Here is a 46,438-nt window from a genome sequence, read left to right on the forward strand (position 1 = left end):
TAACGGCAGTACCAACGAACATTGAGCAGGATAATTTCAGGCAAGAAATGCCGCCACTTGAACAGAGCAGCAGTAGCCATCGGAGGGCGAGAAGGCATAACGGGGCTTGTCTACCTTACCAGCGGCTGTTTTTGCGACACAACCTAATTTTGAACATAAGCGGCTAAGTTGACGATACCCTATCAACACATGTGAAACTTTACCGACAATTGTTCACTACAATGCCAACTAGATTTAGTTTGTTCAGCATTGAAATAGTTCGCAGCAATTCAAGTTTAGTAACCTGGTCAAGGCTACTCACTAGTAGCGTACTTTTACAAATAGAGGCAGTTTGGAGCGTTGCTACTGTTTCAATTGCAGACGACGTATCAATCAAAACTAAATCGTATTGGGATTCGTAATCCAGCAGTAGCTCCTTCATGGAGCGAGAGCTGAGGAGTTGTAGTGGATCAGCAGGCGTTGGTCCCGCAGGTATAAAATCAACATCTGACCCCAGAATTGAAAGCTTTAAGGGCTGTAACCCGATCGCTTCATCTGAGAGTACGGTAAAAAGTCCTTTGTCATTCGCAACTTGGAAGTAATGATGTAAGGTTGGATTTTTTAACGCTGCATCAATTAGCAAAACTCGCTGATGCAGGCGAGCTGCACTGAGAGCTAACCCTATTGCAACAGTTGATTTACCCTCACCCAATAATGCCGATGTGATTACCAGTGAATTGAAGTGTGACCCTGAAATAAAGATGTTTTTATAGGTAAAATCTAGAGATTCTTGCAATAATACCAAGTTTTCCAATAGACTAGAAGCAGATGATGCAGGCTTTGAGCCCTTAAGATGAACAGGTGATCGCTGTAATGAACCTAGTTTGGGTAGTGTTCCCAGCAGCGGAAGCTTAGACAACCTCTTCAGATCGTCGGCAGAGTGAATGACCGTATCGGTTGCTTCACGCAGAAAAGCAGCGATCCCGCCTAGAAACAACCCGACTACAATGCCTAACAGGATAGTTCTCATCGGTTGCGGTCCAATTCGATATCCCAGTTCAGGCGGTTCTACGACCTGCCAGTTAAACCCACCCTGGATCAGTCTTGCACTCAACTCCTGCCTTAGCTGCAGTAATCTTTGTAAATTAGCACGTTCGCTCTCAACCTGAGGCTGTAGCCGTTCATATTCTGCGATCAGGGCAGGAAAGCGGCTTGATTCTACCTGGATTTTTTGTTTGGCAGCCTCTAGGCTTTGACTTCGAGCAGCCAAGCCAGAGAGGGTTGACTGTAGTTCAACTAATTGATTCACAAGATTAATATCCGTTTCGCTCAACTGCCCATTTCTAAGAAAACGACTCGGATCAAGTCCATTCTGAGCGGCGACGGAACCGACAATTCGCGTAACCTCTTCCTGTAATAAACGAATCTGGCTTTGCCGTTGTGCTAGTAGGGATTGCACTGGAGGAGCAGCATCTGAATAGGTGACTCGTAGTCCTGCCAGCCCAAAATCAGTTTTTTGTAATTCCCCAAGTAGAAATTGATAGCGTTCCGACTGACTGAGCCGAGCAGTAATGAGCGCCGCCTGAGGCGATAGGGCAAGCTGCCGCTGAATAGTTAGATAACGAGCACGCGCTTCATCATATTCTGTACGGGTCGTTTGCTCCGTTTGCTGAATCTGGCTGAGTGCTCCTAAAGCGGAGGATGCCTGCTCCTGAGGTTGAACTAATCTAGATTTTCCTAAAAACTGTTCTAACTCTGCTTGAGCATCAATCAAGTTCTTACGCGACTCCTGAAGCTGTTTATTAATTGTTGCAAGACCACGGTTCAAACGGAGTTCCTGCTGCTGTAAGTTATAGTCTTGATATACTTTTTGAAGGGTTTCTAAAATCTTCTGTGCCTTTATCGGCTCGTCACTGGTATATACCGCTTCAAAGATTTTAGTCTGAGTTTCATTCTCTACGACTTGAGAGAGCTTAAGTGATTTTGAAACTTCGTTAACACCTAAATCTGGATACTCATTCCTTAAAGCATCAACTGCTCGCCGTAGAAATTGGCCGCTACGCATCAAGTTAATTTGAGTCGCGTAGTCCTCCTCACCGTTAGGAGCTAGTGGATTATTGACTACATTCGATTGTGCCTGTGAGCTTGGATAGTTAGGTTCAACCAGAAGCCGCATTGAGCTTTGATAAACAGGCTTTTCCCGTACGGCTAATAGCGCTGCGATGGCGATCGTAATACTCATAGAGCCGAGTATCCAGAAGCGACGACGTAAAAGAACAGCAAATAGGTCACCGTAGCCTAGATCGCTCTCTTCTACTGCTGAATTGATCTTGTCCTTATTGGTCATCGTCGTTACGACTACCGAAATATGGCTCTGTAGAAACGTAAAAAATCCAACTTAGAGTACTAGCAATCTAGCACTTTATTTAAAATCTTATCGACTTGTTGAAAGAAAGCTTTATCCGTAAATTGGGTGAGGACATGAGCGCGAATGGCTTCATAGCTCCATTGCACTGTTTTAGATGCAAGAACAGTCGCCTGAATCGCATCGGGGGTCTGCCGATTAAAAAAAAGACCCGTAACTCCTGGAATTTGAGTATCTAGAACGCCACCTGCACCAAAGGCAAGTACGGGTGTACCACTAGCATTTGCTTCGATCGGTACCAAACCATAATCTTCCAGTGCTGCAACAATTACGGAACTGGCTTTAGACATAAGATAACTGCGCTCTACATCACTCACATATCCCAAAAACTGCACATTTTCTAACGCTTTAGCTTTCAACTGTCCTTGCTGTGGACCTTCTCCAGTAATAAGCAGGGGCAACCCCAACCAGTTGAAGGCTTCTACAATAGCATCAATCCGCTTGTAGCTCAGTAACCGGGAAGAAACGAGAAAAAAATTGTCCTTCTGGCTAGAAAAAATAAATTTGGTGATGTCGATCGGATAGTGTGCTACGAGCGCAGGCTTATTATAGATGCGCTGAATGCGGTTTGCGACCGTTGTAGAGTTGGCAATGTATAAATCAGGACTGCTAGAAGCGTCTAAGTCAGCCTTCCGCATCCGCTGAAAAATCTTTTCCAGCAACGGGTAGAACCTTTTGTACTGTCTATATTCCCTTAGATAGGTTTTAGTATCCCAGAGAAAGCGAGTCACGTTGTGGCAGAAGCAGATGTGTTTTGCATCAGGTCGCTTGCGGACAGCTTTAGCAAAGCCACTGGTGCTGCTAATAATTAGGTCGTACTCCTGTAGATCAAGTGCTTTAAATGCTTGAAAGTACAGAGGGGCAAGTAGCCTGAAGAAGTGAGTTGATCCCGGAATATTTTGTAGATAAGTTGTTTGAACTGGACGATCCCCTAAGTCGATCGTTGTGTCTGGGCTATATAAAGACGCAAAAACATCAGCGTCTGGAAAATGCTGGCAGAGCAGTTCAAAGACTCGTTCAGCACCACCTCGCTGCGTCAGATAGTCATGTATTAGTGCGACCTTCATAGCTTACTTTTCTCAGCTCATTATTATTGCAGGACTAATGAACAATTTATACGTGGAGTAGTAAAAACTCCTGTGCGAAATACGTAGAAATTGAATCAGGCAAGCTAGTAATTTTAATTAAGGACTGAACAAGAGCCCTAAACTCTAAGGCATTAACCCTAAATTGTCCAATCCTTCGTGACTTTATTGAAATTAGCTAATTTACACTTAGCTAATTTAAAAATAGATACTCGTGAGTGTTGCTCAACACAGTTCAAAATGGCTCCTTGATTACCTAAGCCAGCCTGCTTATGCCGACTGATACCCTGTAACAGCTCATCAGTACCAAAAATACTAGACTGCTATGATAAGATGATGCATTTTCATGACTCTACCAGCATTTGTATTAGCTTTTATTATCGGGGAAAATCTGCTTCGGGTTCATACTCTTTTACATCATTTTTGCTCTCTGCTCTGTTAAGGCTGGTACAGGGTGTTGTGAGGGTAACTCATCCCAAAGGTAGATTTGCTTTTTCAAAAAGACCGTATATGTTCTTGAATTAAACTATCCAACCAAACATTAGGCTGCTAAAGCGTTAAATAGCGAGGCAATTGCGGTGTCAGTTCGTAAGCGATAAATTCAAGTTAATGCAGCAGTCGTAGAACGTAGTTAAAGTTACTACTAGTCCCATAGCGGAATTTATAAGGGTTCTACAAATACTAAATCAAGGTTGGGTTTCGTGTGACCTGTTCAAGCCTTTCAAATCTATATTATATGACTGCAACACGAATTCGCCTCACTAACATCAAGGTGTTAAGGCTAGAGAATAGCTCTTGGGTAGAGCTTGATATTCCTACATTCTCCAACGTAACCTTATGTTGGAGAAGCAATTTTTTATTTGTAAATGCTGCGAATGCTTCCGATGCTGGTATCCCGGCATTAAGAAGCGAACAGTGGCTTAAGGATTGCTTGCGGCTCTCTAGCGTTGCAGCAGTTTGCCTTAATATTAAGTTAAGCGAAACAGCATTGCAGTCTTGGGCAGATGCTTGTCATGATGCAAATAGACCTGTTTTTTTGACTGTGCTGCCTTCTGCGGAATTTCGTAACCAGTGTTCTTCACTCGGCTGGCGAACGAAGCGATTCATCGATTGGTTCCTGTCGGCACTGATGCTTCTTGTCCTAAGCCCGCTTATGGCGTTCTTAATGGTCCTGGTTAAGCTTTCATCGCCAGGCCCTATCTTTTTTAGGCAATGGCGTGTTGGGGGTCGGGGAAGACTATTTAAGATTTGGAAGTTTCGTACGATGGTTGTTAATGCTGAGGAGACTCACCATACCATCATGGGATCTCAGCAAGGCTTGCATAAGCACAAAGATGATCCGAGAGTAACACCGATCGGGCGTTTTATGCGGAAATATAGTCTGGATGAATTACCTCAGCTAATTAACGTGTTGCGCGGTGAGATGAGCCTGGTAGGTCCACAGCCCTGGACGATTTATGATGCAATTCGGATCAAGCACGAAGATCTGCATCGACTTAGAGCATTACCGGGGATCACAGGCTTATGGCAGGTTTTAGGGCGATCGCATCTAGTTGACCTGGACACGGTCAGCCAGCTTGACCTGGAATATCTAAAGTCCTGGTCGCTCTGGAAAGACTTTCAAATTTTGCTGATGACGATTCCAAAAGTTCTTACTGGTTTCGGTGCGTATTAGGTTTACAGGTTCTTGCTTGAGTGTCGTTTTGGGCGTTGCTGAATCGGGATATGAACGGTGTAAATTTAGCTTCTGCATCGCCCCCTAAATCCCCCAATGCTAGGGGACTTTGAATTCTGGTTCCCCCCAAAGTTGGGGGGCTAGGGGGGCGTATCATATGCTTATTCAGCAACGCCTCGTTTTGAAAGGACTGCCGGAACAGTGTGCGATTTTCTTTAACTCCTGGTTTGGGACACCATTCTTCCTATGCTGAAGCACCACAGGCACAATACAAATAGCCGCAATGACTGGGAACCCTACGAACTAGTAATTGAGGAGGGCCAAGCTGAACGCCAATACTGGAAGGATCTCTGGAATTATCGGGAACTGTTCTACTTCCTGGCGTGGCGTGATGTTTTGGTGCGCTATAAGCAAACCGTCATTGGTGTAACTTGGGCATTGATCCGACCATTCCTGACCATGGTTGTATTTACCGTTGTTTTTGGTAATCTTGCAAACTTGCCGTCTGAGGGTGTTCCTTACCCTATCCTCGTCTTTTCAGCGATGTTACCCTGGCAATTTTTCTCAAGTGCGTTAAGTGAGTGCAGTAATAGCTTAATCAGTAATGCCAATCTGCTTTCAAAGGTTTACTTTCCGCGCTTAATTGTGCCAACCAGTGCAGTGATCGTCAGCTTTGTCGATTTCATGATCTCCGGCATGATCCTGGTTGGACTGATGGTATGGTACGACTTTATCCCAACCTGGAAGATTCTGACATTACCGATATTCATCCTGGTTGCCTTTGCAGCAGCCATGGGAGTCGGTTTATGGCTGGCAGCATTAAATGTTGAATATCGGGATTTTCGCTACATCGTTCCGTTTATCGTCCAGTTAGGTTTATATATTTCTCCAGTTGGCTTTAGCAGCAGCATTGTACCACCACAGTGGCGTCTCGTTTATTCACTCAATCCCATGGTGAGTGTGATTGATGGATTTCGGTGGGCAATTCTGGGAAAGGAGACGTTTATTGACCTATCTAGTTTTTTGCTTTCGATCGCACTAGTTTTACTAATGCTGGTAACTGGGATCTGGTATTTTCGCAAAGTTGAACGGACGTTTGCTGATGTAATTTGACCTATCCAAAGCTGCTGTTTTCATGAAAAGCGATGGAAATCCAGGGAGTGTAGCAGATGTCCAGTAGGGTGATTCGAGTTGAAAACCTGAGCAAGAAATATATTATCAGACATCAGGAAAAGGGGCGCAGCTACAAGACTCTACGTGATGTATTGAGCGATGGTGCCAAATCGCTTACCCGAACGCTATTGAAGCCTGACAAGCTACATCATCTGAATCCAACTCGTGAAGAATTTTGGGCACTGAAAGATGTTTCGTTTGAAATTAAACAGGGCGATCGTATTGGAATTATCGGTCGTAACGGAGCTGGAAAGTCAACGCTGCTAAAAATTCTCAGCCGAATTACGGAACCGACTCGCGGCAGAGTTTCTATCAGGGGCAGAGTTGCGAGCCTTTTAGAGGTGGGCACAGGATTTCACCCAGAACTTACAGGAAGGGAAAATATCTTTCTCAACGGCGCAATTTTAGGCATGAGTAAAGTTGAGATCAAACGAAAGTTTGACGAAATTGTTGCGTTTGCCGAAGTTGAACGATTCCTTAATACGCCCATCAAACGCTACTCTTCAGGCATGTATGTTCGTCTTGCTTTTGCTGTTGCGGCTCACTTAGAGCCAGAAATTTTGATCGTCGATGAAGTTTTGGCAGTAGGAGACGTGTCATTTCAAAAAAAATGCTTGGGTAAGATGCAGGACGTGGCGGAGAACGAGGGCAGGACGGTGCTGTTTGTTAGCCACAATATGAACGCAGTGCAACGGCTCTGCCCTCAGAGCTTAATATTTGAGCAGGGCAGACTCGTTGACTTCGGCAATACAACCCGTTTGGTTGCTCGCTATATGTCTTCCGGTGATACCCAGGTTTCGCCTCTAGAATGGATCAGCATGGCCAATACGATTCGCAGCGGAACCGGAGAAGCTCGTTTTACAGCGGTTAAATACGGCAGCTTGCAGGAATCGGTTCGATCGCAGCCTTATTCGTGTGGGCCTATTCATTTTCTTTTACAAATCGTCTCAGACGCAGAGCGATCGATTAATAGCCTAGCTGTAATTTTGTTTGACCAGAGCGGAACGAAGTTAGTCAATGCGGACACCCTTTCATTAGGACAGACTATCTTTCTGAAAAGGGGACGAAATGTGGTGCATCTTCAGATTGAACACCTTTATCTCAATCCGGGAATCTATGTATTTGGTCTGTGGTTAGCAAACCCTGAGCGGGGGGTGGTGTTTGACCACATTGAGTCTGCCTTTGAAATTGAAGTAATTGATGTGGGGGCTGAACAGCTTGGTACCAGACCTGATTTTGATGGAGCTGTTGTTTGCCCATTCAAAATTTTGACGAAAGAGCAAGTACAGCAACCAGTATGAACATCATCATTGTGACCGGATCGGCTGGACTAATTGGCTCTGAAGCAGTACAGTTTTTTTGTGACAAAGGCTACACTGTGGTTGGCATCGATAACAATATGCGCCAAGTCTTTTTTAGTGCAGATGCCTCAACCAAATGGAACCGCGATCGTCTTTTACAGTGCTATGGCGATCGATACATTCATCACAACGCTGACATTCGGGATCAAGAAGTTATCTCCAATATCTTCAAGACCTATAACCAGGATATTCGTCTCATTATTCACACAGCGGCTCAACCATCATATGACTGGGCAGCGAAAGATCCCTCCATAGATTTCAGCGTCAATGCAAACGGCACGCTGGTTTTACTGGAGAATACGCGCCAGAGCTGTCCCAATGCGGTATTCACTTTTTGTTCAACGAATAAAGTATATGGAGACACACCCAATAATCTACCGCTCGTTGAACAGGAACTGCGATGGGAAATTGCTGAAACCCACTCCTACTACGATCGCGGCATTGATGAGTCCATGAGTATCGACCAGTTCAAGCACTCGCTATTTGGAGCTTCAAAGGTGGCAGCAGACATACTGGTTCAAGAATATGGTCGCTACTTTGGGATGAGGACTGCCGTATTTCGGGGAGGGTGTTTAACGGATCCCAGTCACTCTGGAATGAAACTACATGACTTTTTATCGTACCTGATGGGATGCACCATGACGGGTCAACCTTACCAAGTGTTTGGCTACAAAGGAAAGCAGGTGCGAGACAACATTCATAGCTTTGACCTGGTGAATGCGTTCTATCACTTCTACCAGAATCCGTGTAGGGGAGAAGTCTATAACATTGGGGGCAGTCGCTTCAGCAATTGCTCGATGCTGGAAGCAATCCAGTACTGTGAAGCGATCGCAGACAAGAAATTGAACTGGAGCTATGCAGAGCCTAACCGCATTGGCGATCATATCTGGTGGATCAGCGATGTTCAAAAGTTCAAAGATCACTATCCAGATTGGAATTTAACCTATACAGTCAAAGACATCCTGGAGGAGATTTTCACTACAAACATTGGGCGATGGTGCCAAGATATGGTGCTTAGCCATTAAAGATCATGTTTTCTATCTTCTTCACTAAGAGTTTAAGTAGCTTAGGAAAGCTGTTCAAGCATCGTATTGTTCGGTTTCTCATCTGCGGTATCATTTCAGCCGCCTTTAATACCCTACTCCTAGCGATTCCGGTTAAATCTTTCAGCTTGGGGCAACCGGCTTGGCGTAACCTAGCAAACTTTATTTCGATCGAAATCTTAGTACTTTTTAGCTTTGCCATTTATCGGCTTTGGGTTTGGTCGAGCCATAACTGGCCAATACGCAAAATTTTTAGGCAAGAGATTCCTTTGTATCACTTGTCTTGTAGCGCATCGATTGCGGCAAGAGATTTCATTTTGTTTCTCCTTCTAGATTAGATGGGCATTAACTACGCCGTTAATAGCTTGATTGGAATCGTGATAGGGTCGGCAATGAACTATGCTATCAGCGATCGAGTGGTATTTAAGAACAAGTAAATGAGGTGTTCAATGTTTAGGAGCAACACGAAATTTAAAGAGGTATGGGATTGGAGTTATATTATTCCTTTGCTTATTTCGATCACCCTAATAGTCGCTTGTGTCATCGTTTCATTCAAAAAATATTATTGGAATGATGAGCTTTATTCCTATTATTTTCTCTCAGACCCGTCGTTCAGCCACATGTTGGTCGCTTTTAACGACAAAATAAACAACACTCCCATCCTCTATTTCTTATTTGGGTGGGTCTGGGCTAGATTCTTTGGTATAGGAGAACTATCGCTGCGCCTGTTTTCTTGCTTAGGACTTTGTGTTGCTGCCATTATTACTTGGATAACCCTTCGTCGAACCTATCGCTTTCTACCCTCTGCGCTTGGACTGTTAACTGTATTTTGTACGTCAGGAATTATCCTGGACCAAAATGCAGAGGCTCGAATGTATGGGTTGTTTTTGGCAGTCTGCTCACTGGGTCTATTGCAGTTTGATATATTAAATCGATCTGACAAACTAAACCGATGGGGTTTGTTGTGTAATACTTTCATACACGCGGCGATTGTTCATACTCATCTATTTGGTATCTTTTACAGCGGGGCTATCTTCCTAACACAGTTAGTTTGGGATGCCTACTGTAAGGTTTTTAAGACAAGAATTTATCTATCTATTATTCTTGGTTGCCTTTCGCTGATTTTCTATATCCCTACTCTCCTCATTCAGGCAGATGCGGGTAGACCTCGTACATGGATTCCCATTCCCGCTCTCAATAATCTGACCAGTTTGATGAATTTGAGTTCATCATCCTTCTTCCAAGCTCGTGCTCTAGGTTGGATCATTCTAACTGCTAGTAGTTTATTGCTGCTCAAATCATTCAGACAAAATGATTCTCATTTCAACCATGAAAGCTTCCAAAATCAGCAAAGAACTCAAAGAACTCAAAGAAATTTAGAGCTTCCCCTGTTACTATTTGCACTTAGTTTTCTTTTGGTTCCTATTTTTGTTTGGCTTATTTCACGGACAGTTAAACCTATTTTTATAGAAAGATATTTAATTCCTAGCTGTTTAAGTTGGATCATTTTAATTGCTTTTGCAAGCTCCCATTTTGTTTTAGAATTCCAAACTAAATTTGGTTTAGAAAATGTCAGAAGAAGTAATTTAATCAATATTCTAAAGAAGCTTGCCAGTTTGATATTGTGCACAATTTTAATTACATATTTTCTCTCGCAACCTATTAAATTTGCTAGAAGCTTTACAAGGCAGGAGCTTCACGGAACTATTTTGCAGAAAGTTGATTTATCTGAGCTTGATTACAGAAATCTTCCGGTTGCAATACAGTTCTCATCATGGTTTACGCAGATTTTTCATTATTCTTCTGAAAGATACCGACACTTTTTTATTTTAGATTGGGAAGCTGCTGTAAATGAAAATAGTGGCTCGTTTACTCCACAAGAATACAAGCATTTAGATGCGTTAAAACGTGTTTACCCGGAAAGGTTCAGAAATAATATTATTCAAAGTGATGATTTTCTTCAAAATTATGATCGCTTTCTTGTTATAGATGAACGGGATTATAGGAGGAAGTGTCCACTGAAGAGTGTTGATAAAGATTGGGAATATATTCAGTGCCCCCAATGGTTAGAGATGAGGATTTTAGCTAATCCTGCTTATCGAGTTAAGCCTTTAGTTACAACAGATTGGGAAACAGTTCTGCTGGTAGAGAAGGTGAGTTAATTATTCTGAAAACTCTATTCATTCTTCAGCAGTTAACAAGTCAAATGCACCTTTAGAGAAAAATTATGAGTTTATTAAGCCCATCGACTACTGTTCAGGAAACAATAGACCCAGCGGTACAGAAACTCGGTATTCGTGAGCAATACCGCGATCGCTACTGGCTGAAACGAGATCCCATTTACCGCGATCGTCTCCTGTGGCGAGCACAATCCTTTCGCCACATGGTTCATCTATTACCAGGGCAAACGATTTTAGAACTGGGCTGTGGTCGAGGACTATTTACTCAGCAGTTAGTGCGTGTTTCTCGCGGGGAGAATCCTATTACTGCCGTCACGTTCAACCCAACTGGCGATCGCCCTGATCATCTTCCCGCTTCGATCCGGTTTATCAATGCAACGCTTCAGTCTGACAAATTAGGAGCGGAGCAGTTTGATTTCATCATTGCAATGGATTTGTTGGACGCTGGAAACTGTGCCTGGTTCTTGCAAAACGTTTACGAACTTCTGAAGCCTGGTGGACAGATTCTATTCTATGAAAGCAATCCCTGGAATATAGTTCTTAGGTTGCGACGGCTTCTGGCAGGATGGCTTGGACAGAAAGATCCCCGTCACTTGCTCAGCCGTCCTAAATTGTATGAATTGATTTCTGAATTAGGTTTTATTAGAGTATTTGCCATTTTTAATGATTTTGTCTATTCGCCTCTCAACCGTCCACTAATTTGGTTTTTGCGGAATCTCTCGATCCTGCTCGAAAATATGCCTGTCCTTCAAACCCTAGCAGGTTCTATTCTCGTTCATGCTCAGAAGCCGCCGCGCGGGGTGGAATGCCCGGATGCTTCTCTTTGTGAACATGTATCGCTTTACAACTCGATATCAGTGGTTATCCCCTGCCACAACGAGGAAATGAACGTGAAGCCATTGGTGACCCGCTTAAAAGAGCTATACGGCGATTATATTCATGAAATCATTCCTGTGGATGACAACAGTCAAGATCGCACAGGAATAATTTTACGGCAGCTAGCAGAAGAAGATCCGAGGATTAAGCCTGTTTTTCGTACGCCTCCCAATGGGGTAGGTAGGGCGATCGCAGATGGTTATCGAACTGCAACAGGTAGATATATTCTGTCGATGGACTGCGATTTTCAGCATCTTTTGCCTGAACTTAGGGATCTCTTTGATGCAGCAGCAGAGGGATACGATGTCGTTGTGGGGAGCCGCTTCTCCCGCCATAGCGTTTTGCTAAACTATCCCATTCAGAAAATTATTGCTAATCGTGGCTTTCACTTTCTGGCTCGTATTCTATTCTTGCGCGGTGATATTCGGGATTTAACAAATAATCTCAAGCTAATGCGCCGGGAGGTTGTTGAGAATCTTCAAATCACACAGCCCGGATTTGCAATCAATGCTGAAACAGGTCTACAGCCGATGCTGATGGGTTATTCCGTGCATGAAGTTCCAATCTCCTGGATTAACCGGACTCCGGACATGGGCGTTTCTTCATTTCGCCTAATTAAAGTAGGCGGCGGTTACTGGGAAGTCCTACGTCGGCTTTGGCTGAAAAGAATGTTAAAAAGCAAGCATTAATATTGCTGCAAAAAGTTTAGTTTGAAGGGCAGCGTACTGAATGGATATCAGAAAGATTACTTTTAATGAGCGGTATTGGGAATATTTTATTCCTGCGCTTGCAGTTGCATCGCTGTTGATTTCATGCGCCGTTGTCTCTTCTAGAAAGTTTTTCTGGAATGATGAGCTTCTGTCGTTCTACTTATTAAACGATCCTTCCCTACCACACATGCTGGTTGCCTGGAGCGACAAGTTTAATCAAGCTCCCCCGCTTTACTTCATCATAGGTTGGGTTTGGGACAAAATCTTTGGCTCATCCTTTGGCTCAATCGAACTATCGCTGCGGCTTTTCTCCGGCGTAACGATCACGATTGCTTACATCATGATATGGACGGTACTACGGCGAACCTATAATTTCTGGTCGGTTACTGTTGGCACAACTAGCATTTTTTGCCTGTCCGAACTTGTTTTATATCACAATGCAGAACTGCGAATGTACGGTTTATTTGCCGCAGTTTGTGCATTTGGATGTCTTCAATACGACTCGCTAAATAGAAAACGGGAATACACCTTCACTTCTCTTTTAATCAACACTTTGGCTCACGCTGCCATTGTCTTGACTCATCTGTACGGCATTTTATATAGCACAGCGGTTCTCGCTTCATTTTTAACTTACGATAAATATATTGGCACTTTTAGAAAAAAGCTTTATTTATCAGTGTTAGCAGGCTGGATGATTCTGTTACCCCTAGTCCCTTTAATCATTAATCAATCTAATAATGGGGCAAAATGGTTTTATACCTACAGCTTATCGGAAGCAATTGACTTGCTTACTCCCTTTCCGAAGTTTGTCTGGTTTATATTGGGTTTGTTAACCATCTCAGCATTGCTAAGTATCTTAAAATCAACTGAAAAAATAATATCGAAGCCTTCCTTCGTGAGTCAGCTCGATCACGGAGAAATTTCACTTTTAATACTTTCCATCTTCTTTCTGCTGGTTCCGCTAGGAGCATGGATAATTACTGTTACTGTAAAACCGCTATTAAACGATCGCTATATTCTGCCAACGATTACGGTCAGTTGGTCTATTTTATTAACCTACCTGATTTCTAAAATGATTTCTGCCCCTGAAGCATTGAGCAGTAGAGAGAGAAATAGAGAACGAAACCGATTTTCGTATTCGACTCTACGCTCGATCGCGCTTCTGGCACTCACATTAACGATAATCCTTTACCCACTTTACTATGCCAGAAAATTTCCTGAGTATTCACAGAAACCGGGAGCAAATGATTTGAGCTACGGATATCCAGAACTGCCGATTGCGATGGAAGCAGGGCATGACTTTCTCCCGCGCTTCTACTACTCTTCTAAGCCAAGCCGCTACTTCCATATTTTGGATTGGGAAACTGCAACTAAGAACGTGACCAGTGCTTACGCAACGGGCGATTACGTTCACTTAAATGCAATTAGCACACACTATTCCTTTATTCAAAGCGTTCAAAGCAGCAATTTTCTTGAGGAACATGATCAGTTTTTAGTATTAAACGAAGCAGACCAAAAGTGGTTTGAGGAAAGAGTACAGAACAATCCAGATTACCAAATTCAAGAGCTAGGAACGGAACAAGGAGCTAATGACTTGCTTACCATGTTTTTTGTAAGGCGTAAGGAATAGGAAACTGTCAATAAGGAATAAGCATTTAGCCAAATTAATTTTATCTCGTGGTGCGGAACAAGTATGAAAGCTAACTCGTTACGATCGCCCCTCAGGATCTCTAGGTTGAATCCTGATTTTGTCAGCATCCTGCTAGTCACTATTGTCTGGATGGCGATGCTCGTGCTGATTAACCCGATCGGCAATTTTCCGCTTAATGATGATTGGGCTTACGGCTGGACCGTCAAAATGCTTCTAGAAACAGGAGAGTATCAGCTCTCTGACTGGACTGCAACCAACCTGCTATCACAGGTTGTTTGGGGAGCTATCTTCTGTTTACCTTTTGGTTTTTCGTTCACAGTACTTCGTGTCTCTACGCTAGTACTGGGGTTATTGGGCGTGCTGGCATCTTATGGACTGTTAAGAGAATTGACAGGGAATTTCCAGCTTGCTCTGCTTGGGGCTTCAGTTATTGCTCTCAATCCTGTCTACTTTAGCTCATCAAATTCTTTTAATAGTGATGTTCCTTCATTTTCCTTTGCAATTTTATCGCTCTATTTCATCGTTCGCGGACTTAGGCTAAACTCAAATTTAGAAGTTCTAGCTGGCATTTTAATTTCATTCATTGCTATTTTAAATCGCCAATCCAGCATTGTTATTACTGCTAGTTTCGGCTTGGCTTATCTGGCTAAAAAAGGATTAAAGATAAAAAATTTTACTGTAGCTTTTTTGCCAACTATAACAGGCTTATTATTGCAGGCAGGTTATTCCCATTGGCTAAACTCTGTTAACGAGACGCCAGCCCTGTATGGTTTTCAGATTAAAAATTTGTTAGAAACCTTTTCCAAAGGGTTAGTGACTGTCGCTTTAACCTATCTTGAAAATGCAATTATCATATTGGTTTACTTGGGATTGTTTTTATTTCCCTTTTTAATAGTTTGCCTTGCCGATCGCTTTAAAAGCTTATCTTTCAGAAATAGACGTTTAGATCTGTTAGTGATTTTGCTATTTCTAGCATCAGGTACTGTCCTTGTTCTTCAGGGCAGGCAAATGCCTTTTGTTGGAAATACCCTAGAAACTTTTGGTGTAGGACCCGAAGCCTTTGACGGCTACTCTTCTAGCCTCAATGCCGGTGGAGAAGCAATATGGAACAGAACTTGGGAACTTTTGACCTTGATAGGATTTATTGGAGCGGCAGTGATTATTTTATATCTCATTCCAGCCTTTTTAGATCTTACGACTCGTTGGAAAGAAGATACTTCAGATCAAGGATGGCTACCTATTTTAGCTATTTCTGCCGCTTTTATTTATTTTGTAGTGATTGGAGGACTGGATAAGCAGTATTGGTTCGATCGCTATTTGCTTTTTCTAATGCCTATTTTGATGATGCTTATCATTGTTTTGAGCAAGGATTCTTTAGGAGAAAAGCTGCCCTCAGGAATGGCTTTTACTGCTTCAGCCCTGCTGCTGGTGTACGGTAGCTTTACTGTTGCTGCAACTCATGACTACCTGCTGTGGAATCGAGTACGGTGGCAAGCTCTCAATAGTTTAATTGAAGATTCCAAAGTTTTACCTGAACAAATTTATGGCGGATTTGAATTCAATGGCTGGCATTTTGCAAATCGGCTTGAAACCTGTGAGCCGCAACAAAGCAATATTGACAGACGAGTTAAGGTAGATTGGAGCAGCTTTACCTGTCTTTGGGGAGAAAATACAGGTAGATTCAAGTATTTATATAAACTTAGATTCATTACTGAGTCTGGATGGATGGTGAAACAGCAGTATTCGTTCAGAAGATGGCTGCTGGGCGACGGTACGCTATATGTTCTGGAGCAGCGAAAATAAATTAAGATGAATGAATTACCTCTTCATCAAGCAGTAATACGACCTGTTCAAAACGGACTATCGCGTCCATTGTGGTCCGTTATGATACCGACCTATAACTGCGCTAGCTACTTACGAGAAACGTTAAATAGTGTGCTTGCTCAAGACCCTGGACCTGAGCTAATGCAGATTGAAGTTGTTGATGATTGCTCAACTCAAGATGATCCAGCAGCGGTGGTTCAAGAACTAGGCAAAGGGCGAGTGCAGTTCTATCAGCAGCTTGAGAATGTTGGTTATATCAAGAATTTTGAAACGTGCTTGCAGCGATCGCGGGGTTATCTAATTCATCTGCTCCATGGAGATGATGCTATCCTCGATGGCTTTTATCCAAAAATGCAATTGCTGTTTGAGCAATATTCGGAAATCGGAGCCGGATTCTGCCGTCAGATTTTGATGGATGAGTGCGGGCACTGGAAGTATTTTTCCATTGTGGAGCAAACTGAGCGAGGGATATTGTCGAACTGGTTAGAACGGATTGCGACAGAGTTAACCCTACAGCCTCCTGCAATGGTCGTTCGACGTGAGGTTTACGAGCAGCTCGGTGGCTTTGATTCACGGATGTTGAGCTGTGGCGAAGACTGGGAAATGTGGTGTCGGATTGCAGCCTATTATCCCGTGGGGTATGAACCAGAGCCGTTGGCTTTGTACCGCGATCGATCCAATTCCTTAACCAAGCGATCGGTTTTGAGTGGGCAAAATATCCGGGATGTCCGCAACGCGACTGCCATTATTCACGCCTATCTACCTGAATCTGTTGCAGATTTGGTGACGCGATCTGCCCTCAAGAATTGGGCACTCTGGGCAGTCTCATTTGCTCAACAAATGGCTACCAAAGGAAATACAAGAGCTGCGCTGATTCAGCTTCGAGAAGCGTTAATCTGTAGCCGCTCCTGGCAAATAATCAAAGCTGGAGTTCGACTGATACTCAAGGTGATTCAGCAGCAGTTTTTGCAGGAATGGCGTGCCCTGCGATTACCTCATAAATTAAGGGAGGTGCAGTGTCAAGATGGTCATTGAACAGCAGACTCAAATTGAAGTGACGATTGCAGAAAGACAGCCTCAATTTAGCATTGCGCTGCTGCCCTGGGGCGACCTGTGGGATGACTTTTTAGAGAGCATCGACGTTACCCTCGAAGCTTTCTGTACCGATGGTCCGGGGGGATGGCTGCTAGGCTACATCGAGGCTCTGCGACTCGTGGGCATCCGCACTGTCCTAATTTTGGTCTCTGCACAAGTGACTGAGCCGCTGCGACTTCAGCATATTTCAACGGGTACAACCATTAGCGTTTTGCCTGCACCGAAAACTTATCAAGCGATTCGTCGTCAGATGGTGAACCCTAATCCCTACTTGGCGAAAAGCTTTGAGGAAATGGCAGGGAACGTCAAAGGAAACCGTCGCCGCTTCTTAAAAGGGTTGAATCTGGTAGCTCCCTATCTGGCAACTCCTCTCAGGGGCGTATTTCAGGAGATTCGTCGTCACGGATGTCGTGCCATTTTATGTCAGGATTATGAATCGCCGCGCTTCGATGTCTGCACTCTGCTAGGTAAATGGATGAGATTGCCTGTTTTCGGCAGTTTTCAGAGTGGCTGCTTCGAGCTAAACCGGATCGGACGATCGCTACGACCTTTCACTATCAATGCTTGCGATGGACTGCTGATCGCACCTCAAACCGAGATTCAACGAGTGAGCGATCGCTACCATTTGCCCTGCCACAAAGTCGCTCAAATCTTTAACCCGATCGATTTAAAACAGTGGACTGCAATGAGCCGAGATGAGGCGAGAGCTGCTCTAGGGCTGCCGCTTGAAGCGCAGGTAGTCGTCTGGCACGGGCGGATTGAGATGAGCACCAAACGGCTAGATATTCTGCTGGATGCCTGGGCAAACATTTGTGCAGAGCGACCCAAACAGGAACTACGGCTGCTTCTCCTGGGAACGGGGCAGGATGCCGACGTGTTGCAGCAGCGAATTGATGCACTTCCAATCCAAAATGTGACCTGGATAAATCAGTACATCACAGACCGCAGTGAAATTCGTCGTGTGCTTTCTGCTGGGGATGTGTATGCCTTTCCATCAGTGTTTGAAGGGTTTCCGGTTGCCCCGATCGAGGCGATGGCTTGCGGATTGCCTTTGGTTGCAGCGGCAGCATCCGGGGTGCCCGACATCCTGAACCAGGGAGAAGCATCCGGGGGCTTGCTGGTACCCTGCGGCGACGTGGTCGCGTTTCAATCTGCGCTCGATCGCCTACTCGATCAACCGGGCTGGGCATCTGAGCTAGGCAAACTCGCCCGTCGTCGTGTCGAAGCAGCTTTTTCCCTGGAAGCAGTCGGTCAACAGTTTCTCAAGTTCTTCTCAATGCAGCAGTTATTCAGCGGAGAACGCTGTAAAGAACGCTGTATTGAAAGATTAGGGGAATGAAATTGGATCTATGAAGATAAGGATTTCTCGAACTCAGCTCTTACTTACTGCCATTATTATCGGTGCTGCAACTTTGCGTCTTCAGTTAATTGATCAGCCGTTTGTTGATCAGTATGGCTGGCGAGAAACCAGCACTGCCATGATGGCAGACAATTTCTGGCGGAGAAACTGGAATATCTTATATCCAGAAATTAGCTGGAATGGACCTGGACCAAGCTACAACGGGCGAGAATTTCAAACGGTCAGCTATATTGCAGCACTGCTCTACAGCATGGTAGGTCAACATAACTGGGTTGGACGATCTGTTGCGGTTTTATTCGGCTTATGGGGAATCTTTGCTCTCTATCAGTTGACACGCCAAGTGTGGGATCAAAAGCACGGCTTAATGGCAGCCGCCGTAATGGCGCTGATTCCTGGCAGCATTTTTACCGACCGAGAATTCCTACCCGATCCAGCTATGGTTGCTCTTATCACCACAGGATGCTGGCTTCTAGTTCGCTACTGTAAGCATGAACGTTTTTTTGACCTCTGGCTTGCGATCGTTATTAGTGCCTGGGGCTTCCTAACTAAGCTGACTGGGTTGGTCGTTGGAATTCCGATGCTCTATGCAAGCTTCACGATCCTGAGACAGAAGCAGCGTCTGAATTACAGAATGGTTGTAACGAGCGCGATTGCAGCTTTGCTAACGCTTATTCCCGTGGTTGCCTATTACTTATGGGCAAGATATCTTTATCTGAATTACCCGCCTCATCACTTTGCGGGTGCAGGAAGCTGGCTCTGGGATCAGGGCTTTATGACCTGGATTAACGAGAGATACTACCTGCCAAAACTGTATCGCCATTTCGATGGCTGGATCTGGACAAAACCTGTACTGGGTCTTGTTTGTCTAGGGTTGGTGTTACCTCCCCCTCAGCAGCTTTCAAATTCAAACCCTGATCCAGAAGCTTTCTGGGGCAAGGCTCCCTGGTTTTTTCATTGGTGGATTGTTGGGGTTGGAGTCTACTACTTTATTGGGTGTAAACATCTTGTTGACCAGCCCTACAATTTTCATTTGGCGAATCCGGCAGCAGCAGCTCTTTCAGGGCACGCAATTTTGTCGATCGCCTCTCTGTTCCGGCGACGCTCACAAACTCCTGTCGTGCTGGCTTGCATACTCACTATTCTGCTGGTCATCGGTCTGTTTGGCCATAGACGATTGCCTTCCGTGTATCGCCCTGTTCTAGAGCCTAGCTACAGGCTGGGGATCGAATTGCAGAAGTTAGCTGAGCCTGATGATCTCGTAGTTAGCATTGCCGATGAAATTGGTAATCCTGTAATGATCTATTACAGTCATAGGCGGGGATGGATTTTTCCACCTGCATGGTCAGAAATTCCCTGGTGGGATGACTTAGCCGCAGGACAAGATCAGGATTTAATTTCATTATTGGAGGAACTGCATAACCAGGGATCGGGCTGGATTGGTATCGTGACTTCTCAGTATGAAAAGCTGCGAGCCAGTAACTCTAAATTTATTGAGTATATCGAACAGAATTTTGAATTGAAGTACAGCGGTGACGCAGGGTTAATCTATCGCATTTCTTGATTAATTGCAGCTTTATTAAATTTGTATCGACCTATGAGCGAGAATCATTTGTATCGTGCAGCCATTCCAAAGATACCTAAGGCAGTTCAGCCGCTCTGGTCAGTGATGATCCCGACCTACAACTGCGCTGAGTATTTGCGTGAAACCTTAGCGAGTGTGCTGATGCAGGACCCTGGTGTAGAAATGATGCAAATCGAAGTGATTGATGATGGCTCAACCCGAGACGATCCGGCTGCTGTAGTTGAAGAAGTGGGACAAGGTCGGGTTGAATTTTACCGCCAGCCACAGAATGTGGGGCATATCAAAAACTTCCAAACCTGCTTAGAGCGCGCTAGAGGAAAATTGATTCACCTGCTACACGGCGACGATCGCGTCCGTATTGGGTTCTATCACAAGTTGCAAAGTGCCTTTGAGCAGCGACCCGACATTGGGGCTGCTTTTTGTCGCCACATCATGATGGACGAACGGGGGCACTGGCAGTACCTTTCTGAGCTGGAGCAATCTGAAAGCGGAATCCTGGATCGTTGGCTGGAGCGTATTGCAGTTAAGCAGCGAATTCAAACACCCGCGATCGTGGTGCAGCGGGATGTCTACGAGCATCTGGGCGGCTTTGACAGTCGTCTGTCCTGGAGCGAAGACTGGGAAATGTGGGTGCGAATTGCGGCACATTATCCGATCTGGTATGAACCCGAACCTTTAGCCCTTTACCGGATGCACTCAAACTCCAGCACCGAACGCAATACCCGAACTGGTGAAAATATGAGAGATATCCGTCGGGCAATCGCGATTTTTCAATCCTACCTACCTATAGCAAATTCAGATTGGCTGGCTGCAAAAGCAAGAGAAAACTGGGCACTGGATGCACTTTACCATACTGTTCCCAAGCTCATCGGCTCACGGGATTTTCAGGCAGCAGTGACGCAAATTCGTGAATCTTTAAATTGTAGCCATTCTCTAACTGTCTATCGAAAGGTAATTCCTCTAGTTCTGCGGCTGGGCAAATATTGGCTGAAAGATAGAGTAGTTTCGCGATCGCAATTCTATAAAGTAGGGCACGAAACTTCCTAACTGTTTAACGGGATCAATTGCTGTTTCACTCGTCCGGAATCAATGCACAAGGAACATCGATAAAAAAGATAGATAGAAAGACAGCTATGAGCAGTCAACCGCTAGTTTCCAGTATCATCATCTTCTTCAACGCGGAGAAGTTTTTTGCAGAGGCGATCGAAAGCGTCCTGACCCAGACTTATGGTAACTGGGAACTTCTGTTGGCGGATGATGGCTCTACCGATGGCAGTACGGCGATCGCTCTAAATTATGCTCGGCAGTTTCCTGAAAAGATTCGCTATCTAGAACACGAAGGACATCAAAACCGGGGGATGAGCGCGACTCGCAATCTAGGAATCCGTTATGCTAAAGGCGAATACATTGCGTTTCTTGATGCCGATGATGTTTGGCTGCCGCACAAGCTAGAGCAGCAGATCAAGGTCATGCAGCTTTATCCGGAGGCAGGAATGGTTTATGGCAAAAGTATTTACTGGCAAAGCTGGACTGGCAATTCTGAGGACCGTGAGCGAGACGCGATTCCTGAGACTTATGCCGCAGCGAATCGGCTCTATTACCCACCAGAACTATTAACCCTGTCCTACCCCCTAGGAAGGACGACTCCTCCTCCTCCTACTGATATCATGCTGCGACGCAATGTGGTCGAATATCTGGGAGGTTTTGAGGAAGGATTTCAAAAAATGTATCAGCTCTACGAAGACCAAGCATTTTTCACCAAACTGTATCTTCATTTTCCAGTTTTTGTCGCTGACGAATGTTGGGATCAATATCGGCTTCATCCCGATTCCTGTGGTTCTATTGTGAATCAAGCCGGTCAGTATCATCAGGTGCGTTCTTATTTCCTGAACTGGTTAGAGGGATATTTCAGAAAACAGGGCATCACGGATTCTCAAATTTGGGAAGCGTTCAACAAAGCAATCTTCCCTTACCGCCATCCTGTTCTATCCAAATTAAAAAATCTATCTTCTCGCACTCAGGGTGCAATCAAAAAGTTCAGTAAGTTAATGCCGCAAGCAGCATTCCGCCTCCTATAAGACTGGTCTATGAATCCAGCGCTATTAAAACAACTCTCTCAACGGGTATTGCCTCAGCCCGTTCACTCATGGTTGAAGCAGCAGTGGCATACCTACAGGCACAGCCCCCCTTTAGGCATGGCTCGCTGGGGGAACTTACGCCGTTTAAAGCCAATCAGCTCAAACTGGGGATTAGATCGCGGGCTGCCTATCGATCGCTACTACATCGAGAACTTCATGACTCGTCATTCTGAGGATATTCGGGGACGAGTATTGGCGATCGGGGATCACTTTTACACGCGCAAATATGGCGGGGATCGCGTCACGCAAAGCGATGTTCTGCATGTGGAAGAAGGAAATGCTGAGGCAACGATCGTGGGTGACTTAACAGACGCACCGCACATTCCCTCGGATAGTTTCGATTGCCTTATTCTGACGCAAACCCTCCAGCTCATTTACGAAGTGCGGCTGGCGCTGAAGACCGCTTACCGAGTTTTAAAGCCCGGTGGCGTTTTGCTCGTAACCATTCCTGGAATAACGCCGCTAAATGACCATGAGTGGAACAAATGCTGGTGTTGGAGCTTCACTCCGCTATCGGCACAGCGGCTCTTTGAAGAGCTTTTTCCTACCGAAAACGTTGAGGTTGAGAGCTTCGGGAATGTCTTAATTGCCACTGCATTTCTACAGGGCCTGGCAACTCAGGAGGTTCACACTGACGAACTAGATTACTGTGATCCTGGCTACCCAGTCACGATTACGATTCGGGCAGTCAAACCTGAGGTGCTGTCATGAACCGCTTGAAAGTGAGTCGCTTAAATCGTGCTGTTAAAAAGCTCCAGAAGTGTTTGACCCGACAGAAAGCCCTGATTCTGATGTATCACCGTATCTCTGAGGTCAATGTCGATCCCTGGAGTCTCTGCGTCACGCCGCAACACTTTTCCGAGCAGTTAGAAGTATTGCAGCACCAAGCTCACCCTATGAGTCTGCAAACGCTGGTCCAGCTGTATCAGAAGGGAAATTTGCCGCAAAGAGCAGTGGCTTTAACGTTTGATGATGGCTATGCCGACAACCTGTATGACGCGAAGCCCTTACTGGAACGGTATGGCATTCCAGTCACGGTTTTTGTAACCGCAGGATATGTGGGGTGCGAGCAGGAATTTTGGTGGGATGAGTTAGAGCAGCTCTTGCTCCAGCCCGGACAACTACCGGAAATGCTTTTGCTCGATATTAACGGTCACTCCTGTTGCTGGGAACTGGGTGCAGCCGCATCCTATCGCGTAGAAGAGGCTGAACGTGCTCGCCATCAACCTGCCTGGAAGTCTCAACCCGGCTCACGATTGTTTTTTTATTACACGATCTGGCAACAGTTACTTCCGCTTGCTGAAGTCGATCGCCGGACCTTACTAGATCAAATTCGGGCATGGGCACAAACAAAACCAACGCCGCGCCCCACGCATCGCCCTCTCTCTCAAACTGAATTGATGGAATTAGCGCACAGCAGCCTGATTGAAGTCGGCGCTCATACGTTGACCCATCCCTTTTTGTCTGCTCAGTCGATAAATCACCAGCAGCTTGAGATTCAGCAAAGTAAGGCAAGGTTAGAAGCGCTCCTCAATCGTCCTGTAATGAGCTTTTCCTATCCATTCGGAAACTACGCTCCAGAAACCGTGACGATTGCTCAGGAAGCAGGCTTTGAGTGTGCCTGTTCTACCGCCGCAGATTTCGTCTGGCAGGGGAGCGATCGCTTTGAATTACCTCGAATCGCGGTGGAAAACTGGAACGGCGAAGAATTTAAGCAGCAGTTAGAGAGGTGGTTTAATGACTAAAACAATAAATCAATCGTCCAACCAATCATCCATCCAATCATTTGATCAAAAACCTTTAGTTTCCTGCATCATTATCTTCTGGAATGCGAAAAAGGAGAACTTTTTTGAGGAAGCGATTGAGAGTATCCTGGCGCAGACCTATGACAATTGGGAACTGATTCTGGCAGACGATGGCTCAACCGATGAGAGTACGGCGATCGCTCAGCACTATGCCCAGCAATATCCAGACAAAATTTTCTATGTTGAACATAATGGACATAAAAACCGCGGCATGAGTGCAACGCGAAACCTGGGGATTCGCCATTCCAGGGGAGAATACATTGCGTTTCTGGATTCGGATGATGTCTGGTTGCCCCACAAGCTAGAAGAGCAAGTTCCACTTCTGGAAGCTCATCCTGAGGCTGCAATGCTCTATGGCAGAACGCAGTACTGGTTTAGCTGGATGGAAAACAATCCCTGTATCTGGCAGCTCAACCCGGACGAGGAGCTCGGTGATTTTTTAACCTTGACGAGTAAACAATTTGACACGCTCGTTGAACCCCCAGAACAGATCGTCCTGTTTCTGGAAAACCGTCATATTTATCCCTGTACATGTAGTATTTTAATTCGTCGCACCACCTTTGATGAGTTTAGCGGTTTTGAAGAAAATTTTCGCAATGCGCTCGAAGACATTGTATTTCACTCGAAAGTTTTTCTAAAGAGACCCGTTTATGTGTCCAGCCAATGCTGGGATCGGTATCGGTACCATCCAGAAAGTTACTGGCGAACTGCTGTGAAGCAGAAAGAAGGCGAGAAAATCCATCACATTGCCCGGTTAAATTATCTACTCTGGCTAAAATCATATCTGCATGAACAGGATATTCAATATCCGAAAGTTTGGAGGGCGCTCAAGAAGGAACTATGGGCACATCAGCATCCTACACTCCATCGGCAGCTAGAGCGGATCCGGCATCCTGTACAGACAACAAAGAATCTATTGAAGAAGGTCGAAAAAAGGTTAGTTCCTCTTGCTAAAGCAAGACAGGTTTCCAGCCTGGCAAACTTTCAGCCGACAAAGGAATAACCGTGGAGGCGCTTTGAGAGGCAACGGGTGATACAGCGATCGATTTAATAGCCCTTTCGTTAAATGGAAGTGACCTCTGATGCACTTTGTCATTATGGGTGGAGCAGGTTTTATTGGTTCTCACGTTACAGAACAGCTTCTGACAGAAGGGCATGCCGTTACAGTGGTGGATAATCTGCTTACGGGCAATCTATACAATCTTCCTTGTCATCCCCAACTCCGATTTCTGCAGCGGGATCTCTTTGCCTGTCAACCCCATGACTTTATCAAGCCGATCGACGGTATTGTACATCTTGCTGCCACCCCATCAGTCACACAATCCTGGTTAAACCCGTTGGACGTTCATCGCAATAATCTGTCTACGACTGTTGCACTCATTCAACTCTGTGAGGCTTTAAAGATTTCCCGACTCGTGTTTGCTAGTTCAGCGGCTGTATATGGAACCAATATTCAACTGCCAATCTCCGAGGAGCAGGAAGCCAATCCTATTTCGCCTTATGGCCTACAAAAATTAGTCAGTGAATATTACATTAACCTTTTTGCCAGGCAGTTCAATCTATCCTGTATTTCGCTGCGCTTGTTTAATGTATTTGGTCCGCGTCAGGTTCCTGATTCTCCTTACTCTGGCGTAATTTCCATTTTTACAGAGGCAATGCGGCAAGGCACACCGATTACAATCTATGGAGATGGACAGCAAACCCGTGATTTTATTTATGTTAAAGATGTTGCTCGTGCCTTTGTTCAGGCTTTAACCGTTCCTTTGCCGGCTGGATCAACCTTGAGCTGTAACGTAGGAACTGGTCAAAAGACTTCTCTCATCGAGTTGATTCATATTCTTAAAGACTATTTTCCTAACTGGAAGCCAAATATTCAGTTTGCTGACGTCCGCCCTGGAGACATTCAGCATTCTCAAGCAAACATCTCCAGAATTATGGCGCTTCTAGAGTTTACCCCCCGCTGGTCGGTTCAATCAGGTCTTCGCATTTTAGCTGAATCTATTGCTCACATTGTCTCTTATTAATTGCAGGAATACCAATGCGATCTCATCTTCTACTCATGATTCTTAAACAGCTAAAAGCTGCAAGATTTTGGACTGACAACTATTTGATCTTGAGAGAGTTTAAACACTTCAAGAGAACTGCAATTTTAGCGATCGCCTTCACCTTGTTTGGTGCCCTATTTGATGGATTTGGCATCGGTTTTCTGGTGACGTTCCTGCAAAATTTAACTGATCCGAATGCTGAACCAATTCGCACTGGAGTTCAATGGTTTGACCTTCATTTTTTGGGAATCAACCGTCCACCGCTTGAGCGGTTTAACCGTATTGCAGCTCTGATTTTATTAACAACCTGGCTGCGGATTAGCTGCAACTATCTAGCCTATGTGTTTACAGAACTCACCCAGCAGCAGCTTCTCGATCGCCTTCGCAAGCGAGTTTTTGAGCAGCTTCAAGCATTTAGCCTGAGTTACTTTTCTAAAAGTCGTTCAGGAGAACTCATTAATACCATTACAACTGAGATTGAACGGCTAAAGCAGGCATTCAGTGCGTTTTCGTTTCTGCTCGCGACATCGCTCACAATTTTAGTTTATGCGACTTCCCTATTTTTGCTGTCCTGGCAACTCACACTGCTAGCTGTAATGCTATTTACGCTGTTAACAGTAGGTTTAGCAACGCTGAATAAAAAAGTGCGAGAATCCAGTTTTGATACGACCAGGGCAAGCGGACAGTTTACTTCAATAGCCCTTGAATTTTTAAATGGCATTCGTACAGTTCAAGCGTTTGCAACGCAAGATTTTGAGCGACGTCGTTTTTATCAAGCCAGCTCTAATATCGTTAAATCCTATAAAAAGACAATTCTGTTTTGGGGTCTGGTCAAACCCTTAGCAGATGGATTGGCAACTACAGTTTTAGTTGGGCTGCTTGTATTAGCGTTTGCTGTATTCGTGAACCGAAACCTGATCGAAGTTGCTTCGCTGCTTACGTTCTTCTTCGTTCTATTCCGTCTTGTGCCTCTATTGCAATCAATCAATAATGTGAGGGCACAACTTAGCAGCTTGGCTGGATCTGTAGAAAACGTCAAGGCGTTTTTAAAGTCGGATGATAAGCCTTACTTTCACAATGGGGATCGAGTCTTTTCAGGCTTAAAAAATGCTATAAAATTCGTCTCTGTCGATTTTGGCTACGATCCTGCTCGCCTCGTTCTACGCGATATTAACCTTACTGTCGAGCAAAACAAAATGACTGCGCTGGTTGGTAGTTCAGGTGCAGGTAAGACAACGCTGGTAGACTTAATTCCCCGTTTCTTCGATCCAGCTCAAGGTATGATTTTAATCGATGGCGTAGATTTATCTGAGTTTGAAATTGGCTCAGTCCGGCGCAGAATGGCGATCGTTAGTCAGGATACCTTCATCTTCAATACATCGGTCTACAATAATATCGCCTATGGATTAGATGGGGTAAGTGAGTCAGAAGTCATCAAGGCAGCACAGTTAGCAAATGCTTTAGAGTTTATCAAAGAGATGCCTGAAGGATTTGAAACTGCTTTGGGCGATCGGGGTGTTCGATTATCAGGAGGTCAACGTCAGCGGATTGCGATCGCCCGTGCTCTGCTGCGTAATCCCGAAATCCTGATTTTGGATGAAGCAACTAGTGCCCTAGATTCTGTGTCCGAGCGGTTAATTCAAGAGTCTTTAGAAGAGCTAGCAACGGGTCGAACGGTAATTGCGATCGCTCACCGTTTATCGACAATTATGCGAGCTGACAAAGTGGTTGTCCTGGAGGCAGGGCGAATTGTTGAAGAGGGCAGCTATGAAGAGCTCCTCGATCGACGAGGCAGGCTGTGGCACTATCACCAGGTTCAACATTCTATGCAGCTATAATTCCAAAATCTATGAACACTACTCAACCCCTAGTCAGCGTTCTTATCACAAACTATAACTATGCTTCTTACTTAGGAGAAGCAATAGATAGTGCTTTAAACCAAACTTATCCCAATCTGGAAGTCATTGTTGTTGATGACGGCTCGACTGATCGTTCAAGAGAAATAATTGCTAGCTATCAAGACAGAATCATTCCTGTATTGCAGGAGAACCATGGACAGGCAGCGGCAGTCAATGCAGGTTTTGCGACGTCTAAAGGAGAAATCATTTGTTTTCTTGATGCAGATGACGTTTGGTTACCGACAAAAGTAGAAGAAGTCGTCAAAGCGATCGTTAGTGCTTCAAATGCGGCAGTCGTGTATCACAAGATTCAAAATATTGATAAAGAAGGCAGTCTGATGGGTCTGCCCTGGCCCCCCCATCCGGTGATTAGAGGCGATATTTCCCATAAGGTTGCTCAAACCGGAGGATGGTGGCCGTGGCCCCCTTCAACTGCGCTGAGCTTTACTCGAACATTTTTGACGCAGGTTCTGGATATTCCAGAGCAGGAATATCGTTTTTTTGCGGACGCTTATCCCGCTGACCTGGCTCCCTTTTTTGGAAATATTGTCGGGTTGAACCAAGTCCTGTCATATTTTCGCTTACACGGGGCAAATAACTGGAGTAATTCAGCGAGGCGCGATGAGCGAAATTTAACAGAGCTGGAAGTTAGAACTAAGATACTCAATTCAGTTTTACTGCATAAAGGAATTAATGCGACCGTTTGCCTTGAGCACCATTTACCTTACCAGGAAATTAGCTACAGACTAGGAAAAAGGCAGGATTTAGTGTTATTGAGTCAGTTAATGCTTCAGAATCCGTGGGAGCCACGATTGCACTCCAGACTAAAAGCGATCGCAATGCTTTGGATGAATCATTCTATGCTGCTGTCCAGGTAAATACGGTCTGGAGAAGCTCTGACACGATAAGGAGAGGCAGGACTTCAAATGCAGATTAAGACCAATATCGTTAAGCCTGATTTAAATCAAAAGCCTATCAAGGTTTTCCTTGTCTGTTCAGGGTTGGGCAATATCAGGCGTGGCTATGAGACGGAAGCTAGAGCCTGCTTTGATACTTTTCAGCAAATTGATTCGATTGATCTCTGGCTCTTTAAAGGAGCAGGAAAATCTGCCAAACATGAAATTCCGCTATGGAATTTGCCGCGCCAGAAGCCACTTAACAAGCAAATTAGCAAAGTAATCGCCTGGTTAACAAAAAAAGATCCAAGTTCTTACTTTACAGAGCAACTATCTTTTTGTATCAGTTTACTGCCTTACATCTATTGGGAAAAACCAGATGTAATCTATTTCAGCGATGAGAGTATTGGCGATTTGCTATGGCATTGGCGGAAATTAACTAAAACGAACTACAAGCTTCTTTTTAAGAACGGTGGACCTACATCGAACTGGCACAATATTGTGCGCTGGGACTACGTGCAGCAGATCGCTCCGGTTCACTTCCAGTCTGCTCTAAATATTGGATTGTCTCCAGATAGACAAACTTTACTGCCTCCAGGTTTTGATTTGCCGTCTCGTTTAACAACGTTAGAAGCGCACGAACGAGACGCTTTACGATGTAAGCTCAATTTGCCTGAGAAGCGTCCTATAGTTCTTTCAGTCGCCGCGATCGATCAATCACGTAAGCGAATTGATTACATCATTCGAGAACTTGCTGCTCTACCGGAACCTCGTCCTTATTTTCTTTGCTTAGGGCAGCAGACCGAGGAAACACCGGAAATTATTTCCCTTGCTAAAAAGCTATTGGGAGAAGAAAATTTTCAATTTAGAACGGTTCCCCATAGTGAAGTTAGTGGATACTACAAAGTCAGCAATGTTTTCGTCCTGGCTTCCCTAATTGAGGGATTCGGGCTAGTTTTTGTAGAAGCACTGTCTCATGGGCTACCCTGCATCGCTCATAACTATGAAGTTGCCTCTTTTGTTCTGGGTCAAGAAGGTTATCTTGGGGACTTTACCCAATCAGGTAGTTTAACCCGTTTGATTGCTCAAGTTTTAGTGGAGCCTGACCATTTATCTAAGCGCTTTAACCGCCATCAAACGGCATACAAAAATTTTAGCTGGGAAGTATTAATTCCTTCTTATACAGAACTTTTTTATCGCTGTAAAGAATCTCTACCTTCATACCAGAAATCTATTTTTGAAGCCCCTAATTAGATATGTTGAATCAGCCTGATGTGGAATAACTATCCAAGGAGGACAGATGCTAGAACTTAACCAGCCCGAAACTTCAGATAGAGAAATTAGCGCAATAAAAATCAGCTTGTGCATTTGCACAATGAATCGACCTGATGAGTTGAGCAAATGCCTCAGAAGTGTCTTTGAAAGCACAGAGCTGCCCGATGAAATTATCGTGAGTGACGATAGTCTGAATGGTAAACCAACTCAAACTGTTACAAGCGAGTATTCTACTGTCATTTATCAGGAAGGTCCTCATCGTGGCTTGGGCCCTAATCGCAACGCTTGTATTCGTAGAGCAACAGGGACTCATATAATCTTCATTGACGATGATGTATGTGTACCGCCCGATTTTTTTACACTAGCGCGACAGGGTAGTGCTGGGCCTGACGCTAAAAGGATCATTACCGGTTATGAGATGAAGCATGTGCAGGGTAAGGTTCATAAGGTTAGGCCTCACAACGCTGACTTTTGGGGGCTTCAACGATTGCCTATTAGTTATGGATGCCGTGCAGTTGTCATCAACTCAACCATTTTTCCCCGTGATGTATTCGAAAAAGCACTGTTTGATGAGCTTTTGCGCTATGGTTCGGAAGAGATAGACATGGCTCATCATGCTACTGCATTGGGATATCAAATTGTTTATCAAGACAATCTCTACGTTAATCACTATCCCTCGCCGATTAATCGAGAGCAATATCAGCGTTTTGTCCATGCTTCTCGACTATATGCAACAACAAAATCCTACTGGCAGTACGACCGATCGATCTTTAAAGCACTCGCTTATGTTGTGTTAGCTCCATTTCAGCTTATTGGCAGTGCGGCTAAGACAGGAAATCTAAAAAATATGTGGGGAGCTTGTCAATCAATTTCAACCGCTTATTCTTATATTTTCCGATACTTTAAAAATTCTCAGAAATAGTCTGAAGGAAAACTAATGTGCTAGAGGAATATGGCTAAAATTCTTTACTTGATTATTACATACACTAATCCAGAACAGGTTCTAAGGTTAGTAAAGGCAATTAAATCTGGGAGCCCTGAATCCCAAGTTGTGATCCATCATGATTATACGAATTCTAAATACTATTTATCTGCTTCGCTCTTTGAGCAATTTCAGGAAGTCTATGTTTTGAAAAACTATGTTCCAGTGCAGTGGGGGCACATTTCCTGGGTTCAGGCAGTGCTTTGTGGAATAAGTTGGGCAATAAAGAATTATTTAAAGTTTGATTGGTTGGTCTTGCTGTCAGGACAGGACTATCCCATTCAGCCAATTCAAAAAACTGAAAAATTTTTAGAGGACACTCAGTACGATGGTTTCATGGAGCATTTTTTAGCAGAGGCTATACAAGAAAATCCGTCCCAATGCGGGCTACAGTGGAACAAAAATACAGGCATAGTACGATTTTTCTATCAATATTATCATCTGAAAAAATCACCTCGGGCTTTAAAGAGCATATCATTTCATCTAGATAGGCTTACTCAATGGCAGCCTTTTGTAAGGGCTGCTATCGTTCAGGACAGACTTTTGTGGGGGTTCGCGCTTTGTCGTCACCCTTTGATAATAGATTTCGCTGTTATGCTGGATCTAATTGGTTTACCCTATCATTTTCGTGTATCCATTACGTCTATGATTACGCCCATCAGTATCCTGATTTTATTAGATATTATCAAAAAACGATTATTCCTGAAGAATCTTTCTTTCATACTATTCTTATGAATCAAACCAATTTTAAAATTTTGAATAATAACCAGCGTTACATTTCCTGGCAGGTTTCTCATCCTAATAGCCCAGCTATTTTGACAAGTCAGCATTTTAAGCAATTGATTACCTCTAACAAACACTTTGGTCGTAAATTTGATGTAGAAAAAGATAGGAAAATCCTAGATCTGCTCGAGCGAGAAATCTTATTGAGTTAAGTTAATCTGTTGTAATTTTATTAAGGATGGCTTATGAAAATTTGTATTGTGACTCGCAGTGTTATTAAAGGGGATGGCCAGGGTCGGGCTAACTATGAAGTTGTGTGGGAAGCCATCCGACGTGGCTATGAAATCACTTTGATAGCGACAAATGTTGCTCCAGACCTACAGCGAAATAGTAAGGTGACTTGGATCCATATCCCAGTGAAGGGATATCCTACGCAGCTTTTGAGTAGCCTCGTGTTTTCGCAGCGTAGTGAGGCGTGGTTGAAAAAACACCGCCATGATTTTGACATCATACAAGTCTACGGGGCGGTTACCGATGTGGAAGCAGATATCAATACTATCCAATTCGTTCATACTGCCTGGTTTAAGTCACCAATGCATATCTCGCACACCCGCCGAGACAGTTACGGGATTTATCAGTGGCTCTACACTGCACTCAATGCCTCCTGGGAAAGAAAAGCATTGCGTCAGGCAAAGGTCGTTGTAGCCGTTTCTGAAAAGATTAAGCAGGACTTGATTGATGTTGGTGTACTGCCCGATAAGATTCAAATTATCCTTAATGGCGTGGATTTAGAGGAATTCACCCCTGGTTCTACCGAACGCTCATCTCTCGGTTTACCTGAAGGGGTTCCTTTAGCTCTATTTGTGGGTGACATTCGCACAAATCGTAAAAATTTAGATACGGTTTTACGTGCCCTGGGCGAGGTGCCAAATTTGCATCTGGTGGTTGTGGGTGCGGTTGAAGGAAGTCCATACCCAGATCTTGCTGCCAAGCTTGCTGTGGATCAGCGGGTTCATTTTCTAGACTTCCGACGTGATGTAGCAGCCATTATGAAAGCGGTCGATTTGTTTGTGTTTCCTTCACGCTATGAAGCCTGTACTCTGGTTCTTCTAGAGGCGATGGCTAGTGGACTCCCTGTGATTACAGCGGCAACAGCAGGCGGCGCGGAAATTGTCACGCCAGAATGCGGTGTGGTTTTGTCCGACTCAGAGGATGTTCATACTCTCATCCGATCGCTGAATGAATTAGTCAACGATTCTGCTCGTAGAACTCAAATGGGGCAGGCAGCAAGAGCGATCGCAGAACAGCATAGCTGGGTGAGCAAAGCACGAGATTATGTTGACCTATTTGAGGCGCTAGCAGGGTCATGAAAATCAGTGTTCTTGTACCAACCTATCGTCGTCCTCAGGAGCTAGGACGCTGTTTGAAAGCCTTGAAACACCAGACACGGCCTGCCGATGAGATCGTTGTTGTTATTCGTGATATCGATCTGGAGACATGGTCATTTTTTGAAAAGTTTGATGCTGCCCCGTTATCCCTTCAACTTTTGAACATTACTTTGTCAGGACAGGTTGCAGCTCTTAATGCGGGGCTGGCAAAGGTAGGCGGAGACATTATTGCAATTACAGATGATGATGCTGTCCCGCGCCCCCATTGGTTAGAGCAGATTGAGGCGCATTTTGCAGAAGATGCCCAAGTTGGCGGCGTGGGGGGGCGAGACTGGGTCTATGCTGGGGAAAGGCTCGAAGACGGTATAAAAGATTTAGTTGGTTGCATCCAGTGGTTCGGTAGAGTAGTCGGCAATCATCATTTGGGGGCAGGGGAACCTCGAGAAGTAGACCTGCTCAAGGGTGCGAATATGAGTTATCGACGAGCGGCGATCGCCAATCTTCGCTTTGATGAGCGGCTACGCGGAACGGGCGCACAGGTTTATAACGATATGGCATTTAGTGTGGCGGTTAAGCGAGCGGGATGGAAACTCATCTACGATCCCAAAGTTGAAGTCGATCATAAGGCAGCAGAGCGATTTGATGAGGATGGACGGAACCAGTACAGCGATATCGCGACAATCAACCTGGTTCATAACGAAACCCTGGTCCTACTAGAATATTTATCCTTCGTACAGCGCTACTTTTTCCTAATTTGGGCAATTGTGATTGGAACTCGACCAGCTCCAGGTTTTTTACAGGCACTTCGCCTGCTTCCTGATGAAGGAAAAATTGTAGTCAGAAGATTGGCAGCATCGTTACGGGGGCGATGGTTGGGTTGGCACACTTGGCAGAAATCGCTAGCCCTGAGTTCTCAACCCCCTGCTAATCAGAGCTGGATTGATCGAGAGGTCAAACAAAGATGACTTTACCGTTCGATACTAATCGTTCCCAAGACACTATCAGAACTGATTCTCGTTGGAGTTTGCAACAAACACCTGCATGGGCAGCGATACTAGGACTAGTAATTTTTACAATACTAGGAATTTTGGCAGGTGCTGGTTTTTCCCGCATCGGTTTTCTAGCATTATCTTTTTCAGTTGGGATATTTCTGTATCAGAGATACCCCGTACTTTATACAGGATTTACTTGGTGGCTTTACTTTCTAACCCCTCTGGTGCGCCGACTTATAGACTATAGAGCAGGCTTTCAAACTGAAGCGATAATCTTAGCAGCTCCCTTTTTAGTGACAGCAATCACGCTACCTGGTTTCATCCGATACATTCTCAAGTCGTACCCTTATCGCCAGATGAACCTACCTTTCGTCCTAGCTTTTGTGGCAATATGCTATAGCTTCCTTATTGGATTAGTTAGCTTAGAGTTTAGTTTTAGATTAATACGTACCTTTGCAGAATGGGTTAGTCCAGTTGCCTTTGGGTTTTTCGTATCTTCTAAATGGCAGAATTATCCTACATACAGGAAAAATACACAGAGAATTTTCCTATGGGGTACTTTGGTAATGGGAGCCTACGGCTTAGTGCAGTTTATCGCAATGCCTCCTTGGGACTCCTACTGGCAGCAAAAAGTAGTTGAAGAAGTGGGTTACGTCAACGCAATTGGCGGTGAATCGGGCACTGCTATCTGGGGTACAACAAATACGAACGGAACCTTGGCTTTGCTACTGATGCCTGGTATATTGCTGCTATTGACTAGGCAAAGTTCCCTGTCTATTCTCGCGGCAGTAATTGGCTGTCTGGCATCTTTATTGACTAACTCACGCACCGCGTGGATCTTAGTGTTGATCGCATTGTTCATCGTAATAGGAAATTTGCGATCGCAACTTCAGATCAAAATAATTCTTTTTGCTTTAGTAGTAGGACTTTTGGTTCTTCCACTAGCAAACATACAACCTTTCTCTGGAATGATTAGCTCTCGCCTGGGAACCCTATCTAACGTTTTGCACGACAGCAGCTTTCAGGGGAGAAGCGCGCAATATACAGAATTCCTTGAAGATGGTCTGCTTAATCCTATTGGTCGCGGTCTGTCCAGTGTAAACCATCCGGATAGCGGAATTATTAATGTGATAGCTGAAATGGGTTGGCTGGGAGCTACGCCTTTCTTAGGCGCATTAATCTTGCTTGTATGGCAAATGTTCCAGGCTTCTAGGGAAAATGATTTGTTTATGTTTGTGGCACGTGCAATTGCTGTTCCCCTAATTATTTCACCAAGCGGCAATTTCTTTTCTGCATTACCTGCCTTTATGATTTGGTTTTTTGCAGGTATGGTTATGGCATCCCACAGATACTATCAGCACCAACTTAATCAACCCTGAAGGAAACAATGAACCTCAAATTATGAAATTCGAATCTGAGGAGGAGACTGCTCTTGAAGAATTTACCTGTACTTCTAGTCTCGCCAGTGGGAGAAATTGGGGGAGGGGAGAAAGTATTCCTTTCCCTAATTGAACGATTGCCAGAATTTCAAGTAGAACCTATTTTAGCTTGTATGCGACCGGGTTCCTTAGTAGAGGCAGCCAGGCAATCAGGGATCAAAGCTTATGCCTTCAAAGCCCATCGGTATCGTGAGTTATCGCTTGTTTGGCAGGGAATCCAGTGGCTAGCTCAAATCATACAAGAAACTGAAGCCCAGTTAGTTCATGCTAATCATGCCAGCCATATCTACAGCAGTTTAGCAACCCGATTTACTAGTGTCCCGGAGATTTGGCACTTACATGACTACCCATACCATTGGGATTGGGTCGATCAAGTGTCAATCAGGTTGCCGACAGACTATGTTATTTTTACAACTCATAAAGTTTGGAGTGGATATCCTCATCTTCTAAAGCGTCCTCACTCGATTATTCCTCCGATCTGTATTGATCCTGCTTACTTACGTGGTCTTACTCCGCAAGATAATATCAGAATTAAATATAATTTAGCTCATAATTCCCTCTTCCTAACAGTTACTCGTATTCAGGAGCACAAAGGGCATCGGTATCTGCTCGATGCGATTCACAAAGTTGTTCAATCTGATCCAAATGTCACCTTTGCAATTGTTGGTAAACCCAGCGATAGCGAGCAAGAACGTTATATGCAAACTCTCCTATCCCAAGCTAACAGTCTTGGAATTGAGCAGCAGGTTAAATTTTTAGGATATGTCAGCGAACCAGATCTCGTCTCTCTCCACCATGAGGCAACAGCCCTGATTCATCCTGCTATAACGGAAGGTTTTGGTTTGGTATTACTGGAAGCGATGAGCTTGGAAACACCAGTAATTGCAGCAGCAGCCGATGGTCCGTGTGAATTGATTGTAGATGGCGAAACAGGATTGATTGTGCCTACAGCAGACAGTGACAGTCTTGCTGAAGCGATTATCAGTCTTTTAAAGAGCCCAGATCTCGCTAAAAACTTAAGCGATCGAGGGAGAGCTACCGCTGAACAGTTTAGTGTAGACAAAATGGTTAAAGCGACGGTGGATGTTTATCGGAGTTTAGTTAGCTAAGCAATCGGTCTAACAAATTCAGTTCGTTTAAAGCCCTGAGCATTTAATTTTCTGTTTATCAGCTATGAAAATGATGAATAAAGCAGCAAACCAGTATTATCTTTACTTACATCAAGGGCAAAAACCTGTTCCCTGGTACCCACCCGATCCCTATCCCCTGGATTGGGTTGACTATACTTACTTTGGCAATGTATTCAAGGCAATGGAGGAAAAGCTTGAGGTTGGCGGTCTTATATTTTACTTTACCTGGAATAGTCTCAAAGAACTTCCGTCCTATGGAAAAAATGTGGTTGTGATTGTGGCAGGAGATGAATGGTGTCGTATACCGACCTATTGCGACAAAGTATTAGCAGTATTCAAATGCTATGGTACAAAACCAATACTAGGCTGTAATCCTTTTTTGCACCCTTCCTATCTGAACATTTTGGCTCTAATTCAGTTTCTAAGAATTGGTTTTTATCGCTTACCTGGCTTGCTCAGTCATGCTCTTCTTCAGTTGAAATACCTTCAACGAAAATCTAGTGAGATATGCCTTATTTACGACATACCATTGGGTTACAATCGGCAGCTAGAGTTGCCTGTCAAGGATCTGGAAGAGCGTGAATATGATGTTTCTTTTGCTGGGAGTATAGAGCATGGAACTTACTCAGTGTGGTCATTAAAACATTTATTTGATACTCCCAAAAGTTTCTCTCGGAGAAAAATGATGTCGAGTATCAAAACATTTGATGCAAAACATCCAGAGCTTAAGATTGAACTCACCGTAACGCCTTCTTTTGGCTCAAGTAAGGACGTGCTTGATAAGGAGAGTTATTCTCAAAGAATGATAAATACCAAAATATGCCTTGTCCCTAGAGGTACATCGTTTGAGACGTTTCGATTTTTTGAGGCAATGCGATATGGCTGTATTGTCATAACAGAGGCTTTACCTACCCGGTGGTTCTATGATGGATCTCCTGCCATTCAAATAAATGACTGGGACGAACTAGAAGAAATATTGACGAGATTGTTAGAGAATAAACACCTCATGCAAGAAAAACATCAAGAATCTTTGAAATGGTGGGAAACAAGATGTTCTGAAGCTGTTGTTGGGAGCTACATAGCTAAACAGTTAAACTCATTAGCATATATCTCTAAATAATATGGAGAACTAGAGGACAGAGGCTGTTCTGCTGCACAAAGAATGCTTCACATCCTCGTACCCTATTTCTATTAAAACTGCTGTAATACCAGAAACGCTTGTGTACTAGATTCGCGTACTACATAAGGATAGGTTTTATGGGTCAACCGCTTAGAATTGCCTGTCATGGTTGGGTTGGGAAGCAGTCTGGGAGCGTCGCTTCCGCAAACTTTCTTATTCTTAAGGAGTTATTGAAAAGAGGATTTCAAATTGATTTCTATGGATGGAAAGACTTTGTTGAACCGGAAGAACTCGATAAATATAGCAACTACCGCTATATTGCCATTCCAGACAGGTCCCAACTAAGAGCATTTTTCAATCTTCTACCTAATACTTTAAGCAAAATTTTATTTAGAGCAATTTATCCCCTAGCTCACCTGCTATTTGTCTATCATGCGGATAACCGAGTTTTATACCACGAAATTTTAACCAGAAATCAAAGTACGGAGTACGATTTATTTCTTTGCCTGGGTCTCTATGCACCCTTCAAACTCGAGAATATACCCGTTATTAGTTGGATTCAGGGTCCTCCAAAGACCAACTGGTTCTACATTAAAAAGTCAAAAGAAAAACTAGTTTCGCTTTGTGGACCCATCCTGTACCTTAAATTGATGGTTTTCTATCTTATTAGGGATTTACGGGCAAGGGCAGAAGTTAGAAACAGCGAGTTTCTGATTGCTGGTAGTCAATGGTCGAAAGAACAGCTTGTATCATTTGGTGTACCAGCTCATGCTGTCTTTGCTTTGCCTTATCCAATAGATACAGATTATTTTCAACGAACGAATTCCTCTTCCGTCCAAAGAGTAGATGATACTAAAGTGCTTTTGTGGTTAGGTCGCTCTGAGCCTAGAAAAAGACTCGATCTGTTGCTAGAAGCCTATGCGCTGCTTCTCAAGGAGCGGCAGGATGTTCACCTAAAAATTATCGGTGGATTCGGCTGGGCGGAAGGATATAAAAAGCTCATCGAGCAATTTGAGTTTCCTGGTCATCTGGAATATCAGCCTTCCGTCGATCGCTTGAAGGTTCCGGAATTAATGTCGCAGTGCGATATTCTCATCCAGCCCAGTGAGGGCGAAAATTTTGGCTCTTCCGTTGCCGAAGCACTTTGTTATGGTCTTCCAGTGATTGTGGGTTCTACAAACGGAACTAAAGACTATATTAGCCCTTCTTCCTTCATCTTTGATTCCTATGAGCCCGAATCACTGAAACAGACCATGCTAAAGGCAATTCAAGCGATCGAGGCGGATCGAGAAAAACTGGCTGTCGAAGCTAGGCAGACTGCTGAGAAAAATTTCAGCATTCCTAGGGTTGTAGACTCTCTTGAGGATATTCTTCAGGCAGCTCTAGCCCTCTAACAAATACCCCACCTGACCAAGCCTATGCCTAACCCAAAGCTGATGTTTTTTATTAACGGTACTGAAACCAGTGCTGCGGGTGTTCGTGCACGAATGTTTGCACAGCAACTCTCACCTCAATGGGACATGCAGTTTAACTATAGACCGAGGCGAAAATGGCAAGGTATTATTCCATTCATTCAATCTGCCTTACACTTCAAGCCTGATATTATTTATGTGATGGATACGGCTTACACAGGAGTGCTAGCAGGGTGCCTGAGTCAGCAGTTGATCGGCTGCAAATTAATTACTGACACAGGCGATGTTGCCTATGAACTCGCTAAATCAACTGGCACCTATTCAAAAAGTCAGCTTGTTCTAATTCGCTGGATTGAGCAGATGGCGATCGCCAATTCGGATTGCCTGATTGTACGGGGCAGCTATCACAAGCAGCTCTTAAGAGAGCAGGGCGTTCAGAATGTTGAATTCGTCCCCGATGGAGTTAATACCCAGGCGATTTCAGACATTGACCCGATCACCGCAAAAGCAAAGTTGGGTTTAGGGAATCATCTGGTGGTTGGCTTGATCGGAAGTATGCAGTGGTCTGAGCGGCATCGAATGTGCTACGGCTGGGATATTATTGAAGCACTCAAATTTCTGAAGGGGCTTCCGGTGAAAGCTCTGTTGGTCGGCGATGGCAGCGGTCGTCCAATTCTAGAACATCTTGCCGAGCGATTTGAGGTCAGGGATCAGGTAGTTTTCAGTGGGCAAGTCCCTTATGAAGAATTACCTCATTACCTTGCAGCAATGGACGTTTGTGTTTCCACCCAGTCTAACGATCGAGTTGGGATAGTACGGACTACAGGTAAGCTGCCTCTCTATCTAGCTTATGGTAAGTACGTGATTGCAACCGATGTCGGGGAAGCGAGCCGTGTTCTACCGGAGGTAGGCTGCTTACTGCCCTATACAGGTGTACGAGATGATGAACATCCTGCCCGGCTCGCTGCTCAATTGCAAAAAGTTATTGCAGCACCCTACCTTTTAGAAATTTCTGAGAAGGCTAAACAGGTCGCTAAGAAGCATTTTGATTACGCAATGCTAGCAACAAGGATTGAGAAAATTTGTTTGGATTTGGTGTCTGCCTAATCCAGCTCACATCCTTAAATTGCTTCAGAAGAATGTTTGAAAAGATATCATTAGTATCCAAATTGCCCCTTCACTCGATGGATTAAAGGCAACAATGCTCACTGCTAGCCAATGTAGCTCTACCGTTCTTTGCATCGGCACGGGTTGGTTCCCAAAAACTCCTGGCGGGCTCGATCGCTATGTCTACGAACTTACCCATTATTTAGCAGCAGCAGGGCATCAAGTCGAGCTATGTGGCATTGGGTTACCGGAAACACCGCTTGATTCTCCTGTAAAGCTAACCAATTTAGCCGAGCCGAGCCAGCCATTCTTACATCGGTGTCGATCGCTCCGTTCTAACTTCTTGAAACATACCTGTCAACCTGACGCGATCAATTTACACTTTGCCCTCTATAGTTTTCCGCTGCTGCACAGTCTGCCTGAAGATGTGCCCATTACCTTCACCTTTCATGGTCCCTGGTCTTTAGAAAGCCAGTGGGAAGGAGCGAGCAGTCTCAACGTTTTCTTGAAGTATTGGATTGAGAAGCACGTTTATCGTCGCTGCGATCGCTTTATTGTGCTTAGCAAAGCATTTGGCACGATTCTGCATCATCATTACAGCGTTCCCTGGAGCAAGATCTATATCATTCCAGGTGGAGTCGATACAGCGCGATTTCAAATCACATTATCCCGTCAGCAAGCACGACAGCAGTTAGGCTGGGAACGCAATCGCTTTATTCTGTTCACACCCCGTCGTTTAGTCCAAAGAATGGGACTCGATGTACTGTTTAATGCTTTAGCCGGATTAAAGTCACGGCATTCTGATATCTGGTTAGCAGTTGCTGGGAAAGGACCTCAGAGGAACATGTTGGAGCAGAAGGTATCAGAATTGGGATTAGAGAATTACGTTAAGTTTCTGGGGTATTTGCCGGATGAGCATTTACCAATCGCTTATCAAGCAGCTGATTTAACCGTGATTCCAAGTCAATCGCTAGAGGGGTTTGGCTTAGTTTTACTAGAGTCTTTAGCTTGCGGTACGCCTGTACTTTGCACGCCAGTGGGAGGAATGCCAGAAATTTTAACCAGCTTTTCTCCTGATCTGATTACGGATACCGCAGATGCCCATGCAATTGAAGCTCGCTTGCGATCGCTCCTCAGTGGAAACCTTCCCCTCCCGTCTCGCGACACCTGCTATGAGTATGCGTCCACCTCGTTTAACTGGTCTAAAATCTCCCAGCAAGTACAGCAAGTTCTTCTAGCTCCAAAAGCAGATTAGCTATTTCCCCAGTTACACGATGAATACTTCCAGATGTGTAGATCTTGCAAATTTTTTAGGGGCTTTGAAGAGCTAATTTAGAATTGCTCATTCGTTCAATAATTAACCGTTATACTAATCGATTAAGGAGAGAGTAGAAGCAGAACGAGATGAAAACAATGAAAGCGAGAATAGGAGCGGGATGAAATGAAAAAGCTGATTAATTCCCTGTTGAATTACAAAGACTCTGGTCGTCTTCAATCAGTATACGTTCAGTCTCTCCTTCGTTACAGCACCCCCAAAAAAATTCTGAATGCGCTTCGGACCGAATACGCTTACCGGCGGCGTTTGGCTTACGTTCCTTCTGCGCCCTATATTCTTTTTCTTGAGCCGCTATATTATTGCAACCTTCACTGTCCACTTTGCGATCGTCAAATCTTTTCTGAAGCTCGTAAACGCGATGCAGGCTATCTCTCCCTTGACCTGTACGATCAAATTTTGGATGAGATCAGTGATTATCTATTTCAATGCCAGATTTTTGGACAGGGTGAGCCTTTGCTCGATTGGGAGTTAACCAAAGAAATTGTGCAGCGAACGCACCACCGCCGGATTTTCACGCTCCTGAGCACAAACTGTACCCTAATGACTCCTGAAATTGCCCGCGATATCGTATCTTCGGGTCTCGATCACCTAGTTTGTGCAATCGACGGCATTACCCAAGATAGCTACAGCAAATACCGGATGGGAGGGAAAGTAGAAGATGCACTGGCAGGACTGCGGCTCATCGTCGAAGAACGGCGGCGTCAAAATAGCTCACTGTTCATTGAGTGGCAATTTCTAGTCAATGCCTTTAATGTTGCTGAAATTGAGCAAGCTCGCTCATTAGCAGAACAACTCGGTGTCACCATTCGGTTTGCTCCATTACGCGGGATGGAATACGATACTCAGCTTCAAGCCTACTGGTTGCCGAATACTTCAGCATGGCAAGAAGGTCGAAAAGCTCCTGGGGAAACCTGCTACAACTGGCCCTGTTACTTCCTGTGGCGATCGCTTGTGCTCAATTCCAATGGAAACATAGCTCGCTGTCTAATCTACCAGAATGTTTCTGAATACGGTAGCCCTCACACCCAGTCCGCCCTTTCTCTTTACAATCATTCCAGTGTTCAACGAGCAAGACAGCTCTTTCAAAAAAGAAATGTACCAGATGGTGATTTTCCATCTCCCTGCAATAACTGTTCTTTTTTTGCTCGAGAACATGGAGGTCCCAATCTAGATAAGCTTCAAAGCCTCAGTTCCTTGTCTACATTACCTAATACAGTACCTAATAGTGATTCATTGAGTTAGGCATATCAATTTAATTGGCAGTCAGTCTCCTGTAGGCAGGATATTTACTGGGTTTCCTAAAGAGGGATATTTATCCACAAGCTAGTAAAGTTACAATCGTTAGAGAACAATAAGATCAACGAGCACAGCCCAACGCGATGATGCAGCTATGAAAATTCTATTTTTAGATCAAAGCGGTAATTTGGGTGGTGCTGAACTGTGCTTAGCAGACATTGCAAAGCTCTACTCAGGAGATTGCCTGGTTGCTTTGTTTTCCGATGGTGCTTTCCGAAAATTGTTGGAACACCACTGCATTTCCGTTCAGGTTCTTACAGAAACATCCATTCCGATTCGTAAAGATAGCACCTTGATTCAAGGAGTTAGCAGTATTCGTTCTCTCATTCCTTTAGTAACTAAAGTCGCGAATCTTGCGCGCGGGTATGATCTGATTTATGCAAATACGCAGAAAGCCTTGGTCATCGGTGCTCTAGCTAGTCTTTACTCCAATCGGCCACTGGTCTATCATCTGCACGATATTCTCTCCACCGATCACTTTAGCTATACAAATCGTAGGATCGCCGTGACACTTGCGAATTGGTTCGCTAGGTTAGTAATTGCAAACTCAAAAGCGACCCAAGCTGCATTTGTTGCAGCAGGCGGACGCCGTGACATTGTTCATATTGTTTATAACGGCTTTGATCTCAAACACTATTCCAGGTTTTCATCTCCTGATATTTTGCTTGATATTAATCAAATCAAACAAAATTTGAACTGGAACGATCGCTTTATTGTGGGACACTTTAGTCGTCTCTCTCCTTGGAAAGGACAGCATGTGTTATTGAACGCTTTAGCACATTGCCCTGAGAATGTAGCAGCCTTATTTGTAGGTGATGCCTTATTCGGTGAGCAGGAATATGCTAAATCCCTCTACCAGCAAACTGAAGCATTAGGCTTAGAGAAACGAGTACGCTTTTTAGGGTTTAGAACCGATGTTGTGCCTTTGATGTCAGCCTGTGATTTAATTGCTCACACGTCAACTGCACCAGAACCCTTTGGACGTGTAATCGTGGAGGCAATGTTGTGTGGAAAACCTGTGGTAGCAGCAGCAGCAGGGGGAGCAGTCGAATTGATTGAGGATGGTAGAACAGGATGGCTCTCCTCCCCAGGAGATGTAACCCAGCTAGCAGGAATCATCAGGACTGCTCAAAATCAACCAAATGATACGCAGGCAATCACTAAGGCAGCGCAATTGCAGGCGAGGCAGGCGTTCAATGGGGAACAAACGAATCAACACATTGCCCAATTGCTAAAAACTGTTGTTTAGTATAGCTGACAGACAGAAGCATGAAATGACTTGTACTTCGAGTAAACCTGCGATAAGTTTTGGTTCAATTGCGTAGCTCAAAACCCATTATCCTTTGTTAAATATGGCTGCAACGAACGCTGTAAGGAAGAAACTATCTAGAGCCGAACAAGTAGCTTGGCTTCTTTTTGCGATCGCTCTGGTCTACAAAGTTTATGCCTGTTTCCAAGTTCCGGTCGTCACTTCTGATGTACTACGACATCTAGGTTATTCTAGCCACGCTTTAGACAATCATTTTGCTCTCTATACTACAAAAGCAGAAGATTTTATCCCTGAGCTTTGGACTCGATACTGGAGCGATCAGCCCTATATCTATCCACCCGTTACCCTAATATTTTTTTACTTATTTTCAGCCTTTCATCTAGGTATCTTTTGGGTCAAGGCAGTTCTTACTTTGATTGATTTCGGCTGTACTTATCTTTTCTATAAACACATCTCCAAGTGCGCTGCACTCCTATTTTTTTGTGCACCTGTCTCACTCTGGTATACCTCTCATGAAGGTCAATTTGAGATTCTACAAACTCTGTTTATTATTCTAAATGTAATTTCTATCAAAAAACAGCAGTGGCGTCTTGCGGGTTTTTATTTTGCAATATCGATTCAGGTCAAACAGTTTGGAGTATTAATTTTGCCTTGGATGCTATTTGAAATTTGGAAAAACAAGAATGAACAGAGTCAATCATTGGCTAAAATTCTGCATAAATTCTCTCAAGGACTAGTACTAGGATTTATTCCATTTCTAATTTTTTATATTCATGCACCCTGGCTTTTATTTCTACCAATCACTAGCGGTTCAACTAAAACCTACAATCCTTTTGCCTGGAATCTATTTGATCCCACACTGTTTCTTTGGATGTCCCAATGGCTAATTTTATGGAATGCGTTATTTAGTTATGCTCCTCTTATCGTAGCCACTATTATGGGTATAATTGCCTGGAAAAAACGAAGATTTAGGACGAGCATCTCTATGGTCCCTTTTGCTTCGTTTTGGCTTATTACCAAGTCGTTGAGATGGGGGCAGTTTTGGTATTCTATTGTTGCACCAGGTTTTCTATTCTGTCTCTCAAAAAAATCCCTGATTCATTTACTCTTGTCGCTTCATTTAATGCAGTGCTTACATAGTATTATTGCAATATTAATAAAACCGATTGGGGCTTTAGAATCACAATATTCTCTTACTTTAATGCAATCTTGCATGTTTTTTTGTGATGCACAGCGTTTGAATTATTGACTGAAATTTAGATGACTGTGGTGCAAAAAGATTGTGCTTTAAAGAGTGTGAGATAATTTGTAACATTCCAGGAAACTATCAAATCTAACTACTCAAATCACCGCTTTTTCATCAATTTTTATCATTGCAGATTTTCTCTTTCCTGTCTTCAATTAGATAGCTTAGAATATCTCTTGTAATTCGCTAATTTGTTCAATAAAACGTTCTCTGCTTCTTAGGTAAAGACGCGAACTCTGCCATTCTTGTTCTAGGCCGCAAAAATTGCTGTACTTCATCAAACGCTTGACAAAATCGTTTCGCACTCTTAATCGCTTTAAACCCAAGCATCGAATTGTCAGTGGCTTCGCTTTTATTGTCCTCTGAGGCACCTGGGAAGCTGTTTTACTACTGCGCGTGCTGAGCCTCTCTGAATGGACACAGGTAATGCTGGGTGCGCTTCTAACGCTGTTACGGGTGATCACTGCGCTGATTCTATCGTTATTATGGACAGTTCCGGTAGGTGTTGCGATTGGTCGCAATCCCCGTCTCGCTCAACTTTTGCAGCCCGTGACTCAAATTGCCGCTTCGGTGCCCGCAACTGCCCTGTTTCCCGTTCTCCTGCTCTACCTAGTTCATTGGGGCGGCGGGTTACAGATTGGTGCGATCGTCCTGATGCTGTTGGGCACGATGTGGTACATCCTGTTTAATGTCATTGCTGGGGCACAGGCGATTCCTTCAGAGCTATTTGAAGCAGCTAAAGTTTATCGACTGTCACGAGTGCAGCGGTGGAAAACGCTGATCCTACCGGGGGGTTTTCCTTATCTGGTATAGCCCTACGCAACAGAGATAGGACAGTAACATAGAGGCTAGAAGAGAGTTGGGAAATGGTCATGTCCGCCCCCTACAGCTACGACCTCCGCACTAAAGCAATCGAGGCAG

General features: G+C 44.3%; 36 protein-coding genes and 2 pseudogenes. 35 read left to right on the forward strand and 3 right to left on the reverse strand.

Annotated elements, in window-relative coordinates:
* From NDA02_RS22800 to NDA02_RS22810, 3 genes and pseudogenes are all read right to left on the reverse strand, one after another.
* A pseudogene (locus tag NDA02_RS22800) lies at positions 1–80 on the reverse strand (IS6 family transposase); the annotation flags it as partial.
* 119 nt (positions 81–199) lie between these two features.
* On the reverse strand, positions 200–2,326 hold the full coding sequence (locus NDA02_RS22805) for a Wzz/FepE/Etk N-terminal domain-containing protein (protein ID WP_348255981.1): 2,127 nt from the start codon (positions 2,324–2,326) through the stop codon (positions 200–202).
* A 59-nt stretch (positions 2,327–2,385) separates the two neighbouring features.
* Positions 2,386–3,471: a glycosyltransferase gene (locus NDA02_RS22810; RefSeq protein ID WP_348249204.1), complete on the reverse strand. Its 1,086-nt coding sequence runs from the start codon at positions 3,469–3,471 to the stop codon at positions 2,386–2,388.
* A 754-nt stretch (positions 3,472–4,225) separates the two neighbouring features.
* Between NDA02_RS22810 and hepC the strand changes: the two genes are divergently transcribed.
* From hepC to NDA02_RS22985, 35 genes and pseudogenes are all read left to right on the forward strand, one after another.
* A complete protein-coding gene (hepC, locus tag NDA02_RS22815) occupies positions 4,226–5,164 on the forward strand; it encodes a heterocyst development glycosyltransferase HepC (protein WP_190794958.1) in 939 nt (312 codons plus the stop codon).
* A gap of 246 nt (positions 5,165–5,410) precedes the next feature.
* A complete protein-coding gene (locus NDA02_RS22820) occupies positions 5,411–6,277 on the forward strand; it encodes an ABC transporter permease (RefSeq protein WP_348255983.1) in 867 nt (288 codons plus the stop codon).
* A 56-nt stretch (positions 6,278–6,333) separates the two neighbouring features.
* Entirely contained in the window at positions 6,334–7,638 is a 1,305-nt protein-coding gene (locus NDA02_RS22825) for an ABC transporter ATP-binding protein (protein WP_348255985.1), read from the forward strand.
* Entirely contained in the window at positions 7,635–8,723 is a 1,089-nt protein-coding gene (locus NDA02_RS22830; RefSeq protein WP_190794961.1) for an NAD-dependent epimerase/dehydratase family protein, read from the forward strand. The genes NDA02_RS22825 and NDA02_RS22830 overlap by 4 nt, the downstream gene beginning before the upstream one ends.
* A gap of 467 nt (positions 8,724–9,190) precedes the next feature.
* Positions 9,191–10,903 (forward strand): hypothetical protein, encoded by a 1,713-nt coding sequence (locus tag NDA02_RS22835; RefSeq protein ID WP_348255987.1) that lies wholly within the window; start codon positions 9,191–9,193, stop codon positions 10,901–10,903.
* A 65-nt stretch (positions 10,904–10,968) separates the two neighbouring features.
* Positions 10,969–12,486, forward strand: coding sequence for a glycosyltransferase (locus tag NDA02_RS22840; protein ID WP_190794926.1), 1,518 nt, complete (start codon positions 10,969–10,971; stop codon positions 12,484–12,486).
* Positions 12,487–12,526: 40 nt separating this feature from the next.
* Positions 12,527–14,137, forward strand: coding sequence for a hypothetical protein (locus NDA02_RS22845; RefSeq protein WP_190794927.1), 1,611 nt, complete (start codon positions 12,527–12,529; stop codon positions 14,135–14,137).
* A 105-nt stretch (positions 14,138–14,242) separates the two neighbouring features.
* Positions 14,243–15,961 carry a glycosyltransferase family 39 protein gene (locus NDA02_RS22850; RefSeq protein WP_190794928.1) on the forward strand — a complete coding sequence of 573 codons (1,719 nt, stop codon included), beginning with the start codon at positions 14,243–14,245 and terminating at the stop codon, positions 15,959–15,961.
* Positions 15,962–15,967: 6 nt separating this feature from the next.
* On the forward strand, positions 15,968–17,017 hold the full coding sequence (locus tag NDA02_RS22855; RefSeq protein ID WP_190794929.1) for a glycosyltransferase: 1,050 nt from the start codon (positions 15,968–15,970) through the stop codon (positions 17,015–17,017).
* Entirely contained in the window at positions 17,007–18,416 is a 1,410-nt protein-coding gene (locus NDA02_RS22860) for a glycosyltransferase family 4 protein (protein ID WP_190794930.1), read from the forward strand. Before NDA02_RS22855 ends, NDA02_RS22860 begins: the two co-directional genes overlap by 11 nt.
* A 10-nt stretch (positions 18,417–18,426) precedes the next feature.
* Positions 18,427–19,998 carry a glycosyltransferase family 39 protein gene (locus NDA02_RS22865; RefSeq protein WP_348255990.1) on the forward strand — a complete coding sequence of 524 codons (1,572 nt, stop codon included), beginning with the start codon at positions 18,427–18,429 and terminating at the stop codon, positions 19,996–19,998.
* Positions 19,999–20,031: 33 nt separating this feature from the next.
* Positions 20,032–21,066, forward strand: coding sequence for a glycosyltransferase (locus NDA02_RS22870; protein WP_348249213.1), 1,035 nt, complete (start codon positions 20,032–20,034; stop codon positions 21,064–21,066).
* Positions 21,067–21,152: 86 nt separating this feature from the next.
* A complete protein-coding gene (locus tag NDA02_RS22875) occupies positions 21,153–22,097 on the forward strand; it encodes a glycosyltransferase family 2 protein (protein WP_348249214.1) in 945 nt (314 codons plus the stop codon).
* Positions 22,098–22,106: 9 nt separating this feature from the next.
* Positions 22,107–22,868, forward strand: coding sequence for a methyltransferase domain-containing protein (locus NDA02_RS22880; RefSeq protein WP_190794934.1), 762 nt, complete (start codon positions 22,107–22,109; stop codon positions 22,866–22,868).
* The gene (locus tag NDA02_RS22885; protein WP_348255992.1) at positions 22,865–23,902 is read left to right on the forward strand and encodes a polysaccharide deacetylase family protein; all 1,038 of its coding nucleotides are present in this window, start codon (positions 22,865–22,867) and stop codon (positions 23,900–23,902) included. The genes NDA02_RS22880 and NDA02_RS22885 overlap by 4 nt, the downstream gene beginning before the upstream one ends.
* A complete protein-coding gene (locus NDA02_RS22890; RefSeq protein ID WP_348249216.1) occupies positions 23,895–24,965 on the forward strand; it encodes a glycosyltransferase family 2 protein in 1,071 nt (356 codons plus the stop codon). The genes NDA02_RS22885 and NDA02_RS22890 overlap by 8 nt, the downstream gene beginning before the upstream one ends.
* Before the next feature lie 79 nt (positions 24,966–25,044).
* The gene (locus tag NDA02_RS22895) at positions 25,045–25,986 is read left to right on the forward strand and encodes an NAD-dependent epimerase/dehydratase family protein (RefSeq protein WP_348255994.1); all 942 of its coding nucleotides are present in this window, start codon (positions 25,045–25,047) and stop codon (positions 25,984–25,986) included.
* Between the two features lie 14 nt (positions 25,987–26,000).
* Positions 26,001–27,845: a heterocyst formation ABC transporter subunit HepA gene (hepA, locus tag NDA02_RS22900; RefSeq protein ID WP_348255995.1), complete on the forward strand. Its 1,845-nt coding sequence runs from the start codon at positions 26,001–26,003 to the stop codon at positions 27,843–27,845.
* Positions 27,846–27,856: 11 nt separating this feature from the next.
* Entirely contained in the window at positions 27,857–28,783 is a 927-nt protein-coding gene (locus tag NDA02_RS22905) for a glycosyltransferase (protein ID WP_348255997.1), read from the forward strand.
* A 48-nt stretch (positions 28,784–28,831) separates the two neighbouring features.
* Positions 28,832–30,055, forward strand: coding sequence for a glycosyltransferase family 4 protein (locus NDA02_RS22910; protein WP_348255998.1), 1,224 nt, complete (start codon positions 28,832–28,834; stop codon positions 30,053–30,055).
* A gap of 46 nt (positions 30,056–30,101) precedes the next feature.
* Positions 30,102–30,998 carry a glycosyltransferase family 2 protein gene (locus NDA02_RS22915; RefSeq protein WP_348256000.1) on the forward strand — a complete coding sequence of 299 codons (897 nt, stop codon included), beginning with the start codon at positions 30,102–30,104 and terminating at the stop codon, positions 30,996–30,998.
* A gap of 30 nt (positions 30,999–31,028) precedes the next feature.
* Positions 31,029–31,793 carry a beta-1,6-N-acetylglucosaminyltransferase gene (locus NDA02_RS22920; RefSeq protein WP_348256002.1) on the forward strand — a complete coding sequence of 255 codons (765 nt, stop codon included), beginning with the start codon at positions 31,029–31,031 and terminating at the stop codon, positions 31,791–31,793.
* Positions 31,691–31,993 (forward strand): beta-1,6-N-acetylglucosaminyltransferase, encoded by a 303-nt coding sequence (locus tag NDA02_RS22925; RefSeq protein ID WP_348256009.1) that lies wholly within the window; start codon positions 31,691–31,693, stop codon positions 31,991–31,993. The genes NDA02_RS22920 and NDA02_RS22925 overlap by 103 nt, the downstream gene beginning before the upstream one ends.
* Before the next feature lie 33 nt (positions 31,994–32,026).
* Positions 32,027–33,151, forward strand: a complete 1,125-nt coding sequence (locus tag NDA02_RS22930) for a glycosyltransferase family 4 protein (RefSeq protein ID WP_190789588.1) — start codon at positions 32,027–32,029, stop codon at positions 33,149–33,151.
* The gene (locus tag NDA02_RS22935; RefSeq protein WP_348249223.1) at positions 33,148–34,134 is read left to right on the forward strand and encodes a glycosyltransferase family 2 protein; all 987 of its coding nucleotides are present in this window, start codon (positions 33,148–33,150) and stop codon (positions 34,132–34,134) included. Before NDA02_RS22930 ends, NDA02_RS22935 begins: the two co-directional genes overlap by 4 nt.
* Entirely contained in the window at positions 34,131–35,540 is a 1,410-nt protein-coding gene (locus tag NDA02_RS22940; protein ID WP_348256003.1) for an O-antigen ligase family protein, read from the forward strand. Before NDA02_RS22935 ends, NDA02_RS22940 begins: the two co-directional genes overlap by 4 nt.
* A gap of 53 nt (positions 35,541–35,593) precedes the next feature.
* Complete coding sequence (locus NDA02_RS22945; RefSeq protein WP_348249225.1) at positions 35,594–36,709, forward strand: glycosyltransferase family 4 protein; 1,116 nt, start codon at positions 35,594–35,596, stop codon at positions 36,707–36,709.
* Positions 36,710–36,773: 64 nt separating this feature from the next.
* Positions 36,774–37,850: a glycosyltransferase gene (locus NDA02_RS22950; protein ID WP_190794938.1), complete on the forward strand. Its 1,077-nt coding sequence runs from the start codon at positions 36,774–36,776 to the stop codon at positions 37,848–37,850.
* Between the two features lie 137 nt (positions 37,851–37,987).
* A complete protein-coding gene (locus NDA02_RS22955) occupies positions 37,988–39,244 on the forward strand; it encodes a glycosyltransferase family 4 protein (RefSeq protein ID WP_190794939.1) in 1,257 nt (418 codons plus the stop codon).
* Between the two features lie 24 nt (positions 39,245–39,268).
* A complete protein-coding gene (locus NDA02_RS22960) occupies positions 39,269–40,369 on the forward strand; it encodes a glycosyltransferase (protein ID WP_190794940.1) in 1,101 nt (366 codons plus the stop codon).
* Between the two features lie 94 nt (positions 40,370–40,463).
* Positions 40,464–41,624: a glycosyltransferase family 4 protein gene (locus NDA02_RS22965; RefSeq protein WP_190794941.1), complete on the forward strand. Its 1,161-nt coding sequence runs from the start codon at positions 40,464–40,466 to the stop codon at positions 41,622–41,624.
* 186 nt (positions 41,625–41,810) lie between these two features.
* A complete protein-coding gene (locus tag NDA02_RS22970; RefSeq protein ID WP_190794942.1) occupies positions 41,811–42,947 on the forward strand; it encodes a radical SAM protein in 1,137 nt (378 codons plus the stop codon).
* A 148-nt stretch (positions 42,948–43,095) separates the two neighbouring features.
* Entirely contained in the window at positions 43,096–44,250 is a 1,155-nt protein-coding gene (locus tag NDA02_RS22975) for a glycosyltransferase (protein ID WP_348256006.1), read from the forward strand.
* A gap of 103 nt (positions 44,251–44,353) precedes the next feature.
* The gene (locus NDA02_RS22980; protein ID WP_348256008.1) at positions 44,354–45,520 is read left to right on the forward strand and encodes a hypothetical protein; all 1,167 of its coding nucleotides are present in this window, start codon (positions 44,354–44,356) and stop codon (positions 45,518–45,520) included.
* Positions 45,521–45,853: 333 nt separating this feature from the next.
* Positions 45,854–46,327: pseudogene (locus NDA02_RS22985) on the forward strand (ABC transporter permease subunit); the annotation flags it as partial.
* Positions 46,328–46,438: the final 111 nt, after the last annotated feature.

The organism is Leptolyngbya sp. ST-U4, assembly GCF_039962215.1.
In the GTDB taxonomy this organism is placed as follows: Bacteria; Cyanobacteriota; Cyanobacteriia; order Elainellales; family Elainellaceae; genus Leptolyngbya_A.

Bases quoted from the DNA above. Each gene is read 5' to 3' on its own strand.
- NDA02_RS22855 (WP_190794929.1), top strand. From the start codon at position 15,968: ATGAATGAATTACCTCTTCATCAAGCAGTAATACGACCTGTTCAAAAC.
- NDA02_RS22960 (WP_190794940.1), top strand. From the start codon at position 39,269: ATGCCTAACCCAAAGCTGATGTTTTTTATTAACGGTACTGAAACCAGT.
- NDA02_RS22975 (WP_348256006.1), top strand. From the start codon at position 43,096: ATGAAAATTCTATTTTTAGATCAAAGCGGTAATTTGGGTGGTGCTGAA.
- NDA02_RS22810 (WP_348249204.1), bottom strand. From the start codon at position 3,471: ATGAAGGTCGCACTAATACATGACTATCTGACGCAGCGAGGTGGTGCT.
- NDA02_RS22885 (WP_348255992.1), top strand. From the start codon at position 22,865: ATGAACCGCTTGAAAGTGAGTCGCTTAAATCGTGCTGTTAAAAAGCTC.
- NDA02_RS22870 (WP_348249213.1), top strand. From the start codon at position 20,032: ATGAGCGAGAATCATTTGTATCGTGCAGCCATTCCAAAGATACCTAAG.
- NDA02_RS22825 (WP_348255985.1), top strand. From the start codon at position 6,334: ATGTCCAGTAGGGTGATTCGAGTTGAAAACCTGAGCAAGAAATATATT.
- NDA02_RS22805 (WP_348255981.1), bottom strand. From the start codon at position 2,326: ATGACCAATAAGGACAAGATCAATTCAGCAGTAGAAGAGAGCGATCTA.
- NDA02_RS22875 (WP_348249214.1), top strand. From the start codon at position 21,153: ATGAGCAGTCAACCGCTAGTTTCCAGTATCATCATCTTCTTCAACGCG.
- NDA02_RS22915 (WP_348256000.1), top strand. From the start codon at position 30,102: ATGCTAGAACTTAACCAGCCCGAAACTTCAGATAGAGAAATTAGCGCA.
- NDA02_RS22865 (WP_348255990.1), top strand. From the start codon at position 18,427: ATGAAGATAAGGATTTCTCGAACTCAGCTCTTACTTACTGCCATTATT.
- NDA02_RS22970 (WP_190794942.1), top strand. From the start codon at position 41,811: ATGAAAAAGCTGATTAATTCCCTGTTGAATTACAAAGACTCTGGTCGT.
- NDA02_RS22845 (WP_190794927.1), top strand. From the start codon at position 12,527: ATGGATATCAGAAAGATTACTTTTAATGAGCGGTATTGGGAATATTTT.
- NDA02_RS22830 (WP_190794961.1), top strand. From the start codon at position 7,635: ATGAACATCATCATTGTGACCGGATCGGCTGGACTAATTGGCTCTGAA.
- NDA02_RS22820 (WP_348255983.1), top strand. From the start codon at position 5,411: ATGCTGAAGCACCACAGGCACAATACAAATAGCCGCAATGACTGGGAA.
- NDA02_RS22930 (WP_190789588.1), top strand. From the start codon at position 32,027: ATGAAAATTTGTATTGTGACTCGCAGTGTTATTAAAGGGGATGGCCAG.
- NDA02_RS22965 (WP_190794941.1), top strand. From the start codon at position 40,464: ATGCTCACTGCTAGCCAATGTAGCTCTACCGTTCTTTGCATCGGCACG.
- NDA02_RS22980 (WP_348256008.1), top strand. From the start codon at position 44,354: ATGGCTGCAACGAACGCTGTAAGGAAGAAACTATCTAGAGCCGAACAA.
- NDA02_RS22940 (WP_348256003.1), top strand. From the start codon at position 34,131: ATGACTTTACCGTTCGATACTAATCGTTCCCAAGACACTATCAGAACT.
- NDA02_RS22950 (WP_190794938.1), top strand. From the start codon at position 36,774: ATGAAAATGATGAATAAAGCAGCAAACCAGTATTATCTTTACTTACAT.
- hepC (WP_190794958.1), top strand. From the start codon at position 4,226: ATGACTGCAACACGAATTCGCCTCACTAACATCAAGGTGTTAAGGCTA.
- NDA02_RS22910 (WP_348255998.1), top strand. From the start codon at position 28,832: ATGCAGATTAAGACCAATATCGTTAAGCCTGATTTAAATCAAAAGCCT.
- NDA02_RS22890 (WP_348249216.1), top strand. From the start codon at position 23,895: ATGACTAAAACAATAAATCAATCGTCCAACCAATCATCCATCCAATCA.
- NDA02_RS22955 (WP_190794939.1), top strand. From the start codon at position 37,988: ATGGGTCAACCGCTTAGAATTGCCTGTCATGGTTGGGTTGGGAAGCAG.
- NDA02_RS22895 (WP_348255994.1), top strand. From the start codon at position 25,045: ATGCACTTTGTCATTATGGGTGGAGCAGGTTTTATTGGTTCTCACGTT.
- NDA02_RS22860 (WP_190794930.1), top strand. From the start codon at position 17,007: ATGGTCATTGAACAGCAGACTCAAATTGAAGTGACGATTGCAGAAAGA.
- NDA02_RS22880 (WP_190794934.1), top strand. From the start codon at position 22,107: ATGAATCCAGCGCTATTAAAACAACTCTCTCAACGGGTATTGCCTCAG.
- NDA02_RS22920 (WP_348256002.1), top strand. From the start codon at position 31,029: ATGGCTAAAATTCTTTACTTGATTATTACATACACTAATCCAGAACAG.
- NDA02_RS22835 (WP_348255987.1), top strand. From the start codon at position 9,191: ATGTTTAGGAGCAACACGAAATTTAAAGAGGTATGGGATTGGAGTTAT.
- NDA02_RS22840 (WP_190794926.1), top strand. From the start codon at position 10,969: ATGAGTTTATTAAGCCCATCGACTACTGTTCAGGAAACAATAGACCCA.
- NDA02_RS22905 (WP_348255997.1), top strand. From the start codon at position 27,857: ATGAACACTACTCAACCCCTAGTCAGCGTTCTTATCACAAACTATAAC.
- hepA (WP_348255995.1), top strand. From the start codon at position 26,001: ATGCGATCTCATCTTCTACTCATGATTCTTAAACAGCTAAAAGCTGCA.
- NDA02_RS22935 (WP_348249223.1), top strand. From the start codon at position 33,148: ATGAAAATCAGTGTTCTTGTACCAACCTATCGTCGTCCTCAGGAGCTA.